Annotated in this window: 24 protein-coding genes and 2 pseudogenes; 10 read left to right on the top strand and 16 right to left on the bottom strand. The window is 59.6% G+C overall.

Annotation, left to right across the window (positions count from 1 at the left end; genetic code table 11):
* Nucleotides 1-717 (top strand): PfkB family carbohydrate kinase (locus tag AC5RV1_RS16935; RefSeq protein WP_493995361.1); only part of this gene is annotated, 717 nt, incomplete at its 5' end.
* Complete coding sequence (locus AC5RV1_RS16930; protein ID WP_493995360.1) at nt 714-1,214, top strand: GNAT family N-acetyltransferase; 501 nt, start codon at nt 714-716, stop codon at nt 1,212-1,214. The genes AC5RV1_RS16935 and AC5RV1_RS16930, both read left to right, overlap by 4 nt.
* Nucleotides 1,215-2,367: 1,153 nt before the next feature.
* Here the strand turns inward: AC5RV1_RS16930 and AC5RV1_RS16925 are convergent.
* From AC5RV1_RS16925 to AC5RV1_RS16915, 3 genes are all read right to left on the bottom strand, one after another.
* Nucleotides 2,368-3,450, bottom strand: a complete 1,083-nt coding sequence (locus tag AC5RV1_RS16925) for a hypothetical protein (protein WP_493995359.1) — start codon at nt 3,448-3,450, stop codon at nt 2,368-2,370.
* A gap of 243 nt (nt 3,451-3,693) precedes the next feature.
* A complete protein-coding gene (proA, locus tag AC5RV1_RS16920) occupies nt 3,694-10,158 on the bottom strand; it encodes an anti-phage protein ProA (protein ID WP_493995358.1) in 6,465 nt (2,154 codons plus the stop codon).
* Between the two features lie 159 nt (nt 10,159-10,317).
* Nucleotides 10,318-11,007 (bottom strand): DUF6994 family protein, encoded by a 690-nt coding sequence (locus tag AC5RV1_RS16915; RefSeq protein ID WP_493995357.1) that lies wholly within the window; start codon nt 11,005-11,007, stop codon nt 10,318-10,320.
* Between the two features lie 592 nt (nt 11,008-11,599).
* On the opposite strand from AC5RV1_RS16915, the gene AC5RV1_RS16910 reads away from it, so the two are divergent.
* Nucleotides 11,600-11,923, top strand: a complete 324-nt coding sequence (locus tag AC5RV1_RS16910) for an HNH endonuclease (protein WP_493995356.1) — start codon at nt 11,600-11,602, stop codon at nt 11,921-11,923.
* A 37-nt stretch (nt 11,924-11,960) separates the two neighbouring features.
* Here the strand turns inward: AC5RV1_RS16910 and AC5RV1_RS16905 are convergent, their stop codons facing one another.
* Together AC5RV1_RS16905 and AC5RV1_RS16900 are read right to left on the bottom strand one after the other, a co-directional pair.
* Nucleotides 11,961-13,817, bottom strand: a complete 1,857-nt coding sequence (locus AC5RV1_RS16905) for an alpha/beta hydrolase family protein (RefSeq protein ID WP_493995355.1) — start codon at nt 13,815-13,817, stop codon at nt 11,961-11,963.
* 86 nt (nt 13,818-13,903) lie between these two features.
* Complete coding sequence (locus tag AC5RV1_RS16900; RefSeq protein WP_493995354.1) at nt 13,904-14,503, bottom strand: DUF4230 domain-containing protein; 600 nt, start codon at nt 14,501-14,503, stop codon at nt 13,904-13,906.
* Nucleotides 14,504-15,853: 1,350 nt separating this feature from the next.
* Between AC5RV1_RS16900 and AC5RV1_RS16895 the strand changes: the two genes are divergently transcribed.
* The 5 genes from AC5RV1_RS16895 (at nt 15,854) to drmB (ending at nt 28,842) form a co-directional block, all read left to right on the top strand.
* On the top strand, nt 15,854-16,963 hold the full coding sequence (locus AC5RV1_RS16895; protein ID WP_493995353.1) for a DNA cytosine methyltransferase: 1,110 nt from the start codon (nt 15,854-15,856) through the stop codon (nt 16,961-16,963).
* A gap of 117 nt (nt 16,964-17,080) precedes the next feature.
* The gene (locus AC5RV1_RS16890; protein ID WP_493995352.1) at nt 17,081-21,742 is read left to right on the top strand and encodes a DEAD/DEAH box helicase; all 4,662 of its coding nucleotides are present in this window, start codon (nt 17,081-17,083) and stop codon (nt 21,740-21,742) included.
* Nucleotides 21,732-23,537 carry a UvrD-helicase domain-containing protein gene (locus AC5RV1_RS16885; protein WP_493995351.1) on the top strand — a complete coding sequence of 602 codons (1,806 nt, stop codon included), beginning with the start codon at nt 21,732-21,734 and terminating at the stop codon, nt 23,535-23,537. Before AC5RV1_RS16890 ends, AC5RV1_RS16885 begins: the two co-directional genes overlap by 11 nt.
* 9 nt (nt 23,538-23,546) lie before the next feature.
* The gene (locus tag AC5RV1_RS16880) at nt 23,547-26,759 is read left to right on the top strand and encodes a helicase-related protein (RefSeq protein WP_493995350.1); all 3,213 of its coding nucleotides are present in this window, start codon (nt 23,547-23,549) and stop codon (nt 26,757-26,759) included.
* Nucleotides 26,752-28,842, top strand: coding sequence for a DrmB family protein (gene drmB, locus AC5RV1_RS16875; RefSeq protein ID WP_493995349.1), 2,091 nt, complete (start codon nt 26,752-26,754; stop codon nt 28,840-28,842). The genes AC5RV1_RS16880 and drmB overlap by 8 nt, the downstream gene beginning before the upstream one ends.
* 53 nt (nt 28,843-28,895) lie before the next feature.
* Here drmB and AC5RV1_RS16870 read toward each other — a convergent pair whose 3' ends face one another.
* The 6 genes from AC5RV1_RS16870 to AC5RV1_RS16845 form a co-directional block, all read right to left on the bottom strand.
* Complete coding sequence (locus tag AC5RV1_RS16870; protein ID WP_493995348.1) at nt 28,896-29,321, bottom strand: protein NO VEIN domain-containing protein; 426 nt, start codon at nt 29,319-29,321, stop codon at nt 28,896-28,898.
* A gap of 113 nt (nt 29,322-29,434) precedes the next feature.
* Nucleotides 29,435-29,824 (bottom strand): hypothetical protein, encoded by a 390-nt coding sequence (locus AC5RV1_RS16865; protein ID WP_493995347.1) that lies wholly within the window; start codon nt 29,822-29,824, stop codon nt 29,435-29,437.
* A 97-nt stretch (nt 29,825-29,921) separates the two neighbouring features.
* On the bottom strand, nt 29,922-32,180 hold the full coding sequence (locus tag AC5RV1_RS16860) for a 3'-5' exonuclease (protein WP_493995346.1): 2,259 nt from the start codon (nt 32,178-32,180) through the stop codon (nt 29,922-29,924).
* 1 nt (nt 32,181) lies between these two features.
* On the bottom strand, nt 32,182-38,388 hold the full coding sequence (locus AC5RV1_RS16855; protein ID WP_493995345.1) for a DEAD/DEAH box helicase: 6,207 nt from the start codon (nt 38,386-38,388) through the stop codon (nt 32,182-32,184).
* A 167-nt stretch (nt 38,389-38,555) separates the two neighbouring features.
* Nucleotides 38,556-43,274 (bottom strand): DNA methyltransferase, encoded by a 4,719-nt coding sequence (locus AC5RV1_RS16850; RefSeq protein ID WP_493995344.1) that lies wholly within the window; start codon nt 43,272-43,274, stop codon nt 38,556-38,558.
* The gene (locus AC5RV1_RS16845; protein WP_493995343.1) at nt 43,274-46,135 is read right to left on the bottom strand and encodes a helicase-related protein; all 2,862 of its coding nucleotides are present in this window, start codon (nt 46,133-46,135) and stop codon (nt 43,274-43,276) included. Before AC5RV1_RS16845 ends, AC5RV1_RS16850 begins: the two co-directional genes overlap by 1 nt.
* Nucleotides 46,136-46,425: 290 nt before the next feature.
* Here AC5RV1_RS16845 and AC5RV1_RS16840 point away from each other — a divergent pair, with 290 nt between their 5' ends.
* Entirely contained in the window at nt 46,426-47,370 is a 945-nt protein-coding gene (locus AC5RV1_RS16840; protein ID WP_493995342.1) for a hypothetical protein, read from the top strand.
* Nucleotides 47,371-47,607: 237 nt separating this feature from the next.
* Here the strand turns inward: AC5RV1_RS16840 and AC5RV1_RS16835 are convergent, their stop codons facing one another.
* The 3 genes and pseudogenes from AC5RV1_RS16835 to AC5RV1_RS16825 all read right to left on the bottom strand — a co-directional run.
* The gene (locus AC5RV1_RS16835; protein ID WP_493995341.1) at nt 47,608-51,528 is read right to left on the bottom strand and encodes an NACHT domain-containing protein; all 3,921 of its coding nucleotides are present in this window, start codon (nt 51,526-51,528) and stop codon (nt 47,608-47,610) included.
* Nucleotides 51,529-52,123: 595 nt separating this feature from the next.
* Nucleotides 52,124-53,550: pseudogene (locus AC5RV1_RS16830) on the bottom strand (amino acid permease).
* Nucleotides 53,551-53,603: 53 nt separating this feature from the next.
* Nucleotides 53,604-54,488 (bottom strand): annotated as a pseudogene (locus AC5RV1_RS16825) (histidinol-phosphate transaminase); the annotation flags it as partial.
* A gap of 125 nt (nt 54,489-54,613) precedes the next feature.
* Here AC5RV1_RS16825 and AC5RV1_RS16820 point away from each other — a divergent pair.
* The gene (locus AC5RV1_RS16820) at nt 54,614-55,327 is read left to right on the top strand and encodes an 8-oxoguanine DNA glycosylase OGG fold protein (RefSeq protein WP_493995340.1); all 714 of its coding nucleotides are present in this window, start codon (nt 54,614-54,616) and stop codon (nt 55,325-55,327) included.
* A 211-nt stretch (nt 55,328-55,538) separates the two neighbouring features.
* On the opposite strand, the gene AC5RV1_RS16815 is transcribed toward AC5RV1_RS16820, so the two are convergent.
* Nucleotides 55,539-56,081 carry a hypothetical protein gene (locus AC5RV1_RS16815; RefSeq protein WP_493995339.1) on the bottom strand — a complete coding sequence of 181 codons (543 nt, stop codon included), beginning with the start codon at nt 56,079-56,081 and terminating at the stop codon, nt 55,539-55,541.
* Nucleotides 56,082-56,362: 281 nt separating this feature from the next.
* The coding region (locus tag AC5RV1_RS16810) for a nitrilase-related carbon-nitrogen hydrolase (protein WP_493995338.1) at nt 56,363-56,928 on the bottom strand (566 nt) is incomplete at its 5' end.

Here is a 56,928-nt window from a genome sequence, read left to right as displayed (position 1 = left end):
GCAGCTGCGCGGCTGGGCGGGAGTGCCCGCCTCGTTGGCTCGGTGGGCAGTGATGCCCAGGGGCAGCGGATGTTGGACGCGCTCTCGGCTGCCGGGGTGGACACCGCGGACGTGGCCGTCCTGCCGGAGCCGACCGGGACGGCGCTGATTGTGGTCGACGGCGACGGTGAGAACCAGATCGTGGTGTGCCCGGGGGCCAACTCAAGCCTGTCGCTGGACGGGGTTGAGTTCGGCCCGGAGGAGACGGTGCTATGCCAACTCGAGGTGGGGCTGCCGGTGGTGCTGGAGGCCGCCCGGCGGCACACCGGGTTCTTCGTGCTGAACGCCGGGCCGGCCATGGACCTGCCGGCGGAGCTGCTGGAGCGGTGCAACCTGGTGATCGTGAACGAGAGTGAGTATGCCCTGATTCCCGCCCTCGCGGAGGCGAAGCTGGTGGCGGTGACGTACGGCAGGGACGGCTCGGCAGTGTTCGAGCACGGCCGGAAGGTCGCCGAGGCACCGTCCGTTGCGGTGGTGGTGGCGAACACAGTGGGCGCTGGGGATGCGTTCTGCGCCGCCCTGGTCCTGGCCCTGCGGCAGGGCTTGGACTACGCCCACGCGCTGGCCGTGGCCAATGGCGTGGGCGGGGACGCCGTAGGCGATGCATCATCGCAGCCGGATTTGGCACAGCTGGGTTACTACGTCAAGCGTACTGCCGTTGCTGAGGGTGCGCGGTGAATGTCGTTTTCAGGCGCGCGGTACCGTCGGACTTCTCCGAGGTCCGACGCATCACCCGAGACGCGTACCTGCGGGCCGGCCACTTCGCAGCGGACCATCCGTACATGAGCGTGCTGGAGGATGTGGAACACCGCGCCGAGCATGCGCAGGTGTGGGTGGCGGAGGCTGCCGGGAACGTGGTGGCCGCGGTGACGCTGACGTTCGCCGGGCAGCCGTACAGCGAGATTGCCGAGGACGGGGAGCTGGAGTTCCGCATGCTGGCGGTGGACCCGGTGCACCAAGGCGGCGGCGTGGGCCGGGCCGTGGTGCACGAGATCGTGGAGCACGCACGGCAACTGGCCGGCATCGACGCGATCAGCATCACCAGCGCAACATTTATGGAACGCGCGCACGGCCTCTACCGGTCGCTGGGCTTCCGCCGTGCACCCGAGCGGGACTGGTACGTGCCGGGTGAGGACGTGTTGTTGTGGGTGTTCCGGCTGGAGCTCGATGATTGAGCATGTCGAAACCGGACAGGGGTTGAGCCTGTCGAAACTAGCGTCCGAACCTCAAACGAGACACAACTGACAAATGGGCCACGGTATGCTCCTCGCACCAATCGGGCTCCTGATATGGATTCCTTCCTTTTCGTCCATGGTCTTTACGGCACTATCTGGGCGGTATGCAACGTCGCTCTCTGGCTGACGGGCGCGGTGACGCGACTCACCAAGCCAAACGCCAACCTCAACCCGCCGCCCCACAGCCTGCCGCCAAAAGCCGCACAGTCCTGGGGCGCCATCCCGGGCAGCGTTGCCCGGGTTCCAGACCGGCCGTACCGGCGCCCACGCCACGTCGATATATGGTTTTCCACGCCAGCATCACTAGCCACGGCACCTAGGCCGGCCCTGCACCTCCGGCTAGTTCCGTCGAGGCTGCACGACAGAACCTACATAAGCCGTCGATAAATGGCGCTACATCTAGCGACTAAGGCCTTCAACGGAAGATGATTGAACCACTTAGGCGCAGCAAACCCGCCAATGCCGGTGGGCTTGGAATGCAAGCGGGGGCACGGCACGTTGGAAAAACAGAAAACGTCGACACGACGAAAGTGGCTTTGGGGTATCGGCATATTTCTTGGGCTGGCACTCCTCTCGCGGATCTTTAACCCGCAGGAACCGTCGTCAGGCCCGGCTGTCGATGCAAGCCCAAGTGCAGCGGCTTCGTATACGCTTGCTCCCACTTTTCCTGTATCGCCGCCAACACAAAAGGCACCGGCTCCGCCACCAACTTCAGGCCCACCGCGTCTGTCAGAGGAGCAGCTTCAGGCTTGGGCAGACCAGATAGAGGCAGATGCGCGGGCCCATTTCGGAGTGAGCTCCTGGCAGGATACGTGCGCGGGCACTAACCCGGGTTGGTCCTGCCTTGTCAACGACAGACGTCCAAACAGGAAGGTTCGCTGACCATAACACTCCTAGTCCCTCCGTTTGACCCGAAGGGCTCAGAGCTGGGCGACAGCGCAGCCCGGGCCCTTTTCAGACTCCTCCAACTTCAGCACCGGGATATGAAGGCTATCGAGGTGGTTGATATGGACGGTGGGCCGCTAGCCACGGTGACACGCACCAGTGCATTGCCTCTGGAGAAGTGACGCACCTGAGACGACGATTTAGGCCGTCAACCCTTAAGCACACGTAGGGCAATGAATGCCTGCCGAATGGACTCCTCTGTTAGCCGTGCCAGTGGGACATTCGGCCGCCGGCTGGCAAACTGTGTCGCGCGCAACGAGTCCGCCACTTCCTCTAGCCCGGCAGCCTGTCCTAGTTGATCAACGAACTCATCCAGGACTGATAAGTCCGGTTTCTCCTCAGGTGACATCTTGGAGATTCTGGTGAAATCAAACTCCACGGATGTGCGTTGGCCGGTATAAAAATACAGCGAAACCCTCCCCAGCTGCTGACCGCTTGCGCTAGAGATCTCAAGATGAGCGGCCGGAGTGGGACTCCTCGAACCGATGAAGGCTAGCTCAGCTCGAGAGGCTTCAGTGATGAACAAGTCAAAGATTTCAATGCTCGCACTGTCATTCGACTCGAGCCATGAACGATAGGATCGGGCGTCCCATACCACCAGGTCGCCAGCGGCAGTTCTGCTCGCTCCTGCCCGGACTTCAGCCAGTTCTTGTCCGTAGATGCGCGGAGCCAGTATTTCGATGTTTCCCTGAGTGAGGCGCGAGTATTCGACGGCGACAACCGACGTGTTTGGACCGGACATGAAGTTGAGGTACTCGACCATTCTCTTCAGGGGCGAGTTGATCGCATCGACGGCCAATACGATCCTCAACCGGCCCTCGGCGAGATTCCGCGCAACCGCCTCTCGAAGGGGGATCCCGGTCTCGGGGTCTTCGCTGAAGAGGGACTCCTGGGTACGGCTTTGCCAGCGTGCTGCGAAATCGTCAACGTCCATCTTCCACAGACGCGATGCGTAGTCGAACATTTGCCCAACGATCTCGCGTCTGACCTGAGGATTGGCCGCCAGCTTGCATTCAACCAGTGTCAGGTCCCCGTCGGGACCGACAACGACGATGTCCGCTGGGCCCGCCTCGGACTGAAACTCACGGCATGTCCGCGCACCCTCGCTAACCCCTGGGATCAGGTCCGGATGCTGGGTGAGTATCCGCTGCAGATCCGATTCCAAGGCATATCCCGCATATGTAGCCTCGCGCCAGCTTCCGTCGCCCTGCCGAATCAATATGTCACTCATAGCGGCGCCTCCGGTGGAATGATCCGGACATGCCCCTGCGGAGGTCGTCCAGTTGACGTTCTCCGACAGCGTATAAATAAACCTCGATGGCCGGTTATTCGTCAGTTTGCGCCAGAGAATTCTAATTCTCAATCCCTGCCTCGTTGGCGGCTGGATCTCGTGGAGCGCACGAGAATTCCCGGTCCAGTTGGTCGCAGCAACAGAACGCATCTGTGGCCGCGCCCAACAACCCGAACGTCCGACCTACGAAAGCAGCGATGTAGCCAGTCGTACAGTATCGCCCCGTAGTTCAAGATGCCCGGTTTCCACTGCGTGCTGCAGCCCCTCATTCAGTCGAGCCGTAATGCCAGCGGTCCTGCGTTTCCCACCGAAGGTCTGAATCGTTTCCCGATGCAGCTCACCCACCGCAATGCCGCCAGTCGCACCCACGATATTCACCATGGCATTCCGTAGCTCCACAACGCTGATGTGCTCCGGTTTACGGATGATCTCAGCGTCGTTCGGCCGGAAAGCCTTCCAACCGCGCCTATCCACCGTGGCATCCCAGACAAAGCCATCGTCGTCAATAACGTGAACCGACGGTTCGACCAGACGAAGCACGGAGTTCGCACGGGAACCGTTGACCTTATTGAGGCCGAATGCAGCACACACCAGTCTTGCGAGGCGATCCTTGTGCACGGGCCCCTCAGCCGCGACAACAACACCGATGGCGTCCCGGACGGCAGCAATGGAACGACGTGAGTGCAGGCTGTCAAGGACGTCGGTGCTACCAAATCTCTGGACAGTCCACGGTTCGTAAATTTGAACCCCGGCATCAACACGTTCTGACGACGGCGAAGTAAAAGGTTTCCGGATCTCCTCGAAAAGTGGCAATGTGCCCAAGATGTCCGTGAAGCTTTCGTCCGCATCAGCGCGGTGGGATTCGTCAAGGATTCCCGGGCCAGCGATAACCGGGGTATCCGGCTCTGCCGACGGTTCTTCCGAAACCTCGCCTGCGGCTTCCCGCAAGGAAAGTTCCAGTCGGTCGAGGACAGCTTCACTGTCCGAAAGCCATGCCGGCAGCCACACACGCTCCACTGAGGGCCACCGCATCATCCGCGTTAGGACATCCCGGGGCAGTCCATCCCGGTCCCCCGCTGTCCGGCGTGCTGCCCAAGCAGGACTGTCCAACAGGATGGCCATAAGTTGGCGGGAAGGATCTTCGGCCAACGCAACACTCAGGTCCACCTTGAAATCGGACAATCCCACATCTGAAGAAACAACAAAACCGCGGTCCCGCAGCGCGTCCGCGATCTCTTCCCGGTGCAGGTCGATGCTGGCAGCGCGGCGCCCATCGTATGGCAGCGCGGCAGTCCCCTGCTCGGCCAGATCAAGGTAGGACCGCAGGTGCTTGATGCCAACGGAGCTGGTTTCCTCGGAGCGCAGATCGGACGGGTTGAAGCTGGAGAAGACAATAACTTGCCGGCGTGCACGGGTGACAGCAACGTTGAGGCGCCGTTCACCGCCAGACCGGTTCAAGGGACCAAAGTTCAGCGGCAGGTATCCCTTGTCATTCTTGCTGAACCCCGTAGAGAACAGGATGACGTCCCGCTCGTCACCCTGCACGTTCTCGAGGTTCTTGACGAAAAGCCCCTCTAAATCCTCGTCCAGGGCAGTGACGATACGGGGATCCTCGGTGTCTCGCAGCAGCCCTTCGATCAGGGCACGTTGCTGCAAGTTGAACGTCACCACACCTACGGAGGGAGTCCCCGCCGGATCAGCATCAAACCTCCGGCGGATCTCGGCCACCACCGCAGCAGCCTCCACCGGGTTGGTACGAAGGACCTTGGATGGTCCCGAGCGGTGGAACTGGCCATCCACGCGGACAAAGTTCACTCCATGTCCGCGGACACCCGCATTCGCAGCGCCGTGGGACGGGCCCGGGAACGAGGAAAGCTTGCTGTCGTAGTACTGCTGGTTACTGAAAGCAATCAGCGATTCGTCTTGGCTCCGGTAGTGCCAGGACAGCCACTGCCGCGGCACCCGCGCTTCCACGCACTCGGAAAGGATCGACTCCATATCCTCCACGACGGAGATCTCGGCGTCGCCGTCGCTGCTGGCGTCGGAGGAAATCTCGGCGAACGACGTGGGCGGCATCTGCTTGCTGTCGCCCACCACCACCACTGACGCACCGCGGCCCATGGCACCCACCGCGTCGGCAACCCGGATCTGTGAGGCTTCATCGAACACCACGATGTCAAACAGATTGGCCTTGGCAGGGAAGAACCGCGCCACCGAATCCGGGCTGACCAGCGTGCAGGGCATTATGCCCGTGATGAGGTCTGCATAGTGTTCCATCAGTTTTCGGACGGACAACCCACCTCGTTGCCTCGTCAGTTGCCGTTGCAGCTCGCCCATACGCCCGGAGGTCGACGACGACGAGACCGTCCGGGAGCGCAGAACCCCGGCGGCGAGGTTGGTTTTGAGCAGCTCGCGTACGTTTTCCGCCCTCGTGGTGAACCGCTCGATGGTGCGCTCGTGCACCGCGGCATCAAAGTCGCCCAACCCGGTAGCGATGCGCCGTTCAGCCAGCGACCCTTCAGCCAAGCCGCGTTCAAAGGCTGCTGCTGCGTCGTCGGCGTCCAGCTCGCCGTCGAGGATGGCAATACGGGCGTCCACCAGCCCCGCGGCACGCAGCGGTTCGAGATGACGGACCAGCTCGAGCCACCGCGTCAGCGGTACCGACCCCGCCGCCTCCAGTCGCCGCGCCACCGATGTTTCCCACCATCGGACCAGGAAGCCCCGCTCGCCGGTCCACGTACGCAGGTCAGCGCTGCCCATACCTTGGATCTGCAGGAATTCTTCCCAGGCCTGGGAAAGCTCCCGCAGCCAGCCGACAACGTTCTGGTGGACGTCCGGGGCATCCTTCAGGAACCTACGGAGCTCGCTCTGGAAGCTCGCGACTGCGGGCTCCGGAGACGGCTGCACCGCCTGCGCGGCCCAACGGAGCCAGGAAATGCGGTGTCGCAGGTCGGCTTGGGCGTCCGGCGTCAGCGGGTTCCATTGCTGGTCTGCAGGCAGCCCAGGCAAAGAGCCCCGCGTTGCCCGCAGGCCGGAGACCTCGTCCTGGACGGCCACCAGTTTCTCCAGCAGCGGCACCAGCTCCTTGTGGCGGATCTCAGCTCCAGGAACAAGCACGGAAGACAGTTCGGCAGCCACTGCCAACAACCGCTTCTTGCGTCCCCAGAACCCGGACGCTGCGGCCTGCTGCGCGCGGCCGAGAATTTCTGGCAGAGGAAGGTCCATAGCCGCCGGCGCTACCTGCTCAAGGCCCGGATGCTGGACGGACGCAAAGGCCGTAACCAGTTTCTCCAGCTGTTCAGCATTAACCGACCAGTCGCTGGAGCGGACCACATCCAGGGTCCCCAACGGGACGTCCCGGTCCTGCAGCAGTGTGGCGAGCGTTGCGACATCGGCCGGCGTCTGCGCTGCGTCCAGAACCGACGGCAGTCCGGGCGTTGGCCGCAAGGCGTTCAGCGCCTCGTTGAGGCGACGTCCCAGAGCCAGCAGTTGCTGCTCCTGCTGCTCGCCGCCGGCGACAGCGGCAAACCGCCATGGGTGATCAGGTCCAGGACGGACGGGGTCCGTAAACTCTGGAAGTTCCCGCAACACCTGCCGGATCGACTCCAGGGTGGAATCATTCAAGGACGCGGTCAGCTCCGGGCTGAGTGGAACCGTGGCGTGATCAGGTTCGTAGGTCAACGCCTTGGTCCGCGCGCTGTAGAGGGACAGCTGCGCGCCGTTCTCCTCGTGGACGTTGGTGGCGTAGCGGACCACTCCACGCCGGGCTGAGGCAAGGTCTGTGGAGGCAGTCTCCAGCTGCTGCTTATTCGCAGACAGGCGCAGCTCCAGGGCGTGTTTGATCTGCGCCCTGACTACCGCTGGCTTACTGCCTTTGTCATGCAGGTCAAGGGAAAACGGCCCCATCCCGACGTCGTCGAGCCGCCTTTGAACAACATCGAGTGCTGCCCGCTTCTCTGCAACGAACAAAACCCGTTTGCCGTCAACAATGGCGCGGGTCAGGAGGTTGGTAATGGTCTGTGACTTTCCGGTGCCCGGAGGGCCTTCCAGCACGAACGTCTGGCCGGCGACTGCAGACGCGACTGCCTCTAGCTGCGACGAGTCCGCTGGTATTGGACACTGCGCTGCAAGGGCGTCCAGGTCGACGTCGGGCATGACGGGAACGCTGTCTGAATACAGTTCCGTGGGGGTGCTGACCAAGTGATTGACCAAGCTGTTGGCCCTGAATTCCTTCCAGTTCTCATCAAGGTCCTTCCACAGCCGGAACTTGGCGAACTGCAACATGGACAGGTCCACGGTGTTTTCCACCCGGAAGGCGAGGCCCTTGGCCGAAACGGCGGCCCGGACTGCATCGAAGGCAGCGTCCAGATCGATTCCTGATCCATCTTCCTCCGGTTCGGCCAGGCCCGGGATGCGCAGGTCGTGGGACTGGGCCAGCTTCTCGAGCAGGCAATAGTTAGGCGTTGACTGGCCGGTCTCATCCAGTGTGACCCGGTATAAACCGTTTTTTCCTGCGGAAGTCAGTTTCACCGGGACCAGAACCAGCGGGGACCGAAGCGCGCGGCCGTCCAGCTCCCACATCAGGCTGCCGATCGCCAGGTAGAGGTTATTGGCTCCGGTTTCCTCCAGCTGGGTCTTCGCCTTGTAGGCGAGCCCGCGCATCTTGGCGTTGTAGCCGTCTGCGCTGACCTCGGCAAACACGGACTTTTTGGAGCTGAGCAGGTCCGCGAGTTCGTCTTGGGGAAGGTCCTTGCCGAAGCGGACGCCGCGCTCCTGGTGGATGGCGCTGATCTGGTTGGACGGAAGCAGGCTGACAGATGTGCCCTTGCTGATGAGGTCCTCGAAGGCGCCCATCCAAGCGGTAGGCACTGCAAGTGGGAACCGGGCCGTTTCTGTGAAGTTGATGAGCCTGTTTCGCAGGCTAAGGTCCAGCAGTGCGTTCTTCCATTGGACCACGCGGGGTGGAACATCGGATGCTGTCCGGGCGGTTCCTCCGGTGGAAGTTGCCTTCTCTGGCAGCGCCGGCGCAGTCTTGGTTTCCGGGACGTAGTTGACCACGGTGTGGGTACCGGCGTCGGAGGTGGTGCGGGCAGGCAGCGGGTAGATGCCATCGAGGCGGGCCCGCCTGATGTCAGTCACCGCGTTGATCTCGTCATTACCGCTTTCCACATAGCGGTTCAGCGGGCTACTGCGGAGTGCGGCCGCCGAGATCGGCTGACTGCCGGTGAGGAGCGTAGTTTCCACGAGGCCAATAAAGCCTCGCTGGACAAGACTGACCAGCTCGGGCACGTCGTCGGACGCCGCAGTGCTGAGGCTGCCTTCCTCGCGCCAGTAGCCGAGGAAGGCGTGGCCGTCCACTAGCCAGAGCAAAGGCCGGATGCCGCAGAATTCCAATGCGGCGGCGAGGACCAGCGTGGTGTCGAGGCACGTGCCCAGACGGTCGTCAAGGACCTGCGCCGGCGTGCGAACCTGCTGGCCTTCCAGTCCCCAGCTGGCCGGTGGCATGCTGTAGCGGATGTCGCGGGCGCTCATGGCCTGGGCGATCGCGAACACGATCTGGTCAACCCGGTCCCCGTCTTCCAGGTACCCGTCGAAGCTGCCGCTGCCCGTTGTTTGGACGAGGATGTCGGCGGCCTCGGACATGAGCTTGGCAATGCTGGGGTGGTGCGGTTGCGCGTACGCGGCCAGGAACTCGTAGGAAACGAGTCCCCGTCCGGCAATCCACAACTGGGCGGGCAGGAGCGTCAGGTCCGCTTCTGCCCGGCCCAGCTCCGCCGCGGTGGCATCGGCACCCGGCGATTGGACGGTCACCAGCACCTTTCCCATCTGGCGGTCAGCCAGTTCATACATGGTGGCGGCCTGAACTGGGACATTGATGTCATCGAGCGTGATGGTCTGGCCCGCGGCCAGGTCCACATACTGCTGGAAGTCGCCCGAGATCCGGCCCGACAGCGCGGACGCCTCGATATGAACAACGGCGCCACGGATTTCCGCGCCAACGTTGGTGATCCTGACCTGCCTGACGAAGCGGAAGCCGTTATGCGCCATCGCGTAGCTCAGTGCATCTGCCGTGGTCACTTCGACCACAACGTGGGCAGCGGATGCCGCCGGTTCATGGGCCACAGGTTCACCTGAAGAGTTTGCCGCCGGGAGGTCGGGCTGCGCGACGGCGGCCGGCAGAGCCTGCTGGTCTTCTTCCGGTTGTTCCCGGTCCGTTGCAGATCGGTCCTGGTACTCGGTTAGAAGCGAAGCCAACTCGCTATGGGTGCCGGTCAGGCCGATAATCTTGGCCAGGCGTCCTGCGGTGTCCAGGGTACGGAATGTATCGGGGTCGTCGAAGGACTCGTTGTGTGCCCAAAGGTTGCGCGCTTGGCGCAGCTCGGAGGTGTGGCTGCGCGCATCATGCGGGAGGTTGAAGGGGTAGCCAAGTGACCCCATGGATTCAGTCATAATGCGCAGCTGCAGGCTGAGATCGGTGGGGGCGTAGGTTTGCGCAGCCCGGCCGGCGTTCTCGTCCTTGTGCTGAATGATCTTCGTCCAGGTCACACCGGGGGCTACCTCGCCGAGCACGCCTGCGATATACGGCTCAAGACCAACCGCCAAGGCCTCAAGCGCCCGGCCCACGTACTCGCGGTTGGACAGACTCATCAAATTCCCCCATCTACGGCACCGCCATCAGTACCGTCATTCAATCAATGCAACCAATCATGGCATCCGGCGCTGACAATCCTGTCTGTCTGCTGGTCCTGGCGCCGCGCAACGGTCCGGAAACCGCTAAGTTACGGCCCGGACCAGTGGGTTTCCGGTTTATCTGGCGATCCGGCCGTCAAGTTCTTCATCGATTCTTCGATTGCGTGCGGAGATGAATGCGTTGCTGAGTCGTAAGTACTCGAGGTATTCGTCACGGTCCTTCGGAACGGCTGGTGTGCTGAAGTCGGCGAAGGGGTGGAAGAACCGGATGGTTTGGCCGTCATCCTCCACGAGGTCTTCCAGTAGAAAGAATTTGACGTACCCGGCGAAATCCCCGAACAGTGCGAAGAATTCCGCGTACCGGAGCAGGACATCTGCAAGGGGGCTCGGCTCACCAACATAGTGGCGGCGGATGCACTCCAGTGTCAGGTCGAAGCGATCGGCGATCCTGGGATGGAGTCCGCGTGCACCATTGATCGTCGGCTTTCTGCCGATCCTGTTGCCGGGGAACACTAGAGTGCTTCCGGCCGTATAGCCGTGGTACTCGGGTAGGTCATTTTCCGGGATCTCGCGTATGACCCTCCAAGCCTTTTTCCGCAGCCGGGTGGTGATCGTGTCACTGGCGAGGAAGAAGACACCGGAAGAGGATCGGTGCACCAGGTACGCGCGGGGTTCCATTGTCAGGTCGAAGTGCGCACCGGTGGGCAACTCCTTGCTCCAGAGCAGCTGGTGGTACTTCCGCAGGGCAGGGCTGAAGGAGTCAGGGTCCTTGCCGTCCGGAGTGTCGGAGTGGAAGTCAAAAGTCATCGGTGTGCCCCATGCTCGATGCGTATGTCGTGGTCCGTGAATCGTCTCACGTGATCCCACGGGCAGAGCCGGTCTTGATTCAATGCTGCCGTGTTCCTGCGCCAATGCTGAGAAGTAGTCGCTGGCTGCTGTGAAACCGGGATTGAAGCTTTTGGCGCAGCTACAAAGTCGTCCCACTACCGCTGCTGCATCGCGTGCATCAGCTCGTCCCGCGGCCATCAACCTGTACCGTCTCCCTAGCTGCTGTGAGCTGCAGTTTTTGGCTGGAACATATTGGGGCAAAAATCATTGCTGGAACTAAAGCGCATTAATTGGACGCGTACGGGCTTGCGCCTGGCGTTCTCGGTTGTCCCGGTGTGGCTTGCGGCTTCCGTCGTCTTGTCGCTCATGCCCAAGGAAACTCGAGTGCCGGTGGAGTGCCGTCCTCCGCCGCCGAGGTCTACGCGGCATCGTCGACACTCTAATTGCTGCAGTCACGCTCCCCAGCGCTTTCGCCGTTGTCCTGCTCATCTCCGCTGCCGTCATCAACGTCCGGGACGTCCGACGCCGGGACTCGCTGCCCCGCTTCACGCGCTAGCAGCGCCACGAGGGAATGACCAGGGCCGGTGGCCAGTCGGAAAGGGAAAATAGATTCGGTCGCCGCTGCGGCCACCCCGCCGAGCACTTCTATCCGTGGTCCGAGGGTGGCTCCACCAGCTTCCAAAACTTCGTCGCTGCATGCGCCCGGTGCAACCGCGCGAAGCGTGCCGGGACTCCATCGCCGGGCCAGCAGCAGCGTTTGGAACGACGACGGCGGGACTACGTTCCGCCGTCGTCCTCCATCAATGCCGGCGAACGGCAGCCGCTCCCCTGGCGTGCGGCGGCTTTCTGCCCTACGGGTGCACCAGCAACTTCACCGCCGTGTCCTTGTGGTTGATGAAGGTGCCTGCCGCGTTTCGTTCGGTTTGGGGACCTCATTCGAGTTGCAGCTGAGGCTGGCGTCCGCTATCGCTTTGTCGTTCCTCAGCATCCAATGTGCCCTCTGCGGGATCTTCGAACAGCTCCGGTTCAAGGCCGTTCTCGGACAAGTACTTCATCGCCCTTTCGATGGTCTCTAGCTTCTTCTTCAGCTCTTTCAGGACTTGGGCTGAATCGTCGGAGAATTCATCTAGTCTTTCGTATTCGCGGCGGAACGCAATCTCGTTCGCAGCCAGGATGCTCCACAAGGTGTAATCGGGTTCGAGGTTCTGCCGCTGGCGCAGGATAGCCGCGGCCAAACGACGCTGTATGACTGCTTCGACCGTTTCGGCTGTAGTGCCAGGGCTGGCGAGGGAGAACGCGATGCCTCCGCCGCCGGCTCCAACCAGCGTTCCGGCGGTCAACAGCCCACCGATCATTCCGCCCGGGCCAAATCCGGCCAAGGCACTTGTGATGACTGCCGCGCCGACCACCCCAGGTGCGGCAGCCAGGGCGAGACCGCCGGTGGCCACCACCAGGGCGACGGCGCCGGCGCCCAGTGCTCCCCATTTCTTCCAGTTGACCATGAGCGCCCCGCTAAGGACGTCTTGGGCTTTTTTGGCAGCCTCAAAGACGTGCGTGCCATATTGGCTTCCCAGTCCCATCTCGGCGGTGAGGTCCTGCATGGCGCCGAGCCATTTATCGCGGTCCACATTGAGTTCAAATGGCCTGATGACATTTTCGGATGCAAGAACAGTGAGTAGCGTTACCGCATCTTCTTTGGTCAGATGGTGACTTGGAAGCGGCTCCGGCACTAGGGCATCTGGGTCGGATGGGTCGAAGGCCAACCTGGCAATTTGCGACGGCAGCGGCCTTCCCGCTTCCCGGTTTCGTTGCCGAATCTCACTAACAGCGGTGGACTGCACTTGCCGCAAGGCTCCTGCAAATCGGACTCCTTGTTCGCCATCAAGCCGTGACCTCAGCAAATAGGCATAGCGCAATGCCACCAAGGCTGTGAGCTCGGACGCGTCCAGTTGGATGTCTACCCCGTGGTCCGCGCTGACGATTTCGGTGGATTTCGATCCGAAAAGCGCAAAACCTACGGCTTCGGCGACGGCATCGTGAGAGAGGTATGCTTCCGCGTCGTGTACGTGGTGGTTGAATCCGGTCCCAATGCGGAAGTCCAGCATCCAGTTGTACACCGAGGACAGGCCTCTATGGGCCGCTACTGGATCCAGTACATTCCAGAAGTTGGCCCACCAGGCCAAATTGGTGGGAGGCTCCTGCATGCTCTCGCGCAGTTTATCGACGTCAAACCGGCCGCTGGCGAGTGGACTGCCGATGGTGACCAAGCCAACCACCTCGAGCCCTGCTGGCAACCGTTGAAGGAGGTCCGCCGCGATCACGGACCCCAGGCTGTGACCGACAATCACAATTTGGCCTGATTGGGGCAGTTTTTTCAGAATTAGCTGCAGAACCTGTGCCCTGATATCCGCGTCGCCGAGGTACTTGCGTACCTGCCCGAAGCCTGGAAGGCTGGCCGCCCCGTTGACCACTAAATCAGCGCCGCCCCATCCATTCCCTTGGTTGTGTCTTCCCAACCGGAATTCGAGTGCGGCCGTGCGTCGCTCAAAATCCCGGCGATTCTGCCGGACTTTGTCCCTTGCAGGCTGCTTGACCGTTATCCGCGGGAGCGGCAGCGATTCATCGCTGCCGCTCAGTGCATGAGCATACCTGGGTGCGATTATGCGTCCCGGATCCAGATCTGGATATCCAAGGCGGGACAATGCTGCGGTGAGTGCCGTACGCCAGGCACCGTCCTTGTTGCCATCGCCAACACCGTGCAGGAAGACCAGGGTGGTTTTGTGAGACACAGACGCTCCAATCGATTTCAGTCATGATGTTGAGGTGCAGGCCTCTGATGAGATTTTGGCATTCTGCTACTGGAACTAGTTGGCGCCTAGTCGAGGAAAGTAACCTGCACCCCGAGGGAGCTGAAAAGCCCCGACAGCGTGGAGCGTGCGCTTGCGGACGCTCGCTCGCGCAGATCCGATTTTTCTGCAGCGGCAGCTATCTCAGTTTCGGCACGTAGAAAGAGTGCGGACTGCTCCGGAGACCCCAAAGCGTCTGCTATGCGATCAAGAACGCCGCGGTTACTGCTGTACTCCTTGAACGCCTCGTGATCGAGGTTGGGTTTTTCCAGCTGGGCTTCCGGTAGACGCAAAGTCGCGGACTTGCCATCAGTCGACACCGTCAAGTCGCCCTCGGTAATACCCGAGAGGTCGACGTGGGCGTCGACTGTACCTACAGCTAGGAAAATAGTTCGCCGCCCGGAGATGACATCGGGCATTGCCGGGTTGTCATCTCCCGTGTCGAGGACCATCTGGAAAGTCCCGATGGCACTCTGCAACTGTGAAACATCCTTGATGGACTGCAGGAGAACTGCTTGGTCCTTGGTCTTGTCGCTCCAGGGATAATCATTAAACCCAAGAAGGCTGGCCCCGCCCACTACCCCCAGCACGCCGGCGGCCGAAAAAGCGACGCCCTTCAATGCCTTCATGGCAGTATTCCCCCCACTCATGCGAAACAGCTGAATCGCGTTCCGTCCGTGATACCTCGGCCAAGAAAAAGTCCGGTCAAAAGTCTCTGGCTTAGTGTACCGAACTCACTTAGGGCGCTTTCCGGTGTGGGCTAGCTGTCTTAGCCCTGCGTCGATGCTCAAGACGGTCTTCACGGGAGTTTCGGGTGGGCTGTTCCCTGCAGTCGAAGCGTAAGTGCCGGCTGGCACCTGGAGACCCGGTGCTTTCGCCCGGCCAGCAAGGTGGCACAGAACAATGCGGCGCGAGAGGCGTTCGCCTGGTTCTTCCCGGCGGCCGACCTGCAAGGTCGGCCCCCGGGAAGAATACGAATCAAACGTCACCAACAGAGGAATCTAGCGCATTACTCAAGGGACTAGTGGTCGTCAAGCTGTAGCAGACATTGGGTGGCAGCATGCCAACTGCTACTTGTCCTTGTCTATTCATCAACTGCGTACTCATTGAGCCAACATAGGCGACCATTTTCGTCGTGAAATGAATATGCCTGCTTATAATCCAGACTTGCCAGGGCATAATCGATGTTCATGTCCCCGCTTGCCATGATTAGCAGCGCCTGCTGCCAAGTCAGATTGGTCCCGACGTGCTCATCCGCCCTAGGCATGGGCGGCTCGCCAACTCTTGTGATTCGGTATCGCTTCAACCTTGCTCCATTCTCGCGACCGGACTAGTGACCGGCTTGTCTCATCTCAGCTAGCCCAAACTCACTCCACTACCTCGAGGACTCTCCGGCCTGGACGGCACTGGCTCTCACAGTTGGAGCTTTTTGGCATAGCAAATTGTCGCCAATAGGAAGTCTGTAGCCAGGCTGCAGTTTTACCCATCTGCTAACATCACAAGTTCCAGCAGCCAATACTGTCATTTGTAGAGACTCAAACAAGATGACATATGCATCCGAGTGAGCATTCTTAGGTTCCAAATCATCGCCCTTCGTCACCGAGAGCCCAACCGACAGCTGCTACTCCGGCAGCACACGGGCCAAGCTTCCGAGGATAGAGGACTTTTAGAACTCCGGACCTCTACTATGCAGCCCGTGGAGCAGCATCTGCTCGAGGTCGGCCGGTAAGGGTGCCTAAGCCCGTCACGTCGGACTCCTAGCAAGGCCCACGGAGCGATGAGCCTTTGGCTGCGTACTCTTGCACTTCCGTCTCCACCTAAGCAACCGGAGCTTTCCGGAACCACCCCTCGTTACTCCGAGGACCATCAGCAGCCCGCTACGTCGATCCTCAAAAGTACGAATCCTCTACAACTTGAGCGGCTAAGACACGAGGCGAAGGCACGAGGGCATGCTGCCGGACAGATATTCTTAGTCCACCATGAGCACAGTCATCGCCGTCCCAGCCGCTCCTTACCAGCGCAAGAAGACCCGCAAGTCCATCACAGTTTTGGATCTCTTCGCTGGGGCAGGCGGATTGACTCAAGGCTTCTACGCAGCCTCTCCCCGCGTCGTAACCGAGCGGGCAGTCGAGTTCGAACCTGCTGCGGCAGCTTCGTTTGCTGCGACGTTCGGAGACAAGGTGTATGCAGGGCCAATTCAGGATTGGCTTGCAAGGGAAACTGTCCCAGAAGTAGACGTCGTAATCGGTGGTCCGCCCTGCCAGGGATTTTCCCAACTGGGCAAGCAGGATCCTGAAGACATCAGAAACACGTTGTGGCAGCCCTACGCTGAAGCCCTGGCCCGCGCAAAGCCGAAATACTTCATAGTCGAAAACGTACCTGCTTTCGGCAAATCGCAGCAGCTTCAAGACTTCCGGGACGCCACCGGTTCCGAAGGGCTCATCAAGGACTATGACTTCCAGTGGCACGTTCTGAACTCAGCTGACTACGGAGCACCGCAGTCCCGCAAGAGAGCGATCTTAATTGGCCACCACAGGGACCTTCCTTTCCCAGGGTTCCCACTGCCGACCCACATTGGACGGCATCGAACGGTGCGGCACGCCTTGAAAGGAATAAACACTCATGTGAGGGAAACACTGTTGCCTCACAGGAGAACCGAGTATGCAGGCCGCATCTTCGCTGGCGCTTTCCGCACTTCTGAGCTGCATCTAGGGCGTGACTATGCCACAGAATCCCTGGAACGTTTCGGATGGATCCCAGAGGGCGGAAACCGGTTCAATCTTCCAGACAGACTTAAAGCTCCTTGCTGGTTGAATCACAACTCGGGGTCCGGTGACGTGATGGGACGACTCCATTGGGACAAGCCTTCCGTTACTGTCCGAACAGAATTCTTCAAGCCAGAAAAAGGGCGGTACCTCCACCCCACGGAGCACCGGGCCATCACACACCTCGAGGCTGCGAAGCTGCAGGGGTTCCCCGATGATCGGCTCTGGGTTGGCTCAAAAACGGCGATCGCAAAGCAGATCGGCAACGCTGTTCCCACGGCCCTCGGACAGGCTATAGCGGCCCAGTTGTTGAAAAACTTCTAGGACTTCCGGCTTACTAAGCCATGGTCGGCATTAATGTCGCATCTGAATGGTAAATAATGGCGTGAAAGACTTCGGCGGAGGCCGAGAGCATTGATCTCGATGTGGGGGACGGAACCAATGATGGTTCGCGATTCATGGGCGGGTACGACTTCGCCTCTAAGCAGGTTCGTCGCGGCTGAGACGCAGAGCGCACTCAACGCTTACAGGGCTCGTCCCGACCTTGTCCGTGAACACAGCAACATTGAAGCTGCCATCTCACAAGGGGGATATGGCCGCAAACAGCTCAACGAGCTCATTCAGAATGCGGCCGACGCGATCAAGGAACCGGGTGGCCGCATCACGGTCGTCTTGACCCGAGACGCTCTTTACTGCGCCAACGAGGGCGAGCCCTTCACTGAGGCTGGCTTCCGGACTCTCATGCTTTCCCATTCATCAGAAAAACGCGACGATGAGATCGGCCGTTTCGGTTTGGGGTTCAAGTCCGTGATCCAGGTGACCACCAAGCCGCAGATCTTCAGTCGAAGTGGCTCGGTGTCCTGGGATCAGGAGCAAAGCCGCGACCTGCTCGGGGATTTGTATCCGGGCCTGGAGACTTACCCCATACTTCGTCTAGCCACGCCGGTGGATCCGGACATCGCGGCAACGAAAGACGATGTTCTCGCCGAACTTTTCCCATGGGCCTCTACCGTTGTGAAGCTGCCTCTCACAGGTAATGTCTCCTGGCTATCCGACGAGATCAAAAAGTTTCCCGGGGAGTTTCTTCTTTTCTCCGAGAAGATTGGATCTCTGGAGTTCGAGGACCGGGTCGAAAGGTCTTCACTCACCTGGTCCGCTGACAGGGACGGTAACCGCGTCAACCTCAGTGACGGCACCGCAACAAATGAATGGCGCATCTTCCGGGACAAACATGTCGTCAGTAGCCAGGCAGCCATCGAGGCTGGGAGCATCGTCGCGCGCAAGCAAGTAGATGTAACTTGGGCGGTCCCGTTGACGGACAATCAGCGCCGAAAGTTGGGCAGATTCTGGAACTACTTTCCCACTCAGCACGAGACCTCGCTTCGCGGCATCGTTAATGCGGCTTTCAAGATGAACGAAGACCGCCACAGCATGCTTGAGACGCTCTACAATCGGGAAATCCTTACCCGCACAATACCGCGCATGGTGGCAAGTGCGCTGAGCGACCTCAGAACACCCGGAGATCCGGCACTGTTTCTGGATATTCTGCCCTCGCGCGACAAAGAGTCAAGCTCCTGGGCAGACTCCGTGATCAACAAACCGATCTTCGAAATTTTGCCGTTTGCGCCCTGCCTACCGGATAGATCAGGCGTCCTCAGGCTCCCCAGTGAAATAAAAGTGCAGCCCGCGCTAGAAGAAGCAACCCGCCTTATCGCGTTGTGGGAGTCCTGGGTCCCTGCGGACCGGCTATGGTTACACTCGTCTGCCTTAAGACGAGAATCCCAAGTCATGCGAATTCTGAAGGAAGCGAACTTTAAGCGCGCGTCCCTTGAGGAATGGCTGGAAGAAGTTGTTGCAGGAGGCGAGCTCCAGGATTACGAGAATGCTTTGCAGCTAGCCGCCATGATTGACAAGTCCTATGCGGATTACCGACCAGCGATGCGCCGAAGCCGTATTGTTCTAATGTCTGACGGCGGCGTGGAGGCGCCGATCACGTCAAGAGTGTTTCTTCCCATGAGCGCCGACGACGAGTCAGCCAGTGTCGTGTCTTATGACTTGATGCATCATGGCAACGCGAACAGCTACCTTCGTGCCCTTGACCTCCAAGCACAAGACGGCCGCGGCATCGTCAGCCGAGTCGCCAGCGAAGTCGGTCAAGACTACTCGGACATCGAGCTCGCGCAGTCTTTGTGGAGGCTTACTCGATCGCTAGCAGTCCCCGAGAGTCTGGCCGTTATCAACGAGAGAACAGACCCTGCGAAAATTTTGGTTCGTTGCCGGGATCATCAGTGGCGTCAGTTGGGCAACGTGTGGCTCGCAGGCGGACTATTCGCCCAAAACAGTATTGGCGATGAGCATCTTGTAGTGGACGACCAGTTCCACGCCAACGACCTCGCTCTCCTCAAGAACCTCGGCGCGAGGACCTTGCTCGTAGACGCCAAGATGACGCGCGCCGGTGAAACCTACGAACTCTGGAAGCACTCTGAGGCAAGCCGTCTTGCCGATGCATCTCGTAACGGCCCCGCGCCCCTTTCCGAGTCCGGGATACGCTTCAACCAGGCCCTTACGACGGATGGCCTTCACCTTCTCATCGATGCGTCAGCCACGACTCGAGCCAAGGTGACACGGACGATTCTGGGGCGGCCACAGTATCCCTCGAAGGTTGAATTCAGCAGCGGTTTTCGACCGGCAGAAACGATAGACGGGCCCGATCTCTGGTGGGTCAAGAAGTACGGCGCCTTCGAAACGCCGCTTGGAACAGTGGATGCCCAGCAGTGCGTTGGAAAAGTCGAGGGGATTCCCTCGGACTATCTGCCCTTCCCCGGAGAAGAAGAAGCAGCAGCGCTAGGTTTCCCATCCGATCCCGCCCGAATTAAATGGGCCCTCGTCCTTTCCTTGGCTGAGCATCAGTTGCCCATGCAACAACTGCACGAACTATACGGCGCACTGGCCGCCCTCGAAGTACGTCCGCCAAAGGAACTTCTCACCCCTCTCAGCGGAGGGCGGAACACTCGATACTTGACCAAGGACGTGGTCCTCGCTTCCAATCTCGCATCTCGGGAGCATTTAGTAGAGACCGCCAGCGCTCCAGCGCTCTACACAGGTCATCCGGAACTGGATGAGGCGTTGGAAGAGAACTGGGGAATTAAGCGGATAGCTATCGAATTCTTCAAGTCGGCTGATGCCGTACCCGTAGAAGGCGAAGAACCGAAGAGTATTAAGTCGCTTTTCCCTTACCTCAAGCGGGTGGCCAGTGAAGTCACGGTGCAGACTCTGTGTGTCCCCTGCATGTCAGTAAACGAAGTCCAGACTAATAGCTACGACTCCCACTCACTGGCAACTCCCAGAGCTTCATACTTGCATGATGGGATGCTGTACTACCGGGCACCTCAGGGCGATCAGGCGTTGCTGACGACAATCCTGGGAGCCTTTGGAAGCAAACGATCCACTTTGCAAGTAATGCAGGCAATGCGACAGCTTAAGAAAGACGACGAAGCCCAGGCTCGCATCGGACGGGTCAACAAGCAAAAAACAGATGCCGGGAAGATTGCTGAGCTCGTCGGCCGCGACACCCTCCGGAGACTTATTCCCGACGCAGTTACAAACATGCTGGAGGCCAGGGGTCTGCAGCTGACTGACGAGCGCATGTTCGAGATCGTTAGCAACTTGCACGGGAGCAGTCTCCTCAAGGTACTCAAGCCCGCACTGTCAGAGGCAGGTATCGAGACCCCGGATCAGTTCCGTGGCGGCAAAACGGCCCAAGAGTTCGTCAAAGAGCTCGGGTTCTCCCCCGCAATGGCCGGTGAATCCATCAAGAAGAAACCGGAGCGCGAGGAGTTCGTCGGACCTGTGGGTTTGAACCCACTTCACCCGTACCAGGAGACAACCAGCAAGAAAATCGTCGACCTCCTGGCGGGGGACACAAAGCACAGCCGTGGCCTGGTTCAGTTGCCCACGGGAGCCGGCAAGACCCGTGTAGCCGTTGAATCCGTGATCCGTGAGATCAAAAAAGCGCCAAAGGAAGAACATCGCTTAGTCATCTGGATCGCTCAATCCGAGGAACTCTGCGAGCAGGCCATCGAAACCTGGACCTACGTGTGGCAAGCAGCAGGAGCTCCCGGTGAACGGATGGCAGTTAGTAGGCTCTGGGGCGGCAACAGCGCCGTTCGAGAGGAAACCAAACTCCACCTGGTCGTTGCGACAATCCAAACACTTGCCAGCATCCAACAGACACGTCGGTCTATGTATGAATGGATGTCTGATCCAGACCTCGTGATCATCGATGAGGCCCACGGGGCGACGGCAACTTCCTACACACCCGTCCTTTCCTGGTTCGGCCGCTCATTCATGGAAAAGTCACGATCGCTGCTTGGCCTTTCGGCCACACCCTATCGGGGCACCAACGAAAAGGAGACCGAGCGACTCGTGGCCCGATTTGGACGCAATCTCATCGAGCCCGATGAGTTCAGCGCGGAAAACGCCCACGAGTATCTCCAGGAAATGGGTGTTTTGGCCCGGGTGAAGCATCGGGAGCTGAAGGGCATCGAACTCAAACTCAAAGACATGCCCTCAGCCCGGGACCAGGATTCACAAAGTGCAATGCTCGAGGCCCGTATCGACCTCCAGCACGTAGCAGACAACACGCAACGCAATGAGGCCATTCTTGACCACATCAAGGCATCGGACACGAAAGGACCAACTCTTGTCTTTGCGGCCTCCGTGGAACACGCCGAAGCTCTCGCCGCCGTCCTCACGGTGGAAGGCATTCCCGCAGCCGCAATATCGGGTAAAACCGATCTTGGTCACAGACGTTCCATCATTGAAGACTTCCGAAACGGAAGAATTCGCGTTCTGACTAACTTCGATGTACTCACCCAGGGCTTCGACGCACCCAAGGTGGATGCCGTATACGTTTGCCGTCCCACTTTCTCCCCCAATAAGTACATACAGATGATTGGGCGGGGCCTTCGTGGTCCGTTGAACGGCGGCAGCGAAGAAGTTTTGATTGTAAATGTGAAGGACAACTTGGATCAGTATGGGCACCAGCTCGCTTTCACGCAGCTGGACTACCTTTGGAGGAACGAGGCAATAAGTGCTCGCTGAAATTGAGCTCGACGAGAGTCAGCGGGCGGTAGCAGAAGCGGAACCAGAGGACAGGCTGTTTGTCACCGCCGCGGCGGGGCAAGGCAAGACCGAAGTGCTTCTTGCCCGAGTGAAAACACTGGTAGAAGACGGACTAAATCCCGCAGACGAGATTCTTGTGCTGAGTTTCTCACGAGCCGCTGTCGAAGCAGTACGGAAACGTGCTCGCGTACATGACTTGGATGGCTTGCAGATCAGGACGTTTGACTCCTTTGCCGCGCAAATACTGATCGACATGGACGAAGACACTCTCGGTGACAGCTTCGATGCTCGGATCAGGAAAGCGACCCAATACATTGCTGGCGAAGAGACGCCGGACCGGATTTTGCACCTAAAGCACATTCTGGTTGATGAAGCCCAGGACCTCGTGGGGGACCGGGCGGAGCTTGTCTTGGCCTTGTTCGCCGCATTAGGCGAGGACCTAGGCTTCACGGTGCTCGGGGATCCGTTGCAAGGTATATATGATTTCCAGCTGGAGGAGTCAGACTCAAAGCTGACATCCGGCGAGCTCATCGAGAAGCTGAAAACTGATTTTGGTGCTGAACACCAGAAGCTGGTCAGACATTATCGGGCGGTCACAGACCGCACCCGCGAGCTCATTTCTGTGGGTGACGAAATACGGAGCCTCGGCGAGCTCGATGATTCAGGTTCAGAGAGAGCACACGGTCTTCTTGACGATTTCCGAAGGCAAGTGTCCAGCACCTCGGTGTTAAATGAGTCCGGGGCGCTAAGCCCGAATGCCGGCGAGACGACTGCCCTCCTCTGTTCGACAAACTACGAGGTGCTTATCGCGAGCGAACTTCTGTGGCAGAACGACTATCCGCATCTGGTTCGCCGCAAAGCTCAGGACATGAGTGTGGCGCCCTGGGTGCACCAGGTCTTCAAAGACCTCGAAGATCGAACGTACGATGCGGACGACATCAAGTCACGCCTTGCTGCTCGCTTCAGCGACTCAGCGGCTGACCTATGGCTCGCGCTAAAGACAGCTGAAGGGAATTTCACGGCGTACAATTCCCTGAATGTCCCCCAGCTGAGTCAGCGACTCCGCAGTCGTTCAATTCCGTTAACTCTGACCGTGGCAGATACTGCCAGCCTTATAGTCTCCACCGTTCACCGAGCCAAGGGGCTTGAGTTCACCAACGTCCTCTATCTGCAGCCCGAGTTTGGATCGCCGGCCGCTGAGCAGAACGAGGCAACGCTCAAGCAAAAATACGTTGCGCTGACCCGCGCACGGGAAGAAATCATTTCCACGAAGTTGCCGAAGAAGCTGCTTCAGCGCGCCGACGGATCAACTGGACGCTGGTTGGAAAAGGCCTACGGAAAGTACGGCGCGTACAACGCCCGGATGGAGTTCCTCAACTCGGACATCGACGACGTTTCGCCGTTCTACCCGGAAGACGGCGATGCCCAGGCAATCCAGGACAACCTCGTATTGGAGGACCTGTTGGGCCAAGTGGTATCAGGCTCTATCCAATCCGAGCCGGAGCCCGGGGAAGTGCCCCGCTATGTTTTGACCACTAGTGACGACAAGGTTATCGGGCGAACCAGCCCATCCTTCGCCTATGCGCTCAAAAACAATTTTGCATTCAAGACCCATCGGAGCCATGAGTGGCCCGCCGGGTTCACGGGCGCCCGCGTCACGTCCATCGAATGCGCCACCGGCCACCCGGAAGAGACGAAACTAACCGGGTTAGGCTCCTCGGGCATGTGGCTGGTCCCTCGGCTAACCGGTTTGATCACGCGGACGAAGAACTAGGAGCAATAAGTGTCGATATTGGATGCCAAATACGCCTTCCGTCGCGAAATGGTGGACCGCCTCGAGACCGACCTTTACGGACCGGGGGCCGCGGACGAGTTAATTACGGAACGTCCACTCGAGCGCTATGTGACGGGCGTTCTTTGGCCCGCAGCTGACGACACCTACGTCGAAGCCCCTGACGAGCCGGAGTCGGTTGCTGCAGCTTCAGGAGAGGCCTCCGTGGACAGCTCCGTCGCGAACGCCCGCCTGACCTATCCCAGCAGTGTAGGCCTTACCGTCTCCGTGGATACAAACCGATCCACGTCCCTAGCTGTCACCCCAACAGCAGCGCGCTATACGCCAATAGCTACTGTCAGGCAGAGTGGCAGCAAACGGCGTGACACTTATGATTGGCAGCGAACTGCCGCTGATTTGCCCGAGATCGAGGTAGATCTTGCTGCATCTGGACCTCAGCGTCACCTGCTTGAGGGCGGCGCCCTGGAGCTGTATGCATTGGTGCGTGCCCCGGAAGATGCTGTTGTTACCGTCACCGTTGTTCTTCGAAATACGCAACCCAAGCCGGACCCGACCTCCGACAAGGATGTGGCGTGCTGGTTCCAGGCCGGCGTATCAGTCCACACGCCAGTCCCGGCGCTGGTAGACCGTTCCAAGCTCCGCACGAACGTCCCGTCCGACCCCGACTTGGCGTCCTCGGAGCTTCTCTACCGCAATCACATGGTCTTCGGGGCAGGCCACGGGTGCGCAATCGAAGTACAAGAGGCCGACGTCGACGGGCGGCTTTGTCAACGAGTCTCGTCAACGTTTGTCCCCCGGCAAGACGTCCACAGATCCATGGCTGGAGGCAGTGCCGCCAATCTGTCGCTGCCATTCATGGCATCAGCATCTCGCGACGAAGTCGTTGCCGAACTCAACCGCCTCGCACAGGACTACTCGTCCTGGATCGCGGCATCCACTGCATCTGCAACACAGGACGGTCCGGCGTACGTGCCACCCCACCTGCGCGGGGTCGCGGACGAACACATGAAGCAGGCGGGGATCACCCACAGTCGCATCAAGGCTGGTATCCGATTGCTCGCTGAGGATACAAAAGCCTTCGAGGCGTTTCAGCTGGCGAACAAAGCGATGCACATGCAGCGTTCCCGGCAGGACTGGGTACGAAAAGGAGCCAAGGGCGATTTCAGACTTGGCGAGCAGGGTTGGCGCCCGTTCCAGATCGCTTTCATCCTCATCAATCTGCCGTCGCTAACGGACGACCAACACGAGGAAAGGGACATAGCCGATCTCCTTTGGTTTCCCACCGGTGGTGGAAAAACCGAAGCGTATCTCGGGCTTATCGCCTACCTCCTACTTCTTCGACGGCTTCGGGACAACAACGTTCGCGGCGTTGCTGTGATCATGCGCTACACGCTGCGACTTCTGACCATTCAACAGTTCGAGCGCGCCGCTATGCTCATCTGCTCCCTGGAATCCGTGCGGCTGGGCAACGAGAATCGTCTTGGAGACGCACCATTCAGCATCGGCCTCTGGGTCGGCGGAGGCGCCACCCCGAACGACATTGCGACTGCGAGGACGAACCTCGGAAAGCTCAGGAACAATCAGGAAGTCATCGAGGGCAACCCCAAACAGATAGAAGCATGCCCTTGGTGTGGCACCCGCCTCACAGTCGACGACTACCGGATCACCAAAGTACCGACAGATCGCATGACTGTGACGTGCTCCAATCGCTCATGCGACTTCGCTGGCGGCCTTCCAGTTCATATAGTCGACACGGATGTCTATAGGGAACGCCCAGAGCTCGTGATCGGCACTGTAGACAAGTTCGCGGGCATGTCCTGGCGGGGCGACATTGCAACGCTTTTTGGGCGCCTCTCCCCCACTGATCTGGGCCCGGACCTGATCATCCAGGATGAGCTGCACCTTATTTCCGGACCCCTGGGTTCCACGGTGGGCTTATTTGAAACTGCTGTTGATTTGGCCGCCAGTGGCGTCGGGCGTGAAGGGGGCTCAGAAGCCAGAAAGCCAAAGATCGTTGCCTCCACGGCTACGATTCGAAGGGCTCAGGACCAGATTCGGTCCGTCTTCAACCGTCAATCCAGCCTGTTCCCGCCCCCCGGACTCGATCCTGACGACTCCTTCTTTGCCCAGAAGGCCCCCTCTGACCAATTCGGGACACGCCAATACGTTGGAGTGCTCGCGTCCGGCACCAGTCATGCGACGCTCATGGTCCGCACCTACGCCTCGTTGTTGCACTCGGCCAACCTTATCGAGGCGGTAACAGCGGAAGACCGCGACCCTTACTGGACGCTCATGGGGTACTTCAATAGTCTCCGTGTCCTTGGCTCCGCTTACCTTCAGGTATACGACGACGTCCGGGCCCGCCTCAATCTGTTGGCGAAACGCGACGGCAGGCTGGAGGGGCGTGGAGTTCAATTGAGTGAGCTGACAAGCCGCGTGGAGAACCACAAAATTCCAGAGGCGCTCAAGTCCTTGGAGAAGAGCTTGATGAGTAGCCAGGTACCTGAAGACGTCGTATTAGCCACGAACATGATCTCAGTTGGCCTGGACGTCGACCGCCTGGGTCTTATGGCAGTCATGGGACAGCCTCAGTCAAGCGCAGAGTACATTCAGGCCACGAGCCGCGTCGGGCGACAGCACCCGGGCTTGGTGGTAACCATATTCAACGCAGCGCGCACACGGGACCGCTCACACTACGAATCCTTCAACGACTTTCATGGAGCCCTTTATCGAGCCGTTGAAGCGACCAGCGCGACGCCGTTTGCAGCGAGATCGAGGGATCGCGGTCTCCACGCAGTCCTAGTATCCGCCTTGAGGATGCTTGTGCCCGACCTCCGGACTAGTGCTGGGGATGTACGGAACGAATCACAGACAGTTGACCAAATCCTGTCCCTCGTTGGGAACCGAGTCGCAGAAATCGACAAGTGTTTGGACCAGGATGAGGCACCAGCCACGCGCGACGAGCTGGAGCGGCTTCTCAACATATGGCGGAAAGCGGCCCTTGCTGACGCTGATCTGCCTTACGAGGGCAAGCGGAATTCGCCGCGTTCGCTGCTCATCGATTCCAGCAAAGCCCTTGAAGATCCCGATTTCGTCTACAGCACAAGCACCATTCCGTGGCCAACGCCCCGCAGCATGCGCGATGTTGACGCAGAAACCGCTCTCCGGCCGGCCCCCATGAGGAAGGATGCCACCCTTGGCTAAGAAGACCTATGCCGCCCGGCGCAGTCAGTTGATCTCCACGTTCGGAGTCGGCAGCCTGTTCCCTGCCGAAAACAACAGCTTCATGATCACCAGCATTGATCAGTGGGACCGGAAGCATTTGAAGCCAGTCAGTGAGCCACGTCTGGCCAGAAGCTTGAGGGTGTCTGAGCTTCTGCTTCCACCGGCAGGAGCCCGCGGGAAGATCCCGGTAGTTCGTTTCCCGCAGATGCTTGTTTGTCCGAACTGCAACCGCCTCGGGAGGGTCCAGCAGTTGCAGGCGTCCTACGAGGATCCCAAGTGTGGCCTATGTAAGTCGCTGGCACCACTAACTCCATCGCGATTCGTCGTCGCATGCGAGGACGGACACATCGACGACTTTCCCTATTCTTATTGGGTTCACGGCTTCACTCCGACAGAGGATGCCAACCACTTGCTCTCGCTTGCCTCGGAAGGCCGGACATCATCCCTGGCCGACATGGTGGTCCGGTGTTCATGCGGAAAATCCCGGACAATGGCCGACGCCTTCAACTCCATCGCCTTGAAGGAGATGAAATGCCAGGGGAACCGGCCGTGGCTCGGCTGGGGATACCGGGAGCGTGAATGCGGTAAGCCTCCAAAGACGGTGCAGCGTGGTGCTTCTAACGTCTGGTTTCCAGTAGTCAGATCTGCAATCTCGATTCCGCCGTATTCGGAGTTTCTGGCGAAGGTCGTGACGTCGAAGGCTTCACAGCTCAGCCAACCACAGGCTCTTGAACCGGCGTCCGCGTGGGTTTTGGAGGGCGTTGTTCAGGAGTTTGATGGGCGGTTCTCTATTGACGAGCTGCGGGCGGAAATCAGACGCCAGTTCCACGGCAGTGAAGAGACAGAGCTCTCCGAAGACCAACTTCGTGAGCAAGAGTTCCTTGCGCTGATGAACGGCCGGAAGGACAGCCCGGACACGGACTTTGTCGCTGAGAAAGTAGCCGTACCGACCGCCCACCAGCACTGGATCAAGGCCACACGAAAAATCACCAGGCTAAGGGAGGTACGGGCACTCTACGGGTTCAGCCGCCTCCAACCGCGAGGCGAGGACAAGCCCGACGCAAAGCTGTCACCGCTCTCCCCTGACGACAACCGGCAGAACTGGCTGCCAGCAATCGAGACGCTCGGCGAGGGACTCTTCGTAGCCCTGGACAGGTCACAGGTTGAAGCGTGGGCAAAAACTGACTTCGCCGCAAGCCGGGAAAATACTTTGTGGATCAACGCCAAGCGTGCAGCGAAGCAGCGGGGATTGGAACCCGCCCCTGTGAGCATCGTGGAGACCCTGGTCCACACGCTGTCCCACATCATCATCGACCAGCTTTCTCTCGACGCAGGCTACCCGGCATCTTCAATCCGGGAACGTCTCTATGTGGGTCAGGATCAGGTCGGAGTGCTTCTTTACACGGCCTCATCGGACTCGGCCGGCAGCCTGGGTGGTATCGCAGCGCAGGCGAGCCCGAAGCGGCTTGGTCCTGCACTGGATGAAGGCTTGTTCCGTACATCGTGGTGCTCGGCCGACCCTGTCTGCATCGAGTCGCGAGGATCAGGAACTGACGCGCGAAACCTTGCAGCCTGCCATTGCTGCGTCCTCGTCCCGGAAACTAGCTGCGAGCTGTTCAATTCCAATTTGGACCGGGGCACACTATTCGGCGTGCACGGGCAGATTGGGCTCGGTTTTCTTGAATGGGCACAGTTGAATCCTCTAGGGACGCTTGGCGTCGAGGCTTCAGGGAAATCCTCCGTTGCCGAAGACTTGGGCATTCCGAAAAGCATCCGGCAGAGCGCCTGGCTGACCGTCTTTGCCGAATCCGGTCACGATTTGAAGGAACTGATCCCCGAACTTGTAGAAGTCGAGGTAGAGCTCGGAGACTGGGGGGCAGACATCGGCCCAGACAATCAGTGGCAGGTAGATCTGTTGTGGCCTTCCTCCCGAGTGGCAGTACTCGTGGACCGCGACGACGAACGGGACGACTGGCTCGCGGAGCAGGGGTGGACCACTTATCACACGAAGGACTTCGCGCCTTCTGATCTCGCGGACAAGCTGGCGGACAAGGTCTATTAGGGCCTGATGGGTGGGGGTCGGGGGTCCGACCCCCCACCCATCTCGCAGTAGTTCTAATCCAGGAAGTACTCATAGCTCAAGGGCACGAGGTTTTCGGGCGACGGCGTCCAGTCGGGATAAACACTCATCAGCCCGTCCGCGGTAGTGATCTTGCCATCCAGATGGCGCTCCCATTGAATCTCCGCAACCACAACTAAGTCTGTTTGGGCGAACTCGTTGGCATTTGTCACCTCATTGCGGGTGAGGATGACCTTCTCAACGTGACCTTGAGAGCCCTTCACTTCGACGCGACGAACTTCGTCCCCGCGCACTGCTTCGAGGTCATAGGACCGAAAGGCTCCGACATCCTCGACGGCGTAACCCGCAGCTTCGTAATGAATGATCGCCTGCCGCACGGCCTGCACCTCGATGGCTTTCTTAAGGACCGGATCCGCGCAGAAGCCAGCGTACCGCTGGCGCACACCGTTTTGCCCACTCACAGGAGGTGCAACGAGAGGCCGGTCAAAGCCACCCCAATCGCTGTCCGGCAGTAGGTCCGGCGCGGCGTGGATGACCTCCGCCGGAAGCTTGAACAGATACCCCTGGTTGGGCTTCAGCCCGCTTGTCGGGTGCTCCTGAAACGGGAAATAGATGGTGAATTTGCCCGCCCGGAGTAATCACGTTCAAGTTCGCTTTTGATGCCAAGAATGTCGGACTGATGATCTGCACGGAGATCAGTCAGGAGATATGGGCGAGGCAGGGGCGTGTAATCCGTCAGGGGAATCGTGTTTGCAGGTTTTCCATACCAATCGCCCGCGCGGGGCTGAAGCTCCCCCGCTACGATCGACGCGCCGTACATACCGGATTTGAAGCGCATCGGGTTGTTCTTGCCCACCCAATGGAGAACAACATCTCCAACGCGAACATCCCGCATCAAGTCATAACGCGGTGTATCGGGTGCAATGAGCTCGCTCCCCCATGTGTCCACATTGACCAGTTCCATCCAGTACCGCTGTTTAGCGTCTCCGTCCCACCATCGGGACTTCGTCGCTGTCGCTCCTGTCGCCATTTCTCCCCCAATCACCGTTGATGTATTGAAACTACTTTGTACCAAGCAGCTCTGACGGTTTGCCGCTCCACGACACAACAAGCCCGTCCCGCGCCCTGGTAGCAGCCACGTAAAGGAGCGAACGCTCGCGCAGAAGTGCATCCGCTTGTTCGGCTGGAGCGAGATTCTGCAGCTGGTACGCGGCCGGCATCGACTGATCCGACATACCGAACAGAACAACCCGGGTGAACTCCATGCCCTTTGAGCGGTGCATCGTCATTACAGACGGGACGTCTGAGACAGAAGCGGATCCGGCGATCCGCGCCTCTAGTCCCCGTTCATTAAGTCCGCTGATTACCTTGCCAATCTGGAAGTTCGCGCGAACCAGAATGCCGACTGTTTCCAGCGGCACGCCTTCCTCCTGCCATGTCCGCAGCGTCTGGGCAAGGTTGTCCAGCTCCTCCACATAGGACGTTGCCGCATGTTCCTGCGGCTTCGGTCCCACACGGAAAGACGTATATCCGTTGACGGATTCATCGGTGCCCTCGATGTCCGTGACCGGAACACCCTTGAGCAGACCGACGGCGTACGCCAGGTTTTGCTGTGTGGTGCGGTAGTTGAGGGTCAGCCGCCGAGATCTGCCGACAATTCCGATGCCAAAACGGGACAGCGGCACCTTTTGTCCGTAGATGCGCTGGTGGGAATCTTCCGCAATGAACAGGTCGTCAGGACCCTGCTGCACCAGTTCCCGGAGGAAGAGCCAGTGACCGGCGTGCAAATCCTGGGCCTCGTCGATAAGAACGTGGTCTGCCATCCGGGTCAGGCCATTCTCGGCGCGCTGCCTCAGGATCAAAGCTGCGAGGTGTGCCATCTCAACAAAGAAGGCATGCATGTCGATCCGGTTGTAGTACCTATAGCCCTCGATGACCTTCCATACGGCCAGCCTCTTGGCACGGTTGAGTGCTGTGCCGCGCCCCGCGCGGGGGACCTTGAGATACTCGTCTTTACCGGTAATGAAGTTTGGCAGCACAACGGTCTCGTATTCCTGCTGTAGGAACGTGGGGTTGGCGAGCTCGGGCTCGAGTTCGTGCCCCACGTCGCTAAGCGCGGATTCCCATTGTTGGCGCGCTCGATCCGCCTCCAGTATCTTGCCAGGAGCTGCAGCCTCAAGGCCAAACAGATCCTTCATCGACTGCCGCTGTTCTGCCTCAGTAGCGGCGCGGAAGACCTTGTTGACAAGCGAATCCACACCGGCGACATGGATTCCCGATTCACCAGGCCTGGACGCACGAGGAAGCGCGGCGTCGAGCTTTGCCAGCCCGCTTTCAAGCGAATCAGCGAGGGTAGTCGTGTACGTCGTCAGCACTATGCGAGAAGAAGGCTCCGCGAGAGCAAGCGCCCTTGCCCGGTGCAGCAGCACAACGGTTTTGCCTGTGCCGGCGCCCCCGGAAAGCCTGAAGGATCCGCTGTAGCGTCGTTCAGCATAGACGCGCTGTTCGGGGTGAAGGAAGGTACGCCAGGAGTCGAAGTCGCCGCCTTCGATGACTTTCTTCAGTTCTTCGGAGTTGTCCCCCACGAACGTGAACTGCATCTTCGTTGCCGGGTGCTCGAGCGCCCGCTTGATCTTGTCCTCTTCGGACTCTTCCGGGTTATCGACGTAGCGGCTCAGGGCCAGCTTGTCTTGAACATCTGCGACAGACGTACCCGCGGCAAGCTCCAGCAGCGCCGTGGCCTGCCACTCCGGAGCATCGCCCAATACATCCAGAAGCTCCTCGTCAGATGAAGCGGCGAAAGCTCTATCTACAAGCTCCGCGGCGAGGCCGAGGGTCGCCACCAGTTCACCCTGCTCCATCCCGCACGCTGCCAGCGGGTTCGTCCAGAGTTGTGGTGATTCGGTCTCTGTCTCTTCCTCAGGAACCTCAGGCTCGACTACGTCGGCTGGCTCCTCGATTACAGTGTCCGACGGCGGCATGGGAGCCGGAGTTGATGCCCGCACCACTTCAAGGACACCGTTGACTGAGTTCACCTGCAGCACGCTGGACCGGGCGATGTCGATTGCCTGGTCGTGGGGCCACGCGCCGTAGTAGAAGTAGTGCGGGATGTTCTCAAAGGCGACTTTGAACAGCACTGCGCGGTAGTTCAAATCGATACGGCCAGTGCGGACGCGAGGGTCGGCAGGCGTATGCATCGGTTCGATGTGGAGGCCCGGTGCAGTGTCGTCTTTCTGCAATTTCTCAAAGAAGGAATAGACCTTGGCTTTCATTGCGCCATCGATCTTGTCCTTCTGCTTGATCCAAGTCACGAGTGCCACGTCAAGCCCCCTTTGCCTTCAGCAGTTCACGTATTTCGTCAACGTCAATTCCCACGGTGGTCCATCCCGAAGCTTCCAGCCCTTCACGTTCGTCACCGTCGAATACCACGGCAAGGTGGTGGTCCGGCCAGGCGATTGAAACTGGCACGCCGTCCACTTCGTATCCGAGCTCCGGCAAAATATCCAGACCGGCAGTGGCAAGCTGCAACAGCAGCGTTTTTTCGAATTCAGTTGCCTGATCCAACAGTGGCTTCCACCCGGGTCCGACCTCATCCGCCATTTCCTGGCGCGCGACTTCTGCAGCAACCGAGCCGCCGGCGCTCACGTCGGAAGCTTCGGATCCGATGGTCAAACCTATGGGTTTGAATGCCAGGAGGTTCGAGAGCTGCAGCCAAAGACGCCAAGAGGCTTCGTGCGAAGAAGAAGCCAGTGCATCCTGCCGATCATCAAGGCAAAGGCCGACGGCGATCGTGGACAGGCTGTTAGGCGAGCCCGCGGCAGCAAAGCCGACGCTGCCGGATCTGCACGTCCAGGCGGTCACACTGCCGGTGGGCAGCGGTGGCTCTTCTCCACGGGCCAAAGCCACAGCATGCCCGTAAACAGCGTCCGCGTCCGAAGGCTGTGGCTTCTCCTGCATGAGCATCAGCGGCACCAGTTCCGAGAACTTGGTCCAGGCTTCAGGATCCGGCTTGTTGACCCACTGCCAGAGCATGCTCATGGCATCCCGCCCCAGCGCACCCATGATGGACGCGTCCACAGGGAACTTGGCCATCAGCTGTGCGTTCAGCTTGGCGTTTGCCCAGGACGGCAACGTAACCGGCGCCGACGGACCAGCTTCAAAGGCATTCACGTCCTCCCATGTGACGGCCCAAGGAATCACAGCCGAAGACAACTCCGAGGTGTGCCGAAGCTTGTCGCGCTTCTCGGCGTCGTCCGCGATCCGGTTGTGCTCCGGCGACGCGTGGAACGCGAAACCGTCGGTATAAATCGCCAGCACCGGAAAGTTCGGGTCCGGCGGCCCTTTCAGCAGGAAGTCCGGTCGGGTGCCGGCTACATCCACCTGCGGGAGAAGCTGCCACTGGAAGTCCTGCCCGGGAATGCGGAAGGTAACAGTGTCCGCAAGCGCATCTGGTGTGATCTTGGTGTGCGCGCCCACTGCTTTGAGGCGGTCCATCCAGGCTTTCCGGAAGCGCTTTTCCAGCAGTGATTCGATGGACGTTTCGGCGCTTGGCGCTTCTTCGGTTACGGTCCAGTCCGAGTACGACGGCGGGACCTCACCATCCGCGGCCTTCTGCCCCGAGCGCAGGAGGAGACCCAGCAGCCGCTCCGCACTTGCGCGGGCGACCTTGTCGATCTGCCATGGCTCGGCGTGCGGCAGGAGGCAGTGGTGGCAGGCAAGGCGTTCCTCGAACCGGCAGCTGCAGTCGCGCACAATCTCCCAGGCCGCGTACAGCAGCTCCCACACCCGCTTCGAATCTGCGAACTCTGCCAGGTATCCCGTGCCTCCGGGGACCTTGTCATGGAGCATGAGGGCGATCCGGCCACCGCCATGTGCGGGATCGTTGATCTTCAGCACCCCGAGGTGGTCAGGTGCGCCACCCAGGACTTTCTGGAGACCCATGAGCAGCGCGGCCTGAAGGCTCGGCACCGAGAAATCGTCACCGTAGGTGACGTCCAGCGGAAGGTGCAACACCACGCCCTGGGTATTGAGCTCGCGCGCCAGGACTACCTCCTTGATGCTCTCCTGGGTTTCCTTCCGGAACTTGCACCAGAACCGGTGCTCGTTCGGCCGGTTCTCTTTGGCCGACTGATCCAGCTGGCCGCAGTAAGAACACAGCCGGAACATTGGAGTCCGCACGTCGTCGCCGGCAATCGTCCGTACCCCGCCGTTGGACGCGGTCCGCCCGGTGTTGATCCACCGAATGTCTACCCGGTTGAAGTACTCCGCGCCGAACTCATAACCTTCCACGAACCAGCGCCGTTGCAGGTGCTGCTGGTCGATGTCAGCCGCGGCAGCGATCGTGAACCGTTCACGGACGCGGTTATCGCGCCGGTCGTTGATGGCGGCCTCGTCCCGTCGTACTTCGGCAGAGACTTTTTTCATGACCACGACGTCGAAGATCTGGCCCATGTCGGCGATTGCCGCCGTCGTACACCTGACGCAACTGGTGACGGGTGCGCTAGTGCTGACGTCGGTCTTGATCCAGCCGCACTTCGGGCACACCTGCCATTTCTGAACGTGGCTCTGCTGCGGCCCGAGGTCCACGGCATCGATCAGGATCTCCATGCCCTGGGCGTAAAACGTGGCGCCGGGGGCGAACTCGCTGAGCGCTATGGAGGCGCCGCGGTTGTACGTCACGGTGTCCGTGACGAACTCCTGCGTGTCGGCATCCTTCCAGGACAGCCCCACGTCCAGGCTCACGGAATCGTCCAGCAGGGTGTAGTTGGGCAGGACGCCGTACGCTTCCAATACGGAGATCCAGTAATCACCGCGGAGCTGCTTGAGCTGGTCCCCGATCATGCGGAGAGTCGCTTTGGCAGTGCGGAGGGCCTGAACTGCGTCAGAGGACTTGTCCTCCAACCGCTCCGCTTCTTTGGCTGCGGCCTCCAGCTCCGGCAGAGCCTTGTCGATTTCCTTGCGGCGGGCCTCCAACTCGTCGATGTCGGCTTTCCACTCCCCCGCCGCCCGGACCAGGTGACGGGCGAGACCGCTGGGCTCGCCGTCATCGTGCTCGGAGGCCCAGGCCATCAGCCGCTGGCGGCTCCCCTCGGAGACCTTTTCGCCGAATTGGCCAAGAAACTCAGCCAGGTACGTCTTTGCATTTGCTGTCGCGTCCTGGATCAGGTCGCCGATGAACGAGCCCGGTGCAACGCTTCCGAGCGCCTGGACCGCGTCACGCGGGTGCGGGCGGCCGGCGGTCCGGGCGAACCGGTCTGCCACGTGGGCGACATACTGGCGCCCCAAAATCTCCTCTGCGTCCAGATAGGTTGCAGGCGGACGGACCTCACCGTTAATGACAGACAGCGGGTCATGCAGCTTGGGCAGATGCTCGCCGCGGCCCCGGACGAACGCGAGGACCAGCGAGTTGCCAGTCAGGCGGCCTGCACGGCCGACGCGCTGCAGGTAGGAAGCGACCGAAGTAGGCAGCGAGGCAAGCATGACGCAGGAGAGGTCGCCGATGTCGATGCCCATCTCCAAAGTGGGCGTGGCCACCAGGACATTGGGAGCCTGCGGATTGTCGGATCCCGACTTGAACTGGGTCTCGTAGAGAATACGGGTCTTGTCGTCCAGGAGGGAGGTGTGCTCCCGGGCGACCACGCGTTTGCTTTCCCGCGAGGAGTAAAGGTCCCGGTAGAAGTTGCGGGAGTCGCCCGCCTGGCGTTCCAGCCTGCCGCTGCACCTGACCAGAGTGCAGGGGGCACCGTCGAGCTGGTCGATGACGGTCAGACTCCCGGGCGTCACGGCCTTGCAGACCTTGCACGCAAGGACATGGCGGCCGGATTCGAGGTCATCAACGGCGGGAACGGAGAGCATAATCTTTGCCGGATCCAGCCAGTAGACGTCAGCTCCGGAGTTTGTGCTGGTCTTGCCCAGTACACCGTCCTCTTCCAGAGCGGTGACCAGAGCCCTGGAAAGGTAGCCGCTGTCCGACGGCGCGACGCCCAGGCAACGCTCCGTCCACCGCGAGTACCAGGAAGTCGACGGCGTGACGGCGTCGAGGTTGTCCGTCGCTGCATCCGCTCGGCCAATCCGCGGGAACGCCGGCGCGGGTCGCCCGGACGGGAAAGCAGGCATACCTTCGCCTTTGGGCCGGCCTCCCCAGATCTGCCACCGCTTGCCCTCAGTGGCGATGTAGCCCCTGAGCCACTCGTGATTGATGCCGCCCTGAAGGCGGACGCGCTCCACGGTGCCGCGGATCCACTGCAGCAACTGCCGGTCGGTAGGCGGAGTGTCTACCACCATCGTCTGGTGCTGGGCGGACTCGTACGCCCGGCGGGCGACGGCGAGCATGCGCGTGGCGCTGCCCGCGTCCGTCTCGACGGCGAGAGAGCCGGTCAGCTCCAGCGTCCGCCCCGTGCGGGACTGCAGGCCGAGCTCCAGGAGGGCGTCGAACTGCAGGCGGCGCCTGGCGAACCGACGTCCTCGCGCCTGATCTGCCGGTGTAGCTTTCGGGTTCCAGAACTGCTTGAAACTCTGGCGGTCAACATATTCAGGGGCAACCAGCTGATAACGCTCCGCCGGCGATTTCGCATCGGCGATGGCAGCGTCGACAACCTCTGCGAGTGTCGCCGTCTTCTCACCCAGTGCACGCCGCAGTGCGGTGCGGAGCGTCATGGTGTGGGAGCGCGACTGGACATAACCGGCCCGATGGGCCGCGTCCTGCACGCTGTCGGTGAAGACCAGAGCCTTCTTCTCTCCCTCGTCCAGGCCCTCTGCACCGAAGAGGTTGGAGATGCTCACGGAGAGCATCGTGGCGATGGCACTACCCATAAAGGCGATGCCTTCCTTTGCCAGGCAGGAAGGGCAGACGTCCCGCTTGGACTGGTCGTCCGCGTCCTGTCCGGTGAGCATCAGCACGGGAATGACCCGGCCTTCGGCCAGGTCCGCGCTATCGGCGGCGGGAGGAGTCTTGGAAAGTCCCCGGTTGACAGTGTGCAGCCAATGCAGTCCCTGGACCTGCTCCGCACCGTCCTGACGGAACTCGATGATGTCTGCCTCGGCGGCGGCGGAGATCAGAGTTCTGAACCTTGGGTTATTCGCCAGGCGCGCCTCGCGGATTTTGGAGTCGTCCAGCTCCAGATCCATGCCCGTCGGCGCCAATACTGCTGCCCAGCCAGACCGTCCGCAGTGCCGGCAGTAAACAGCGGGGAGAAACATGTCGTTCGACTGGTCAACACCGTCGTCCGACCAGCGGAACCGCGGCACCGTATCCACGGCTGCATCCACCCGTGACATTTCACGGATCCAGAGGTGGGTTTCGACAGTCAGTGCTTCGCGGCCATGGCGTGCGCGGACGTGACTGAGCAGCGCAATGACATGAGATAAGAATTCTTCGGCGTCAGGAGCGCTGACGCCCTCGGGCAGGGCATGCGCCGGGAAGATTGTCCGTGACAGTCTGGCGAGCTCGACGGCGTCTGTTGCGTGGTCGAGGAGGGCTGCGGTGAGCGGATGCCTACGCATCGCGTCCAGCAGGTCCCCGGGCCGCTGCTCGAAGAGCGCGTCAAGAATTGGTTCAACCACGGTTTCCGGTCCGGCACCCGCTTCCCGCAGTGCCGCTACCTTCGCATTCGTCTCAGACATGCTCAGAGCTACGGCGTGCAGATCCTGCGCCTGGGCAGTGCCTGAGCCGAGGGCGGACCAGTCTTCCGGCCGCAGCCTGGACTCGGTGACAACGGCCTCGTAGGGGAAAACTTCGCCGAAGACAGTCTCAGCGAACCGAAGCATCGCCTCGGCGTCACCCTTGCTGCCAAGCGTGGCGGACGTGGCGACGGGAGTTACGCGGCCGAGCGGGCGGGCCCGGTCCTCCTCCGTCAGCCCCTGCGGATGGTCTGCCAGGTCTTCGGGCCAGTAGCTCTTCAGCGACAGCCCGAGCCGGCGCAGCAGCATGGCGACATCAGTTCCCTGGGCACCGTCGTAGGTGTGGAATTCATCCAGAACCACATACTGCAGACTGGTCGCGGACTTCTGCCAGAGAGGCGCGTCCTCTTGGCGGAGGAGGAGCATGTCCAGCATTTTGTAGTTGGTGAGCAGGATGTCCGGCGGGTCCTCCCGAAAGACCTGCCGGTCGTTGATGAGACCATCCCTGGAGACTTGGGTGCGATTCGTGTCTTGCTGCCCGGTGTAGATCCCGGCACTGATCCCGGAGAGTTCGGCGTAGGTGGTCAGCATTTCGGCCAGGCGCTTGGCCTGGTCATTGGCCAGCGCATTCATCGGATAGAGGATGAGCGCCTTCATGCCCGTGACGCCATCACGTTTTGCCCGCAGGACATGATCCAGAATGGGGTACAGGAACGCCTCGGTCTTACCGGATCCCGTGCCCGTCGTGACAAGGGTGGGCTCGGGGCGTCGACTGGCCCTGACACCCTTGCTGTCGACGGCCTTGCTGCTCAGCCGCTGAAACGCCCGGGCCTGATGACCGTAGGGCTCGAACCCCTCGTACCAGTCCAGGCAGTCCCGCCAACCAGATTCGGCCGTTTCGAATGGCAATCGCAAACGAACGTACCCGCCCTTGAAGAGACCCTGATCTGGGTCTGCGAGGAAATCCTTGATTGCAGTTTGCGCATTGCCGTCAGTCAGAGCAAAGGTCGTAGCCAGATAGTCAGAGAGACCTCTGCGCAGGTCGCCAGCTTGAGTGGTAGGCAGCAGTTCCGACACTAGGAGTCTTCCTCCAGCATGCTCGAGAAGTGCACATAAGCCTTGCGCATATCTTCTTCCCGATCGAAGCTTTGGAATGGGGGTTGGAACACGTAATTGATACCGCTCTGCGGGTGCGTCCAGGTTCGTTCCTCAGTAGTAAGTTCATAAGCCGAACTCTTGTAGATCTTGTTCATATCGCCAGGGACTTTGCGCCCATTTGCGTCGTACAGATCATTCTTGTCGTATCCTCGGAGGACAGAAAACTGCGTTCTATATACTGTTGTAAGTTCTTCTGCTGAAAGCCCAAATTCGATCGCGATGATGGCATCGATCTCTACAGCAGCCTGGCGGCGAGCCGCAGCGGTTCTAAGGGGGACAGCGGTCGACCACTCCTTTTGGTCCAGCGCCAGAGTCGAATCCGCTCCCATCACATTTTGGGACCATGAGTCATTTCGCCATTCATCCGAAAATAGCTCTTGGTAGAGCGATTCAAACTGTCTGGTCAAACAGGACAGTCTAGTAATCCTGAGCAGTAATTGCTCACTAAAAATGGGGTTAATAATGGCAGGAAACTCTTCAACAAAGCTAGGCGTTAGGTTCGCTATACCAGCAACCTTTGCAATGAAATCCAGGGATAAACTTGACCATGCCGCCGCCTGCAAAACAAGAACTCTATTGCTGGCATCCGGACTCCCAATGCTTCGGACACCCTCTACATGTTTGGCACCTAATGGAAGTAGGGCTGTGTGCAGAGTTCGAGCTCCTGTTGTTGAAGCCATCTTTCGCCAACCAATACGAGTGCACATCCAGGTTGGTATGGAGCGCTTATCGCCGTCAATCCAATGATCATATGCCGCAATATACTTTTCTGGATCGCCAGTCGGCTGATAACTACTTCGCGGAATAAAGTCAGCTGGCAACGCCTCTAGGTCAATCTCGGTCCAGTCAAGATTGTTCTTCATCGTGGGGTTCGGCTGCTTTGCGAACGGGTTGGCTACGGTGAAGTGTGGGCCCTGCAGTATGAGGTCATCCCAACAGTCGGGAACGGCGGATCCGACCTCGAAGTAGCCGCTCTTTCGGCCCGTCGTCTCATTCCAGCCCGACGAGTACTGAAGGCCTAGCCCTCGCACCCTTGGAGATTTACTTAATTTATCGAGAACTCTCGAGCTGGCACGATTGACGGGATATAGCATGCGTGCACACACAGGCGGCGTCCCTGGCTCATCGAGAACGTCCGCCCAGACCGCTAGAATGGACTCGTCGACGTCGATGATCCTCTCAGCGTGAGGACGGGTATCCCAATTGCCAGTGGCATCTTTAAGCCCAGGGACCTCTCCAGACCCATCATGAACCTCGGACCGCGCTACAGTCTCTGGATGATAGAGCGAAGCAGCCATCTTAAACTGGGGCGATTCTTGTCGAGCTCCATAAACGTGAACTCCATAAGTTACATGGTGGTCGATCTCAAATAGTGACAGTTCGTTAATGAACTGCCAGTGCCTACGGAGGCGGCGGTAGGTTTCCGCGCGCAGATGCGCTGCCTTCTTCTCAGTGAAATGCGACTCCGGGTGAAGCAGGGCAACGATGCCCTGCGTCGACACCGATCTCCAAGTGCGCTCCATGAAGGAGCGGTACAAGTCCGGGCGCAATCCCGAAACAATTGGAAAAGTGGCAGTCGAGGTGAGAACGGCACGCATAGCCGCGATGCCCGCAGCCTGTTCAGTCATGAAATCAAGCTGGGTTGCGTTGGCTTTGGCTTCACTCTTCTTGGCTGCCTTAGCTGCCTGAGTCTGCTTGTCGTTCAGCAGCCACCACGGATCGAACTCCGCATAGATCGCGTTTTCGTCCCAGTCGGGGCGCACCCATGGTGGGTTCCCGACCTGGAGGTCAAAGCCCCCTCGTCCGAAGATCGACGCGAAGTCCAATTCCCAATGGAAAAAACCCTGTTCGCCGGCGACTGTCTCGCAAACATCGAGCCACGGGTGCTCCGTTTTGACTGTGACAACCGGCTTCACCTGGGATGTGCTGAGGTCAAATGATTCAATCGCTTCAAGCTGCCCCCAAGACGCCATCGAGAGCACGGACGTCTGGCCTTCAATCAGCCCATACTTCCGAGAAGTTTTGTTTCGAGAGCCCTCGATTCCGAGAATTCCTTCGAGCCCGGAAATCCATGCCTCGAGCGTTGGCGGCTGGACTCCATCGGTCGTGCGTTTCGTCAACGGCCAGAACCACAGCGCATTCCAGGCGTCCATTACTCGGCGAAGGCGCTGGTAGGAGCCGTCTTGATCGTTGAGCGACTGCTCGATCTGCTCGCGGCTGACCGCTTGGGTTTCGGCAGGCTCGATCACCGAATTCGCCTCATCGACTAACGGTTCAGGCTTGCCGAAGTAGTCAATCTTCCGGCGCGCCTCGGCCTCAGCGACTTGCAGGCGACGGAGCGTCAACTTCCACAACGATTCTACGCGGCTGCCCAACGCGACCAGGCGATCCAGCTGGGTCTTGCTCGGCTTTGTCTTGACCTTGGTCCGCCAAGCCTTAAGTTCCCCCTGTGCTTCAGTGGCCAGGTCTTTGACCTCCTGGGCGTCGGCGGCTGCGCCCCATCCTTCGGCTGGCAACAAGAAGTGGTGGATACGACCGACGACATTCGGGTCGTCGGTGTCGTCCTCTATAGCACCAACCAGACCTGTGAGCGGCGTCTCGGCGGGCTCGGACTTCAGCCATGTCTTGTCGTTCACGGACTGACGGGAATATGTCGCCCTTCGCGAACCGATGAGTGAGTTTCCCCGCCGCAATCGCAGCCCGAACCACGGAGCCTGGAGGTCCCTCACCATTGTGTCCAACCAGAGCGATACTTCGGCGAGCTCCACCGCCGTCGAATTTAGGTCAACCCCATGGACCTGATGCAGGGCGATCTGTGCTTTTACCTTCTGCAGTTCCTGCGGATATTCATCCGCCGGGATCTGGTGATCGAGTTCCTTCTGCTTGCGCTTCAGATACTCATCCGCAAGCTGACGGACCGCTTCGATAGCGAACGCGCCGGAACCCAGTGCTGGCTCGCAGACGGTGAGCTTCAGAATGTCGTCCGCCGTGGTGGTGATACCGTCCTGATCCAGCAGCTCCTCGAGGGCTTGCGAGACGACGAACTTCGTCAGTACCTCCGGGGTGTAATAGGAGGCAGACTGCTGACGCTCGCGGCCGGCGAGACGGAAGACGAACGAGCCGGTCTCGTGGAGAACTGGCTTTTTCTCTCCTGTCCGTTCGTCCTCGAACTTGACGAAGTGCTTCGCATCGATGGACTCGGAGCGGTCTACCGGGACCACCCAGGAACCCTTCTCCGGGTTGCCGTCCTTCGCCACCTCGTAAAGGGGCTCTGCGGCGATGAAGCCGGTGTAGGACATCAGGCCTTCATAGACGGCGCCGAGCTGGTTGATGCCCAGTTCTGCGTAGGAGATGAATCCGCGGTCCTTTCCGCGGACCTCTTTGCTCAGCAGCAGGTGCTGCAGGACGCGCTGAAGTTCGGAGTTACTCAGCTTCGCATCGTTGATGAGGGACGTGGCTTGTTCTTGGAAAAGGTCGGCCTTCAGCGGCTGGAAGACGAGTCCTTCGTTGTCTCCGGTAGGGTCCTCGGTGACCGATGATCCAGGCCGGGGCTTGTGTCCGCCGTCGACGAGCCGGAACAGCCGCTCCAGCGATTCGTAGATGTGTGTGCCGCGCTGCGATTCCTGTGACTGGATGTTTACGAGCGTCAGTTCCCGGAGCCGGTCCAGGCCGTACCCCTCGTTGTATTCGCCTGCCCCAATGGGAAGCACCCCCATCTCCGGTGAAGCCTCTGCGTACAGCAGGAACAGGATGCGGTAGAGGAACCGCAGGGATTGTCTCGCCAGGACCTGCCCGTCGACGTCGTCTACCGGAAGGCCACGCGAGGCCCGCCTCTTGAGCACGTCGTTGGCGATGACTTCGATGGACCGGCGGATGCCCTCACGCAGGTCCTGGGAGACACCGACGGTGTGTTTGACGGATGCCTCCAGGACGTCATCCCACCAGATGGATCCGTCAGGAGTTGGCATCAGTGAGTCGCGGCCAAAGATGGCAAGGAAACGGTCGGATTCAGAATGCTTCTTGGTGTCGTTCCGGTCGGCAACCAGCAGGGCGTCGGCAGCAAGATAGCGGCCCTCGGCCCAGCGCTCCTGCTCTGTCAGCACCAGCCAGCGCCCCGCCATGACGACGACGTACTTGGGCGAGCGTTCCGCAAGGTAAATTTCCGAGACGACCTTGGCCAGCGTCAGGGACGGCATCTCCTTGCCGTCGACGAGCACGCGTCCGAGCGGCTTTACCGATGACAATACATCTTCAGCAGCGTCGGCTGTACCCGCCTCAAGAAATACGACGTCGGCATTGTCCGTCGTCCACACGCCAGGAACCAGCGTCTCGGTGCCGCTGCGCTCAAAGGTGACTGCCGCCGTCGTACCTTTGAACCCGAGCGCGGTGCGCAGGAGGGCGTATGCCTCAGGTGCGCCTGCCGGGTCCTCGGCCAGCCCGGCGAGCAGGACCTGCAGCCGGCCGCGGACTTCGGAGAATCGGGACAGCGTGGTGGCGTGGCCTTCCTTGGCCTGTTCGTCCCAGGACTTCCGGAGTTTGATGACTTCCGCTTGGAAGGACTCTTTGGTGGAATCCGTGGTGAAGAAGTGTTCGCTGATCCAGTCTTCACCGACAACGATCGAATCAAAGGACGGCATTACTGGTCAGCACCTTCCGGTACGGCGGTAGGGGTATTGCGGGGAACGACGATCAGAAGCGCGCGGACCAGGCGCTGGGCCGGAGCGAGCGACTCCGCGATGAGCTGCTCCTCAGTGACCCGCTCCCGCTGCTTCCTGACCTCGGCCCGCTGAGTGAGTTCGAAAGACAGCTGGGTCCAGCCCGTAGCGCGGTCAGTCCATGCCTGCAGACGTTGCTCGGCTGCCGCGGCCGCGGACTCGAACGTCATCTGCATTGTCTGCCTGGCGCTCTCCACCGCCCGTGGAAGGAGGGCCTGCAGACCGTCCAGGCTGACCGGGCCGGGATTGGTTGCCTTTTTATGGACGCCGATAGCTGCCAGGTGGTCGCCCAGGTCCTCGAGAGGCTGGTCCATGCAGAAGTTGGGATTGCTTGGGTCGGGGAATTCGACGGCGATGAAGGCCTTGGACACGACCTGCCCACGGCGGTTCATGAGCGTGCCCATGAGGAGAACCTGGGGGGCCTCGACGTCGCCGCGAACGGCGAGCACTTCGCTGCGTGACATTGACCCCAGAGCACGGTCGCTGGCCCAGTCCAGGACGGGGTGAAGCGGGCCGAGGTAGTGGGCTTCGGGCCAGCTCATGTCGTCAGATTCGCGCGCACGGTCCAGCTCGCGAGTGCCGGCTTCCACAGTGGTGGCGAGCTTGAGGCGTTCGGTGACTTTGCGCTCTGAGAGGTACTCCTGGGGAAGGTAGCCGAGCCGGTGCTGGAGGTCTGGCGGCGGGTTCAACTCGGCGAGGCCGTGCCCTGCGTGGACGTTCCAGCCGAGTTTCTTCTGGGGTTCGCCAAAGGCCTCGTTCAGCGCTTCCTCGAGGAAGTCCAGGTCCGTGGCGTACAGGCCTGATGGCTTCTCCACCGGTACGTCATCGCTTGGTCCGTCCTGTTTGAGGGCTTCAAAGTCCAGGAAGTCCCAGACGTCGCCTGACTCCGGGTCCGGGTCTGGCTCGCCGACGGTGGATTCGAACTCCTTCTTGCCGAGAAGGACATCCAGGATGGCGTCCTCCTCCTGCTTGACGCTGTACTTCCCCATGAGGGAGGCAACGTCATTCAGCACGGCGTGGGCTTCGTGCTCCCGCTCCATCAGCCGGGTGAGCACCTTGATGTCGCCCGAGAAGCGGGTGTTACTCGGGTTCAGCAGAAGGGTGGTGATCTGGGGCTTGTGGCGCTGGCCGAAGCGGTCGATGCGGCCGTTGCGCTGCTCGATCCGAATAAGGCTCCACGGAATATCGAAATGGATCAGCTGGTGGCATTCGGCGTGCAGGTTGACACCTTCGGAAGCTACATCACCCGTTACCAAAACCCGGAGCGGGCTGTTGCTGCGCTTGAACTGGTCCACGATGTTCTGCTGCTCGACGTCGCTGAGACCGCCATGGAGGAGACCGACGTTTTCGGGCTTGAGGCCGAGGGCTTTGGGCAGGGCCTCCCGTAGCCACTTGAGCGTGGCGACGCGTTCGGCAAAGACGACGGCTCTCACTGGGGATCCTTTGCCGACACCTATCTTCTTCAGGTAAGCGACAAGTTCGTTGTATTTGCCTGATTCGCCGGTGTTGGCGTTTTCGGCGAGCTGGCGGAGGCGCCCCAGCGCCTCCGTCTCTTTCGCTTCGTTGGGGGCATCGGCGTCGAGCTTTTTCAGGCGCTCGGTCACTGTTTCCAGCAACGCGGCTGGGCTGGAGAGGAAAGCCTTGGCGAGCGTCCAGGAGAACAGGGACCCGTTCTGTCCTGAGTAGGGGGACGGACGACCTTTGGGGTATAGCCAGGTGTCGGAGAGCTCCTCGGCGACTGCATTCTCAGCTGCCGACGCGGCGACGAGCCGGTTGTCCGGTTCCTCCCTCTCGGCCCAGTCTGCGCCGACTTCTTGTGCGACCTCGGGACTGTGGCGATGACGCCGGATGATGAGGTTCTCCACCTGCTTGGGATCAAAGGCCCCGTCAGGGCGGACGACCGTGGGGTCGAGGAGCCGGAGAAGCTCGGCGAAGGACTCGTTGCGGCCGTTGTGCGGGGTAGCCGAGGCGAGGATCAGGGCCTCCGTGTTGGGGGCGAGGATGCGGGCGAGCTCGTTGTTAAGCGTTCCGGTGTTGGTGAGGTTGTGGGACTCATCAATGACGACGGCGTCCCAGTTCAGTTTGCCCAGATGAGCGCGGTAGCGGGCGCTCTTGAGGGTGTCGATGGAGATGATGGCGCGCCTGTAATAGGTGAAGGGGTTGCGCGTGGCCGGCAGTTTTTGGCGGACCTTCTGGATGCCGGCGGAGTCGAGGCGCACGAACGGGAGGGCGAAGCGGCACCAGAGTTCGTGCTGCATCTGCTCCAAGACGTGGCGGGGCGTGACCACCAGGATGCGCTCGCCGCGGCCGCGCTTGACCAGCTCGCTGAGGATCATACCGATCTCGAGAGTCTTGCCGAGGCCGACGGCGTCTGCGATGAGGATGCGAGGCCGTATGTTCTTGGTGTCCAGGGCTTTGGCCACGGCGAGCTGCTGGTACTTCAGGTTTCTTGAGAGCATCTGAGTTGACACCGTGAGGTGCTCCGCAGACTGCGGTGTGGGCGTCTTGCGCAGCGTGGTTTCCAGGAAGAGGCGTGCCTTGCGGTAGTTCGGGGTGTCATCCGCGACGACCTTGGACTTGGCGGGGTCCACGACCTCGATGTCGTCAAGGGCGGAGTAGAAGGCAGCTGCTGTGTCTCTTACTAGCTCGCTCAACCCCTGGACCCTGATGAGCGTTCCGTCGACGGACTTCTCGAGGCTGGTGACCAGCCACTCCTCATCACGGACGTGGACCACCGAACCGGGTGCGACGTTGAGTTCCCGGTTTTCGGCTGTAACTGTCAAGACCTGCTCCTGTGCTTGCTGCTTCCCCATACCGACTCGGAAGGCGGTGCCGAGTCCTCAAGACATTATGTCTGCCGAGGGGAAGACTCACGACATCCTGCAGCAACTGCAAACTCCGGGAGGAACGGGACCATAAGGTGAATACAGCCTCCGCCACCTAACGATGGTGACATTTAGAACGCCAGGAATTCACTGGGGGCTTCCGTAATGTAGCTTTGGTCGAAGTGGCATCACCCCGTGCGCCACTGTAGTTCGTAGCTCAACCGCGAAACAAAGAAAGACGGACTGAAGTGGCCACCCGTACAAAGTCTGACCAACACAAACTCTTGCGACTTAATGCCATTGAGAAGTGGGCGAAGAACGGAGTCCTTATTGGGCGAGAACGGACACCACTGGAACAAGAATTCTTAGAAAAAGTCAAGGGAACAGATAACGCCTTTTTTCACCCCATTGCTCTAGGACAGGCGGACGACTTCGAATTCCACAGAGAAGTTTCTTACTTGCTAGATGCATTTGATCAGCTTCCCGCACGACCTGACGTGGCCTTCGATTCAATCTTTAAGGCATTGGAATCAACCATCAAGCGACTGCATCCGGCAAACGATTTCACGCTCTCGCTTCGTTATGCCGCGCAAAGGAGCACTACCCTATCATCCATCGTTACTATGTTGCTTTCGAATGTTCCCATGCAGTCGTGCGACTTCTTGTACAAGCGGCTCAACCACAATCTTAGCAACTGGCGCACCCAACCAAAGGCAAAAAAGGACAAGAATCAAGTCCTCGTGCGCTTCAGGGAAGCTAAGAATGACTCTATTGACAGCTTTGTTGACGCGTTGGAAGTGCGGTCCGCTGATAGAGACGCAGGAAATCGTCGAAAACAAGCCGCCTTCATCCGCAAGGTACTAAATGGCCATGAGATAGCTGGCTCACTGCACCCCAACTTTAAATTAGACGACGAAGCGAAGGCCCACACGGTGCTTTCCGGTTTGCTATATACCGCAAGGAACCACCGCTTCCACGGGGAATCCTTTTCGCCTTTTGTAAGCAGTACGGCAACGCTCAAGACTTATGTTCATCCGCAATTCCTTGTCTTGACGGCATATTCGAGCATGATGGCTTTGTGGCAGGAGGATCCTGCCAGAAAGAGCCTTCTCATCGGTGGTGATCCCGAACTCAATCTTAGAAATAACCTGGACCTTGCAAAAGGACTATTCGGGAGTAACTGGAATGCGTGATCCCTGTTGAGAAGTTCCTATTGGCCCGCGGCCTGCTGGCTGCTGGCTGCTGGCTGTCCCCTACTGGGTCAGGTACAGCGCCAGAAAGCTAGTAGGAGCATGCCGGGAGGCCGGTAACCCGGTATTTTTGCGGCTAACGTGCCCCTGAGTTGGGCAACACTTAGCTGCACCAAGATCTGGAAGGCATGAAAGTGGGCGGTCTGATGTATATACCGCCCACTTTCATGCTTGTAAGAATCACGACCCGAAGGTTCCTAGTAGGCGGCTAGCCTGGAAGGGAAATTCCAGGCAACCGACCTCCCAAAAACGCTGAATCATGTTAGCCGCGTTATCACCGAACAGGTAGCGCTTGAGGTGCTCAAGATCATCCGTGCCGTCTCTGTCATCCTCCAAAATCTTACGTATATCGTCATCCGAGGAACCGCTCGCAATCTGCTCCGCGCTTGCGGTCAAGACCCTCAAACGGCTTTTGAAGTGAGTTGATAGATTCGATTGATCTCCCTCTAGTGCGAAAGAGATCTCGTCGTCTCGCAAATTTGTGATGATGGCGGGATCCAGGAGAATAGCTAATCTATATCGCTTCCACCCACCCTCCATCCAAACGGCTCCATCTTTTATCCAGCCAGCGTCCCCTGGACCAAAGGACAATTGAGCATCGCCCAAATGCATCCCGCCCAAAGCCCGGAGCACCATGGGAAAAGTCAACTCGCGTCGCCGTTCTGCAGAAACCGACAAAACCCAGCGTGCCCAAAGAGGACTTTCAGATGGAAGCTCCTGGACACTCTCCTCTAGAAAGCTGAACACCCGGGACCACCGCTCATCCCGTGTGTCAACCGCCCCTTTTTCCCTACCAGAAATCCCGCGACTATATATCGTCCCCATGAAGCTTATGAAATGTACAAGGTGAGCCTTATGGAGCGCCGATTCCATCCTTCCCCCAATGTCACTAAGCCTCATCAGGTGATCAGCCAAAGATTGCCCGTCATGCATATACCCAGTTCCGAAGCCGAAGAGTGTGATACCAGATTTCCGCAGCTCAGGCCAAAGCGGCAGATTGTATGCAGTTTCGCTATCAGGGCCAATACGAGTTACCGCAGTTCGATCTACAGATCGCAAACGAGATTCTGCAGCCACCCAGTCTTCTATTTCTCCAAGCCGTCCCTCATCTGCTGCCTGAGCCAGCAGCATTAGCGCATCTTCTACAGTTGAGACACCAAGAGCAGAGTAGTGGCTTGTCGCCGCCTCAAAGCAGGCCCTGACCACCCAGCTCGCATGAGCGCCAAACGTACGGTCGGCCGGCATAGCTTCAGCTGCGCTCCGCAACACGGAGGAGAGACTACGCGATGTTGGTTCTGAAGCGAATACACCAAGATCCTTGAGAAGGCGCCAACCACTATGATCTGAATCGATTCCGGAGAAGTACTCCCAGATCTCCTTGGAATCGTTGATTGGGCTGTAATGGACTTTCATCGTTTCGTCATCGCGCTCGCCGTAGCGAATGGTCAAAACAACGCTCGGAGATTCCAGCAGAGTATGCAGCCTCTGTTGCCAGACGGGTGCAGATTCGAGATTTTGCTTCGTGTCCCGGAATCGTCTACCGGCCAACTCACCCACTAGGGCACTTGGGGGAAACTCGTAAACGCGATCACCTAGCACCTCGACTAGATCTTCATTACCCTCTTCTCCAACGAGTTTCACGAGCACTTCTAGTGTTGGTTCGTCAGCAACTCGCAGGATTGCAGCAAGGTGCGCGCGGCGTACTTCGAGATTGGGTTCAATCCGTGCGAGAGCCCTGATTTTGTTCACCCAAGTGGCTGGAGCACCCGACGTGGTGTCCAACACAGCACGACTAAGAATAGGACCTGCCACGTCATCATTTATCTTGTGGAACTCGCGTACTTCATCTTGCACAGGACCATCTAGCAATTCCGCAGCTGTTCGGGCAAGTGGGGCGGCATAACGAGGCTGAGAAAAAGCTGAACTGTCGAGAAGTATTTCCAAAGCAAGCAGTGAACCTAGTTTTGTCACCTTCTCCAGTGGTCCACTGTTGTTCAGTTCAGAGCACAGCAGCGGTATATCAGCGCGCAAGTGCTCCCGATCAGAAAATATATGCCCGACGACAAAAAGAAATACGTTTCGCCAGTAAGGGTTTGGAGCAATCTCGGCCAACGCAGGCAAAATTTCAGCCTCAGGCTGACTAGCTCTAAACGCGCCAGCCATAAATTCCTGCAGGCTGCGAATTTCAAATCCGATTCTATCCGCTTGCAGTACCGCCAGAAAGACCAAGCGATCGGTAACTAATCGCATGAATTCAACCAGCAATCGGGCGACCTTCTCCGGCGGATGTCCGATGTATTCGAGTCGGGAACGAATTATTTCTTCAAATTCTTCACGATCAATCGTCGCCGATGTCTCACCAGCCTCCGCACCACGACGCTGAAGAACATCTCCTATATAGCGATGCAGATAGTCAACATCTCCCTGAAAGTCGCGCAAAAGCAGGGAAAGCTCGCTATTTTTTTCCAGCTCACGCTGCGTAATCACATAGTAGTACTGAGAAAATAAGCGCCACCGGTCCCTCGGCACCTGTCCGCTAGTCTCTACAAGTACCGTCAAAATGGTAACCTGCAGGGGCGAGGTGAACAGTTTTCTGGTACTTTCCTCCGCACTAGCTTTCTTAAGTCGAGCATAGATGGCATCCATTTGCGCCATGTCACCGCCAGTACGCACGGCAATGAAGCCCTTGGCATAATCAAGGGCCGTGGTAAGAGAAAGACTGCTCAGGGTCAGATGCGAATAAGCATGCGGACTAAACTCTTCCCCATAGCCTTGCGGACGAGTAGTGGCAACAATCGTCACATCCGCATCTACAGCTTTAACTTCAAAATGAAAGTTCTGAATGCATTCTAGGACCTGTGCCCGATTACTACTATTCGGCACTTCATCGAGGCCATCTAAGATCAAAATCCAGGGATACTCTTCCAGCCATCGTCGCATCCGGGCCATCGATACCGTCACTGATGCCTTCTCTGACAGTTGTTTCGCCATATAGTCCAGGAGGCTGGAGGCATTATTGTTAGATAAAGAATCAGCCAAATCGGTCAAAATTATGCGGAATGGCCAACGTCTTGCTCTAGGATCCTGAAGGCCTATGCTACGTGCACGCGCCTTCACTGCTCGAAGGCCTGACGCTATTGCCTGGTCGTCTTCAAGCGGTGAACCCTCAAGGAACTTAGCACGGTAAAGCTGGGCGAGAAACTGGGTGATGGTACTTTTCCCTTGGCCAGGACCACCAATAAGCACTGCTTTCCGATGCGCTTCAACTCCTACGGAAGGAACACCCGAGCTGGTGTCAAAACGAGTAATCAACTCGTCTACAACATGTCGCTGATTTCCTTGCCCCTTAAGTGCACCGCCCTCCTGATCTCCATCGATAGGAATTGGTATGTATGAGGGGGACGCAGCTAACGGCAAGTCGACGAATGTATCGCCAATGGTTATTTGCTGATCGCGTACGGTGCCAGTTTGCGAAAGTTTCAGATAAGTGTCATCGCGAAAGCTGCGGGCCGCATGGGTTGCCAAAGCATGAGAAAAATCCTTCTCTTCATCGTTTATACGATCAATCAGCTGGGCGATAACGTCACCAGTTGTTAAGAGTGCGGCGTATGCCGCTCTTATAGAGCTCGAATCATTAAGAAGCGCGCGAATGTCGTCGTAGTCCCAAATGCGGAAATCGAGAATCGGCAGGCCGTTTTTCTCGATTTGCTCTGACACAAATACTTTGATGGCATCCTTCCCACTTTCTGGGGCTGGAGATAACCGCACATTTGTTGTAAAAAGGACGTATTTGGGTTTGCGTAACCGTTTTGTATCGGGAGCCGACCATTCTTCCAGTTCTTTCTTTAGCTCACCCTTCAACCAACTAAGATTTTGAGCAACCCCGGTAGGATGGAGATGCATCTTTGACTGCAAAACTCCGTAACCGTCCCACAAAGACTGGCTGCCTAATCCGGCTGTTTGCCCTTCCCACGTCCCTTCGCGCCCGCCATCTGGTCCGTCTCCAAAGGCAGCCACTGTCCCGCCCAAATATTTCACAGCCAGTGACTGTGATAGATGTTCGAACTGGCGCGTGCTTAGGGCGTTCAAGTTGTAGTCCACGGATATAGCATGCCAGGAACTTTCTCAAGAATCGCACTGAACGCCCCCCTGCTTCACCAATTCTGCACGCGCGATGACAAGCAATCTCTGATAATGCTGTGAGCCAGACGGACGATCGGAAACGAGAGTGAGCAAGGTTTCTTCGGAAGTTAACGGTCCGCATTCAATTGGCCAGCCCCTTGCGCCGGCCACTGCCGGTAACTCAGGGGTGCGGTGCCTGCGGAACCGAGGCGAAGGTGTCCCCTGGCCCAGCTCAAACCCCTTGTTGCTGCTGTGCGCTGCCCGATGGCTGCCGGGAGCAGGACGACTCGAGGACAACCGCGTCACCGGACTCAAGGACGTCTACAAACTTGGTCCGCGTTTTAGCGCCAGGAAGGTCCGCTTCAACTCCCCCCGTCGTCACCAAAGTCGGGGTTCAACTGCTGGTTGTCGCAGTGCTGCATACGTAATGAAACAAGATTTACGCGGCAACCGTCAGGAAGATCTTTTGGGTCTCACCCGGCCGGTGAAGGTTACCAATGGAACGCGGAAATGCTCGCTGTTTGCTGAGCCAACGGCGAAGTAGCGGACCAGAATGGACGGCCCGATTGATACTTTAGGTACGGCTGATTTCGTCGGAAAATACCCGAGGTTCTGAGCGTTCCAGAGATTCGACACGCAGCTGAGTGGTCCGCTGCCAGCGGTTCATCCGGCACCCCGCCGCAATGAACGCCACGAGTCCAAACGTACCTAGTAGCTGAGGACGGGAGTCCTCAGCGATGAAGCCCACCGCGAAGATAGCGCCGAGGATAACCAGCCCAACAACTGTGAGCCACGGGAAGCCGGCATCCGCAGCGGAAGCGTCGTTCCGTCACGGTCGGCCCGGATGCGCAGCGCAAGCTGAGCCAAGAGCGCGGACGTCCACACCAACAGGCAGGTGGACCCCACGATGTTGAGCAGGACCGGAAGGGCCATCTCGGGGAACATCAGCTCCAGCACCACCGTGACAACGCCGAAGGCGACACTGGCCAGGACTGCAACAACAGGCACCCGCGCCAAAGACACAGAAGCAAGAAAGCGGGGTGCTTCACCCCGCTCGGCGAGGGAGTACGCCATCCGGGAGGCGCCGTAGAGGTTGGCGTTGAGCGCGGAGAGCAATGCTGCAACGGCCACCAGGGTGATGGCGGTGGCTGCGCCCGGCATGCCGGCGGCCTCCAGAACCGCGGCGAAGGGGCTCTTCAGCCCTTCAGAACCGACAGGAACTACGGCCGCGATGATGAAAATGGCACCGATGTAGAACACCAGGATGCGCCACAGCACCGTCCGCACGGCCTTCTTCACGCTGCGGGCTGGCTCGGCGGTTTCGGCTGCGGCCACGGACACAATCTCGGTGTCGCCGAACGCAAATGCCACCACGAACAGTGCCGTAGCAATCCCGGCGAAACCGCTCGGGGCAAAGCCTTCACCCATGAAGTTGGACAGGCCCGGCGACTGGACGCCCGGCAGCCAGCCGAAGAGCAGGGCAGCGCCGACAGCCAGGAACGCGACGATTGCCGCCACCTTCAGCAACGCAAACCAGAACTCGAATTCGCCGAAGTTCTTCACGCTCGTCAGGTTCACGGCGGTGAGCACCACGATGAACACGAAGGCCATCAGCCACACCGGCAGGGCCGGGAATATGGTGGCCAGCAGGCCTGCGGCACCGAGCGCTTCGGCGGCGATGACCACCACCAGCTGGATCCACCAAAGCCAGCCCACGGTGGCGCCGGCCACCGGTCCGTAGGCCTTGGCGGTGTAGACGGAGAATGCACCGCTGTCCGGGTTGGCGGCGGCCATCTCGCCGAGCGCCCACATCACCAGGATGATGAGGGTGCCGGCCACGAGGTAGGAGATCAGCACGGCCGGGCCGGCAGCCTGGATGCCCGCGCCGGAGCCGATGAAGAGGCCCGCGCCGATCGCGCTGCCCAGGCCCATCATGGTGAGCTGGCGGGGTTTGAGGGCCGCGCCGAGGGCGCGGTCAGACGTCGTTATCTGTTGTTCCATAGGGATTCCTCTGGTTGTAGGTGGAACGGAGTTGGGGAAAGGTCAGAAAGGGGTTACGCCGGGTTGGCTGCGAGGAGCCGCAGCACCCGGTCGTTGGAAGCGGGATCGGCCACGGTTATCCGCACGCCGTCGCCCTGGTACGCCCGCACCATAACGCCCGCACGATCGAACGCGTCCACCAGCGCCGCCAGGAGAGCAGCATCCGCGCGGATCCACAGGAAGTTGCCCTGGCTCGGCTGGAGCTTCCAGCCCCGGGCAGCCAGCTCCCGAGACATCCGTGCACGCTCCTGCTTCACTGCGGAGACCCGGGATTCCATCTCCTCCCCCGCGTCCAGCGACGCGATGGCCGCCTTCTGCGCCAGCGCGCTCACGGCGAACGGCAGGGCGGTGCGGCGCAGACCGTCGGCGATTGCCGCCGTCGTAATGGCATACCCAACGCGCAGGCCGGCGAGCCCGTAGGCCTTGGAGAAGGTGCGCAGGATGCAGACGTTCGGGTACCGGCGGTAGAGCGCCAGGGAATCGGGGCCTCTACCGGCGTCGGCGTACTCCACGTAGGCCTCGTCGATCACCACCAGGACCTCGGAGCGGACGGACTGCAGGAAGGCCTCGAGGCGGTCGTGGCTGATCGGCACGCCAGTGGGGTTGTTGGGCGTGCACAGCAGGATGACTTTGGTGCGGTCGGTGACGGCGGCGGCCATGGCGTCGAGGTCGTGGCCATCGGCGGCATCCAGCGGGACGCGGACCGGCCGGGCACCTGCCAGCTCCACCAGGATCGGGTAGGCCTCGAAGGAGCGCCATGCGAAAACCACCTCGTCCCCGGCGTCGCACAGTCCGGTGATGATCTGCTGCAGGACGCCCACGCTGCCGGGCCCCACCGCCACCTCCTCCGCGGTGACGCCCAAGTGCCGGGCGATCCGTTCACGGAGTTCGACGGCGGAGGCGCTTCAGCTGGAAGGACGCCTGATCGATCAATATCGGTTCCAATTTTGGAATGGCTGATCGCCGCCATCCGTAGACGGCATGGTTGGCAACTCTAATGCGCCATCACCCATAGGCTGTGTCTATGGTTTCCGCACCCGAAGAATTGGCCGACTGGGTCATGTTGCATGCGCGAAGTGAAGCAATCGATGGCCACGGTTTCAACACAAAAATCTCCAAATGGAACGAGCGCGTAGGCGCGCTAAAGGGTTCTCCTCTCGTCAGTGAGGACGGAGGATTAGAAACTGGATTGATCAGCAGAGGCGGTCTCTTCCAGCTCGCTCGCCAGGCGCGAGAGGACGAAACCGGGCATGGAGCATGTCATCTCTTCTGGCAATCTCTTGCCTGGGGAACTGGAAACAGTCACCGCAATACGCCCGGGCGAATCAAATCGGTTTCATCAGACGAAGAGCAGACAGCTGCCCTACTACACGTCTCAGCGCGCTTGGCGGTGACAAGCCCGGAACAAGCCTTTCTCAAACTTCAACCAAACCGACCAGCACTCAAGTCTTGGGGGCCCAACTTCTTTACTAAGTACTTGTACTTCGCTGGAGGCGGAGCCATTGATCACCCCAGTCTCATCGTCGATGCCCGAGTACTCGCTACTCATGCCGAGATAACTGGGAAACCTGTTTTGCGTCCCCGGTACACGAATTACTCCGTGAACACGTATTCGGCCGCGTGCTCCGTTATGCGCACTTGGGCCGTAGAGCTTTCTTCGCCGGAACGCACAGTGGGCGCAGACGAGGTTGAGCGCTGGGCTTTCGAGGCTGGCAAGGAGTGGAGGAAGCGTCGGTAGTTTCACGATGGGTGTAGGGAGGGTCGGCGCGAGATCCGCACAGGACCTTACGGTTTCACCTTTTCGATGGACCAGTGGGTTTCCGTCGGCTTTCGGCTCTCGAATCGTGCATTCGGCATCAGAGCATGCAACTGAAGCCGCTTTAGTTCATCCCTGTAGCGCGGAAGCCCGAGCCACCGTCTCCTAATGCATCATTTGGCGCACATTCGGTTCAGGAAGGATTGTGTAGTGCAGCCTCGTCTTCGTCACCTCGTGCCTGGGAAGCAGAGATACCTTCAACGGTTTTAAGGGGTCCACGTGCATTCTCGAGTACATGTGCGTTCGTGTACTCACCGCGCGCCCGATTGATATTTAGGTCAGTTACTAATGCCGATACCAGCGAATCGTATGCTGTCCTAAGTGCTTCAAGCGCGGCAGCTTCAATAGCTTCGTCCTCCTGCAACTCAAACAGGCTTCCCCAATCCGGGTCCCACGGCTTCGCTGCTTTCCAACTTACGCGGCGTCGGTATGGGCTGCTTCTAATCAGAGCATCGGCTCCCCACTGGCCGAAGGGAACAAAGCACTGTTTCATAAACAGCTCATAAGCCGAGGTAACTGGAGGGCTGAATAGGGGTGCAGCGACGTAAAAGGAAGCATCCAGGCGCCTTTTGAGGGAGATTACCTCCAACGGTGTCATATCCCGCCAGGCACCGATGAACATCATGTACGTCATCAGCCGATTGAGGTCGGGCATTATCTCGCGGTAATAGTCCATTCGCGCCTTAAGCAGAAGTTCGCTGCGTGACTGTCGGCGAGTAAGCGTCCACCCGAAAATCGCGACTATGATAGGCGTAGCCGCTGCACTAATCGCGCTGACGACGTCCGTCCAGTTCACTTCTGACATTGCTACATGATGGGGTGCCCTGGTCACGGAAGCAACCCGGCTGCTGCCTTGGGGCTGCCCTTGGCACACCTTGAGCAGTTATCGGCTACTACACGACCGCAGGTTTCGTCCCGAGCAAGAGGTCACGCACCGCAATCTGTTGGCGCCGCTCGTTACAGCCGCCGCTGCCGGAACATCGGGAACTGCTCCCGCACCCGGTCCACCGTCTCCAGCGAGACCTCCACCATCCGAACACCAGCAGCCAGCCCAAGGTCAGCCTCAACCATCCCCATGGGGTCCACCAGCACGCTCCGCCCGACCGACACCGGCGGGGCCTGGCACACGCCGGCCACGTACACGCTGTTCTCGATCGCGCGAGCCGCGTTCAGCGCGAGCCACTGCTCCGTCTTATACTCACCCGGCACCCAGGACGAGCAGACCAGCAAAACCTGCGCGCCGGCGTCGGCCAGTGACCTGGCCATTTCCGGGAACCGCAGGTCGTAGCAGGTCATCAGCCCGAACCGCACTCCCCCGCGCTCGAACACCACTGGCTCAAGGGACTCACCTGGCTTGATGAACTCGGACTCCCCGAAGCCCTGCGCGTCGAAAAGGTGGATCTTCCGGTAGAAAGCCAGCCGGCCGCCGTCGGGCCCGAACGCCGCCAGTGTGTTGTACGCCCGGCCCGGCTCGTCCGAAGTCTCCACCACACCCGCCACCAGCGCAATGCGGTGGCGGCGGG

This window comes from Arthrobacter sp. Hb9-2, assembly GCF_059091165.1.
The sequence above is the reverse complement of the archived record's forward strand: the minus strand, read 5'-3'. Positions and strand labels throughout refer to the sequence as shown.

Coding starts and splice junctions, on each gene's coding strand:
- AC5RV1_RS16925 (WP_493995359.1), bottom strand. CDS start 3,450: ATGAGTGACATATTGATTCGGCAGGGCGACGGAAGCTGGCGCGAGGCT.
- proA (WP_493995358.1), bottom strand. CDS start 10,158: ATGAGTCTGTCCAACCGCGAGTACGTGGGCCGGGCGCTTGAGGCCTTG.
- AC5RV1_RS16915 (WP_493995357.1), bottom strand. CDS start 11,007: ATGACTTTTGACTTCCACTCCGACACTCCGGACGGCAAGGACCCTGAC.
- AC5RV1_RS16910 (WP_493995356.1), top strand. CDS start 11,600: ATGACCAGGGCCGGTGGCCAGTCGGAAAGGGAAAATAGATTCGGTCGC.
- AC5RV1_RS16900 (WP_493995354.1), bottom strand. CDS start 14,503: ATGAAGGCATTGAAGGGCGTCGCTTTTTCGGCCGCCGGCGTGCTGGGG.
- AC5RV1_RS16895 (WP_493995353.1), top strand. CDS start 15,854: ATGAGCACAGTCATCGCCGTCCCAGCCGCTCCTTACCAGCGCAAGAAG.
- AC5RV1_RS16890 (WP_493995352.1), top strand. CDS start 17,081: ATGATGGTTCGCGATTCATGGGCGGGTACGACTTCGCCTCTAAGCAGG.
- AC5RV1_RS16865 (WP_493995347.1), bottom strand. CDS start 29,824: ATGGAACTGGTCAATGTGGACACATGGGGGAGCGAGCTCATTGCACCC.
- AC5RV1_RS16850 (WP_493995344.1), bottom strand. CDS start 43,274: ATGCCGTCCTTTGATTCGATCGTTGTCGGTGAAGACTGGATCAGCGAA.
- AC5RV1_RS16820 (WP_493995340.1), top strand. CDS start 54,614: ATGGTTTCCGCACCCGAAGAATTGGCCGACTGGGTCATGTTGCATGCG.
- AC5RV1_RS16815 (WP_493995339.1), bottom strand. CDS start 56,081: ATGGACTATTACCGCGAGATAATGCCCGACCTCAATCGGCTGATGACG.